The following is a 57671-nucleotide window of genomic DNA, read 5'->3' as shown; positions in this document are numbered from 1 at the left end:
TGTTGATTGAACACCTATTTCGAATCGGAACAAACCTTTTGGTGCATTGTCATTTAAGAATTGAATGACTTCAGGGCGCATTATATCAGCCGTGATTTCAAATTGGAATACCACGCCAGGTTTGTGTTCATCAATTAAAAATTGGAACATTTCCATTGCATAGCTACGACTGATGTTGAAGGTACGATCCACGAATTTAATTGTTCGAGCTCCGTTATCCATTAAGAAACGAATATCCTCTTTTATTTTTTCACGGTTAAAGTATCGGACACCAACTTCAATAGAAGATAAACAAAATTGGCAGCTAAATGGGCAGCCTCGGCTTGTTTCAATATATTGAATTCGTTTACCTAGATGGGGAAGATCCTCCTCAAAACGGAATGGACTTGGTAATTCACGCAAATCAATTTTAGGCGGCATAGCGTGAATCTTGACTTTCTCATCCTCTAAATAACAAATACCAGGAACATCTTCTAACAATATTTCACCGTGGAAGTAGCGCAGTAATTGTTTAAATGAAGTTTCTCCTTCACCCATCACAATGAAATCTACCTCAGGTATTCGACGTAACCAATGGTGACAATCATAAGATACCTCAGGTCCCCCGAGCAAAATTTTAACATTTGGACAGACAGTTTTTAACATTTTAATCACGTGAATTGTTTCTTCGATGTTCCAGATATAGCAACTAAATCCAACGATATCAGGTTTTTTTTGGAATAAATCTGATACAATATTAAAAGCAGGGTCTTTAATAGTATACTCTGCTATAATTGGATTAAACTCCGGTAAAGCTGCGCCTTTCAAATAGCGCAATGCTAAATTTGTGTGAATATACTTTGCATTTAAAGTAGTTAAAATAGTATTCATGCAATAATCTTCCTTTCAACATCCTATTGTATCAGTCAAGTATCTGACATACAATATAATTCTTTTTACCTATTTATTTTGTGAACAGTTCGTGAAATAATTTAAAATACTTAAATTTACTAAATTTTGTAATAATAGAATCGTGCTGTCATAAAGTATAGTAAAGGCTCAAAATTCGATTTAGAGGTTTTTTACTCTTTTGAAAGGTTCGGTGAGAAAGTTGAAGCAAAATGATATTAATCAATGTTTTGGAAATCTTATGAAAAGTACTTCGTCACCAACACTTATACTCAATAAAGCAGGGAAAATTTTGAACGTCAATGAGGCTGCTATCAAGCTTTTCAATCTTAATTTAACCTATATTGGCTATTTAGCTATGGACGAGCCATCTAATTTTAAATGGACTAAGTTCGTCAAACAGTTACAAAATGATTTACGTTCAGAGGAAATTTTCAATATTCGCACAGTTGGAAATGACTACGAAATGTTATCTTTCAAATGTTTTTACGATCCCAATACAGAGGAAATTGTTGCGCAAATTTCAACATTGAATGATGATGTTGCCCATAAATTATATGTTAGTCAAGCACATGAGAGAGCGCAATCTTTTAATGCCTACGATTACTTACCTTATGCTGTTATTGTTAGTGACGCTAGTGGTATTATTCTTGGGCTTAATAAGTATGCCGAAATGTTTCTGAAAGTTGAAAATTCACAGCTCCTTCATAAAGCGCATCAGCATATATTTGATTCTTTTACATTGAAAAAAGGGCAAATTACAACCTACCTTTCTAAGCTAATGGGTGAAAAACATGCAAGCATTCATGTAGTCGACGAAACACAAGTAAGCAGAACTTGCTATTATGAAATTTCAAGTATTTTTGATGAATACAATAATATTATTGTCACTGTTATCAATGATGAAACAGAGAAAAAGCAACTTCAGCATAAAGTTGAGCATCAGCAAGCCTTAAACGTTGTTGGACAGATGGCTGCGAGCATTGCGCATGAAATTCGTAACCCATTAACTTCTTTAAAGGGTTTTACTGAATTACTAAAGTTAAATGCTGATGATGAATCACGCATGTATCTCTCTGTTATTGACAGTGAGCTTCAACGGATGGAACAAATCTTATCCGAATTATTAGTATTGTCAAAGCCAACAACGATGAAAGTGGAATTATTAGAACTGGATCATATTGTAAAGCAAGTCATTGAGTTTATGCTACCTGATGCACTCATGAAAAATATTATGATTCAGTATATTTCAACTTCTAATCAAGTATATATTGGCGGCAACGAGAATCGATTAAAACAAGTGCTGATGAATTTAATTAAAAATGCAATGGAATCCATGAATAATGGTGGAACGATTACCGTCGAAATGGCAACAAATGACTGTGCGATTGTCGAACTTATGATTAAAGATGAAGGTGTTGGCATGGACAGCACGACACTTCAAAACCTATTCCAGCCTTTTTACACGACAAAATCATCAGGGACAGGACTGGGCCTTGCTTTCGTGAAAAAGGTGATTGAAGAGCATGAAGGTGTAATCGGTGTTAGTAGTGAATTACAGAAGGGGACATGCTTCCATCTGCAGTTTCCAATTTACACATTCAATCAGCTGGATACAATGGAAGTATCCACAAAAGATTCTGCTTATTTAGTAACATAAAGAGAGTAGAAATGGTTGCATAATGAACAACAAAACCTTCTAAATCATATATTGCTTTTGACAATGCTTTTCTAATGTCGCTATAATGTCATGTATAAAGAGCGAAGTGAGAGGAAAAGAATATGCCGTCAGAAGATCTAAAACAATCTTTAAAATTATATATTGTATTGTCACGTGCACTAAAAGCAATTAATGAAACAACACATCAATTATTTCAGGATAATGGTTTAAACCCAACTGAATTTGCTGTTCTAGAACTTCTCTATCATAAAGGAAGACAGCCATTACAGCAAATTGGCAATAAAATTTTATTAGCCAGTGGGTCTATTACGTATGTCATTGATAAGCTGGAGAAGAGAGGTTACTTATTACGAGTATCTTGTCCTGCTGATCGTCGTGTTACGTATGCAGAAATCACCTCGGAAGGTGAAGCCTTTATGGGTGAGCTGTTCCCAAAACATGAGCAGCATTTGCATGAATTAATGAGTGTACTTTCATCAGAAGAAAAAGAACAAGCTATTACGCTATTGAAGAAAATAGGCCTTTCTATAAAGGACCTATCTTATTAAAAAAGTTGTCTCATTGATTTGAGACAACTTTTTTGTGATGAAAAGGTAAGGACGATAGACAATAGTCTATCGTCCTTAGCATTTTATTATTTTTTAGATATAGTTGCTGCCATATTAAGCATAGCATCTGTTAAATCTTGTTCATCATTATCATGAATAGTTAATTTCGTAATGAGACCATCTTTCTCAAATACAACCCCAATTACTTTCTCAGTGTCGAAGTCCACAACATAACCCTCGATATTTTGAACATCTTTAAATGCTGCTAATTCCTCAGCTGTTAGAGCTACTGTTTCACCCACTGCGTTCATATAATCTTGCATAGTTGTTTTTACTTCTTCAAAGCTCGATTGTGAAGCTTCAATTGTTTCAATACGCATAAACACTTCATCATCATCATTTGACACTAACATGTCTTTACCAGGTTCTTCTTGTGTCAGTGTAAATCCAGGAAGCTGTTGTAGTTTATAGCTTTGATCAACACTTGCTGATTCAGTTGCCTTTTCTGTTTTATCTACACCCTTTTGGACGTATTTCACATCTTGTTGAGGCTGTTTAGCATCCTCTGTATTTGTATCATTTGCTGCAGGTGTATCTTCTTCTTCCTCATTTGATTCACCTGCTGTATCATCTCCAGATGGTTTTTGATCGGCAGCAGTATTTGATGGCTCATTTTGTTGAGCATCTGAATCCCCTGTTTTATCAGATGTATTACAACCTACAACTAATACGGCTGTTAGTAATAATGCAAGAATAGAAACTAATTTTTTTTGCATAAAAAACCCTCCTTTTCTAAATTAAACGTTAGTAAAGATAAAATGTTTCCAAATATTAATGTTATGATGTTAAAGGCAACACTAAAAATAATAATAGTACAAAAACGACATGAGCTACAATAACAAGTGGCATACTTTTACGCCATTCATATAAGAAGCCCCAAATAATGCTTGTTACCAGTGCAGCAATGACACCAAGCATAAATCCGCTTAGGGCAATTGAGACAGCACATAATACTGCGGTAACTATGACAGCCAAAGTTGGGCGCATAAAGCGTTTTAACTGTTGTTGGATATAACCACGCCAAAATAATTCTTCACCTATGGAAACGATAAATACGAGTAAAACATAGTGCCAAATATTTTGTGGTCCGTAGCTTGCTAAAAATTTTTGAACGGATTGTACTAAGTTATTATTAATATATGGAGCGAGCCAGTAACCAAAGCGAATAATACCATATGTGATGGTACCGTATCCAATACCAAAGAGTAAAAATTGCCATGTAGGTAATTGATCTTCGATGGAGCCAGCTAAAATGGCAATGGCAATACATACTAGTAGAGTGAATGCATACATGTACCAAAATACCGCTTGGTTAGCAAAGGTAAAAGCAAGCATGCCATAAACGAATAATAAAGAAAGGAGAAATAGTATTGTTTGTTTCGAATTTGTTAGCATATTCGACCTCCATACCCTAATCTTATCAAAAAAATAGTCCCTTATCATCTATTAAGACAAATAGGGACTATTCAGACTATTAAGCTTCATTAGTATATAAAATTTTATATCGTTTATGATTGACGACCGTTTTTTCTTCAATTTCAAGGGAATCAAAATTCTCCATATATGTTAAATTAACGATCACCGAATTTTCATTTACCTTTTCTACAATACCTTGGAGACCATTTTTAAACTCGATAATATTTCCAACTTCAGCTATTTTCACAGACAGTCAGCTCCTTCATCGACTAATAATATACAGTTTGCATGAAAAATTGGTAAACGTAAAGCTTTTTTTAAATAATTCATAATTTATTACACAAATGAGGCAAAGAGAGGAATAAAGTTCATGGAAAAATACGAAAATATGCTTAAACAATTACAAAATGGGGAAAGAGAAAGTATTGAAATTCAAAAGGAAGAATTTTACGAATTTCGTGAAATACTTGTAAAACACCCATTATTTAAACATTTTAGAGGTGAGGCCAAGCAAAATGGACGAATTATCTATACTTATACTGAAACACCAAGAAGTTAATTTGTCGAACATTGTCGTAAGTTAATGCTGTAAGAAATGAAATATAAATGTATAATAATGGTATGATTATTTGTGTGTGGAGGGTTGTATGAATGGTCAATCTACTCTTGAAACAAATGGAACAAACTCGTGAGATGATGATTCGCTCAGGTGTAGAAAACGGGTTACAAAATGCAAAAACCATTCAACTGAGTCGCAGATTAGATCAGTTAATGAATACTTATTATAGACAGATGGCATTTGAAGAAGAAAAAGACCAAGAAGACTAAAAAGATTGTTCCAGTATTCAGAGTAAAAAAACATTTTAACATATATGTTTAAAATGCATTTCTATGGGGAATAACTTACTATGAACACAGCAACATTCTCATTTCCCCCTTTAGAGCAGTGATCCCCCAATCACTTGCTCTCTTTTTTTTGCTTATTCGGTATATATGCCCTACATATAAATTTTAGTACAAGTTGTGGGAAGAGTTTGAATTATTTCTTTCCTTCACCTAAACTGAAAAGATATAGAGTTAGACTCTCACAGAGAGTGCAGACATTCTAGAACAAAGGAGCATGTACATATGACAAAGAAACGTATTGCATTTATTGGAACTGGAGTAATGGGTGCAAGTATTATTAAGCATTTATTAAAAAATGGTCATGAAGTAACCGTCTATACGCGTACACAAGAAAAAGCAAAACCTCTTGTTGCTTTAGGGGCGTCATGGGCAAGCTCGCCTGCTGAAGCATTTAGAAATCATGAAATTGCCTTTACAATGGTTGGCTATCCTTCAGATGTAGAGGAAGTATATTTTGGGGAAAATGGCCTTTTCCAAACGGCAGAACAAGGCAACATTGTCATTGATATGACGACTTCAGAACCATCTTTAGCAAAGAAAATTTATACGCATGCTCAATCCATCGGTGTAGAGGCTTTAGATGCGCCTGTTTCAGGTGGGGATATTGGTGCGCAAAATGGTACTTTGTCTATCATGATTGGTGGCGATCAGATTACATATGACAAGGTATTGCCAATTATGAAGCAATTTGGAGAAAATATAGTTTATCAGGGTGAGGCAGGAGCCGGGCAGCATGCAAAAATGTGCAATCAAATTGTCATTGCCTCTGGTATGATTGGGGTGTGTGAAGCGTTAGCTTATGGACTAAAGGCGGGATTAGATTTACCTACCGTATTACAATCAATCTCTTCAGGTGCAGCAGGTTCATGGTCTTTAAGCAATTTAGCTCCACGTATGATAAAAGAAGATTTTGCACCAGGCTTTTATATTAAACATTTTGTGAAGGATATGAAAATAGCTTTAGATGAGTCAAATAAAATGGGCATCACATTACCAGGACTTGCATTAGCCTATGAAATGTATGAGAAATTGATCGCCTTAGGCTATGGTGATAATGGTACACAAGCACTCTTAAAGTATTATAAATAATTCGCGATGTGATTATGAATAGGAAACCTGAAGACTCCTTATGAATGGGAGGCCTTCAGGTTTTTTATTTACTCTTTCCCAAAAAGTTGAGAATCCAGTGAGAAGCTAGACGGGCCTGCGAGAGCAAAGTAAAGAGCTATGGCGCCTAAAGCTAAATCTAATTCATAACCAGCCAATCCATCTGCCCCGATAAAGCCGATGCTAAGCTTTGCCGTAAAGATCGCTACAATCATTGTAATGGCTAATAAAGCACCAAATATTCTTGTTGCTAAACCTAAAATAATTGCAATTCCACCAACTAATTCAATAATCCCCACGATATACGCCATAAATCCTGGTATACCTAGGCTATCAAAGAAGTCAGCTGTATAGCTGATACCGCCTTGAAATTTTTGAAAACCATGCACTGCAAAAATAATGCCTAAAACGATACGTAAAATAGTTGAACCAATATTTTGCATAATAGAGTAACTCCTTTTCTTCTTTACTTACAATTCGTAACTTAGTTTATTTTTAAAAATAACTTTTGTCAAGTAACTAAATGTTTTTTTAGAACAGGTTTTTTTAAAAAAGTGATATACTGTTAAATAGGAACTAATATACAAAGGGGGGTAAGTCATTTGGATCAAAAAAATATTTGTCCACGATTTGAAAAAGCACTCATGATATTAAATCATCGTTGGAATACTCTACTTATTTATCAGCTACTAGATGGTCCACAAAGGTATTCGACCATTAAAAATCAGCTAAATATTAGTAGTCGTGTATTAACAGAACGTTTAAAGGAGTTAGAGACTGAGCAAATAGTGCTTCGCACAGTAATTCCATCAACACCAGTTGTCATTGAGTATGAACTGACGGAAAAGGGTTATGCTATTGCACCTGTGCTAAAAGCGATTGAGCAGTGGTCCTCTGAATGGGTGACCATAGATATAGAATGATAAAAAGGTATTCAAGCGAGGGGCTTGAATACCTTTTTTGATTCACAAGGAAAATGAGTATTCAATTATCGGCCAATTGGCAGTTATTTTTCAGTGAATTTACTGTTATATTGTAAATAATATTAATTTTCTTTAAAAAAAGGTATTTTTTATTACAGAGAGAAATTAATTGATTATTATAGAGAATGGAGGGGAGGGTTTTATGAAGAAGAGTACAGCTATAGACGTACAACATCGAAGTCAATTAGCCATTTATTTATCATTGCCGATACTTTCATGGGCATTCTATGATTTTGCGAATACAATTTTTTCTTCAAATATAAATACAATATTTTTCCCGTTTTACATGGATGAGGTTTTAGGTACAAATGAAGTCATGCAACAAGTTGCGAGCACCTTTATATCGTATGCAAATGCGATTGCAAGCTTGTTGCTCGTTATCTTTTCACCGCTTTTCGGTGTTTGGATTGATAACACAGGTTATAAAAAAAGATTTATTGTATGGTTTGCATCCATATCTATTCTGTTTACGTTTATGATGGGAATGTTTGCGAATATACAAACCACTGTCAATTACTCTGGTGTACCTCTTAGTTTGTTTTTGGTTGTTGCAAGTTTTGTCATAGCAAAATTTTTCTTTAATTCTAGTTTAGTATTTTACGATTCTATGATGGGTGATCTAGGGACAAAAGAAGAAATGCCACTCATCTCAGGGTATGGAGTTGCAATCGGGTATCTTGGTACACTTTTTGGATTACTTGTTTACTTGTATGTTGGTAATAGCGATTTTCATCGAGCATTTATTCCAACAGCTATCCTGTATCTACTCTTTTCATTGCCATTATTCTTAATTAATAAAGATACACCGATTCCAAAATCACAGCGGAAGTCCTTAAAGTTTTTAGATGGTTATAAGGAAATCATTCAAACATTTAAAGATATGAAGCAATATAAAGCAATCTTTACCTTTATGATTGCTTATTTCTTTTTAAATGATGCCATTGCTACAACGATTGCAATGATGGCTGTTTATGCGACAACAATTGTCGGCTTTAGTTCTGGACAATTTATCGTTCTTTATTTGGTCTCTACAGTTTCAACAATCCTTGGATCACTTGCATTTGGGTATATTACGAAATCAATAGGAGCTAAACGTGCCATTTCAATTGTTGCACTTATTATGATAGTTGCGTTGGTATTCGCTGTTTTTGCCTCAGCACAATGGATGTTCTGGCTTGCTGGTAGTCTTTTTGGTATCTCACTTGGCTCAATGTGGGTGACATCTAGGACATATATAATTGAATTATCACCAAACGAAAAACGCGGTCAATTTTTTGGGTTGTTTGCTTTTTCAGGTAAGGTATCATCCATTATCGGTCCAGCCGTATATGGAACTGTTACATTGTGGATGAAGGATTATGGTACTCTTGCTAGTCGTGTAGCACTATCAACGTTGATTGTTATGACTGTCGTTGGTCTACTGGTACATCTAAAAGTTAATGATAAAAATGGAAATAGCAAGTAGGAGAAATGTATTGCCTATGATACAATTGAATTATAAACAGATGTAGAGAAAGGAGCGGGGTTGCATTGGAACATAAAGGAATATTATTAGAAAGTGGCACAAATGAGCTAGAGATCGTTGAATTTGAAGTAGCAAACAATAAATTCGGCATCAATGTTATTAAAGTAAAAGAAATTATTCAACCGATCCCAGTAACATTTATCCCACACGCGCACCCGCATGTAGAAGGAATCATTCAATTACGAGGTGAGGTATTACCTGTTGTAGATATGCTACGAGTATTAGGGATTCAAGGTGCTGAGCGTAATCCACAACAAAAATATATTGTAGCAGAGTTTAATAAACAACGTGTGGTTTTCCATGTCGATAATGTAACACAGATTCATCGTATTTCTTGGAATCAAATTGAAAAGCCTTCAGATATGTATCAAGGAGGTACATCACAAGTAATTGGTGTCATTAAACAGAATGAGCAAATGATTCTATTACTAGATTTCGAAAGAATTATGGTGGATATTAATCCTGCATCAGGAATTAGTGTGGAATCTGTTAAAAAGCTCGGCAAACGTGAGCGATCTGGTAAGCGAATTTTAATTGCGGAAGATTCACCGTTATTACGTAAATTACTATTCGATACAATGAGTGAAGCTGGTTATGACAATGTTGAATTCTTTGAAAATGGCCGCGATGCTTATGAATACTTAGAGGGAATTGTGAAGAGTGGTAGTGATATAGCAGAGCATATTCAATTGGTAGTAACGGATATTGAAATGCCACAAATGGATGGCCATCATTTGACACGAAAAATCAAAGAGCATCCCGATCTTCAAAAGCTTCCTGTTATCATTTTCTCAAGTCTCATTACAGATGACCTACGTCATAAAGGTGATCAAGTAGGGGCTGAGGATCAAATAAGTAAGCCAGAAATTGCAGAGCTCATTTTACGTGTTGACCAACTAATTCTGTAATCACCATGGCTTACATGATACTTCTCAATTTTAATAATTGGTATCCTGCAAGTAAAAATAAATGAAAGAAAAGTCGGATGCCTTAATTAAGAGGGACCGACTTTTTTTGTATATGTCCAAATATTATGAACAAAATAAATTGTAGACGCTTGAAGGATGTGATTATTTGAATGAATTAAAAACAGCGATTATTGATATCGGCTCCAATACTATTCGATTAGTATTATATCAATATGATAATGAAGAGGGACTTCGTGAGCTTGGAAATATCAAAACGGTAGCACGATTGCGTACATATATACAGCCCTCAGGGGAGATGTCTGATGAAGGTATTCAATTGTTATCAGAAACTTTATTAACATTTAAAGCAATGCTTGAGGATTTTGAAGTAACAGATGTAAAAGCTGCTGCGACTGCTGCCATCCGACAAGCCACTAATCGTGACAAAATTATTGAGGTAATGAAAGAACGAACAGGTATCCAAATAGAGCTTTTATCAGAAGAGGAAGAAGCCTATTTTGGCTACGTTGCTGTTGCTTATTCCATGGGTACGAAATCGGCTGTGACGATAGATATCGGTGGTGGTAGTACCGAAATTACGCTGTTTGAAAATAAAGAAATTCAGCAATCACATAGCTTTCCTTTTGGGACAGTTTCTTTAAAGCAACGTTTTGTAAAAGGTGACATTATCAATAGTAGTGAGAAAAAAGAGCTTCTTACCTTTGTAAAAGAGCAGTTCCAAACTCTCCCTTGGATAAAAAATATTGCTCTACCTATTATCGCAATTGGTGGTAGTGCGCGCAATATTGCTCAAATACATCAACAAAAGCATGATTATCCTATTGCCAGCGTTCATGGCTACGAAATGACAAAGGGAGATTTGGATGATTTAAGCTTATTTTTAGGGCAATTAAGCTTTCAGGAATTGAAACAATTGGACGGTCTTTCATCAGACCGTGCAGATATCATTGTTCCTGCATTAGAGGTATTTAGAGTGTTGATGGAGGTAGTTGGTAGTGAGTCCTTCCAACTGACAAAACGTGGTTTACGTGAGGGACTCATTTTTCAACGGATTTTGCAAACAGACACACAAGCCTTTGATAAATATAATGTATTTGAAGGAAATGCTAGAAGATTAGCACGTCAGTATGGTCGGAGTGAAATGGAAGTAGATTATTTAATGCATTTAGCAGATCAATTGTATCGTGAATGTTGTCATTTAGGCTACTTGCAATATAATCCAGAAGATTTGCATTTATTAGCAAAAGCGGCGAAGGTTTTTAATATCGGAGAGTATATCGAATTGAGCTCTTCAAGCCAACATACTTTTTATTTAATTGCAAATCAATCCATTGATGGTTTAAATCATTTAGAACGAGTAAAACTAGCACTTCTTGCCTCCTATAAAAATAAAGATTATTTCGAACGATTTGCTGCTCCATTTGCTACATGGATGAGTCGGGAGGAACATCGTAAAATACGAGATTTCGGAGCGTTATTAAAATTTGTCTATGCATTAAATGTTTCAAAGCGCAATATTGTACACGCTATTGAAATGCACACCGAAGAAGATCATGTTCAGCTTGATATTTATGTTAAAAAGAATGCTGCGGCTGAAAAATATCAAGCCAATCGACATAGAAAACATTTAGAACGTGCATTAAAAATCCCAATGAAAATCAATTTTATTGAAGAAGGGTGGAACAATGGATGACAACTGAAGTAACGAAAAACGAGCTATACGAGGAAGAGTTTTCCGAAAACTACAATCTATTGTTGGAGGAAATTGCAAAGCCTCAATATTACAATAATCGGGAATTAAGTTGGCTTGCCTTTAATGAGCGAGTATTAGAAGAAGCAGAGGATATTAATAATCCTCTGCTAGAGCGTTTAAAATTTTTGGCTATATTTAGTTCAAATTTAGATGAATTTTTTATGGTGCGTGTTGCAGGATTACAGGACCAGGTACGCGCTGGTTTTCATAAGCCCGAAAACAAATCTGGCTTAACGCCAAAGGAACAGTTGGCCAAAATCGCAGAACGCACACAAGCATTAGTTCGTCGACAAACCGAGGTATATCGACATTTAATCTATGATTTACTGCCACAACATAATGTACATATTGCGGACATGAAAGATTTAAATAGCACACAAAAATCATTTATCAATGAAATGTTTGCAGAAACTATCTTCCCTGTTTTAACACCTGTTGCAGTGGATGCATATCGTCCTTTCCCAACCTTACTTGGTAAAACCTTGAATTTACTAGTACTGTTAGAGCAGGATGAGTCAGATCTTGAAAGTCGTGAAAAAGTGGCAATTGTCCAGGTTCCATCTGTGTTGGATCGCTATATAAAAGTACCGTCAGAAGAAGGAAAGACAGTTGTCGTTTTATTGGAGGATGTGATAGTAGCGCATATAGAAAAGCTGTTTTATGGCTATAGCGTAAAATCAGCACAAGCCTTCCGTTTAACAAGAAATGCGGATTTAACGATCCATGAAGAAGGGGCTCGAGATCTTCTCGTGGAGATCGAAAAAGAGCTGAAAAAGCGAAAATGGGGAGTAGGAAGCCGTTTAGAAGTTCGAGTTGGAGAAATGAATGAGGAAGTGCTGAGATACTTACTAGATGAATTTGAAATAGAAGAATCCGATGTATTCCATATTGATGGTCCATTGGATTTAACGTTTATGTTCTCTTTTGTGAAAGGTATTTCTGTAGGTCGTGAGCATTTAGAATATGAAAGCTTTATCCCACAGCCACCTTTAGATTTACAGTCTGACGAAAATATTTTCGAAAAAGCACTTCAACAGGATATATTTTTCCATCATCCATATGAATCTTTTGCCCCTATTGTTGATTTTATTTCTGAGGCCGCTGTTAACCCGAATGTATTGGCTATAAAACAGACATTATATCGAGTAAGCGGGAATTCACCGATTATTCAAGCGTTAAAGCTTGCCGCTGAAAACGGTAAACAAGTCACGGTATTAGTGGAGCTAAAGGCTCGCTTCGACGAAGAAAATAATGTGCACTGGGCAAAACAATTAGAACAAGCAGGTTGTCTTGTGATTTATGGGATGAATAATTTAAAAACACACTCCAAAATCACGCTAGTCGTTAGTCGTCGTAACGGCAAAATTGAACGCTTTGTCCATTTGGGTACAGGAAATTATAATGATGCTACTGCAAAAATCTATACGGATATGGGCATAATAACGACAGATAAAGAGTTTGGCATTGATGCGACAAATTTCTTTAACTACTTAAGTGGCTATACAGAAAAGCCTACTTTTAATCATTTAGTCGTGGCACCATTTGATATACGAGATGAGTTTATTCGTTTAATGGATGAGGAAATTGCCTGTCATAAAAAATATGGAAATGGTTTTATTCGTGCAAAAATGAATTCATTGACAGACAAAGATTTAATGATGAAGCTTTATGAGGCATCAATTGCGGGTGTAAAGGTCGAACTTATTATTCGTGGCATATGCTGTATTAGACCAGGTATCCCAGGTATTAGTGAAAACATTACCGTAACAAGTATTGTTGGTCGTTTCCTTGAACACTCTCGTATTTATTGGTTCCATCATAATGGGGAAAATAAAGTCTATTTATCCTCTGCAGATATGATGACACGCAATATGATTAAACGTGTAGAAATTTTATTCCCTGTATATGCAAGTGAAGCAAAAACTCGTATTATTGACATAATGAATGCACAATTAATGGATACTGCCAAAGCACGTATTCAAGACTCTAATGGTAAGTATCATTATAAAGAGTTTGATCGTAGCGAAGATCCATTGAATAGCCAGGAAATTTTCTTGAAGGAAGCATTAAAGCCTACGCTAGACGAAGAATAGAGCAAACACGCTACTTAGTGAGGGATAGAATGAAAAAATGTAGAGAAAGTGTAGCGCCATTTGCAGATTATCAACAGCTCATGCAACTGAATCCATTTGATGCAATCGTGTTTTTGCAACAAGTTGATAAGACAGTGTTTGAGGTCGTTGAATTTAATGATAAGCTATCGTCAATGATTGAGCTGGAGGATATAACAGCCAAAAACGCTGAGAACTTTTTTACTAAGCAATGCTGGCTGCAATTGTCGGGATTTCTAATTGAAGACTTCAATAAACAGCATACTCTAAGATTAGGTACTGGTCTTCAAGAGAAAACATTTGCGCTTCATGTTCAGCACTTTTCTGAATCAATAGTTGCCATTATTCTTCGAGCGATAGCAGTTGAAGAAAAGCCCTATTTACAGTTCATTGAGCAACATGTAAGTCCAGTGTTAACGACAGATTTACAAGGTCGAATAATTCATCAAAATATTGCTGCTACTGCTACACTGTCGAGAGAGCAGCACAGTCTAATTGGACTAGATATTTTTTCATTACTCGAAAGTAAATATCTCAATGAATTTAAATTATTATTTACCAAAACAATTGAAGGTTCAGCGTTTGGCATGCCTAAATGTTTATTGAAAGGTGATTTGCTAAGTAAAGAACCCTTTTATTTAAGAACGCATCCAACATATTATAATGATGAAGTTGTAGGTGTACACTTATTTGTTAAAGATGCCAATTCATTTATGAATGATCATGAAGCATTCTATTACCTAGCACTAATGGACGAATTAACAGGTATTTGGAATCGAAAAGCTTTTAAAGAGCATTGGCTCCAACATTTAAATGATAAAAAGCAAGAGCATAAGCAAGCCGCTCTTATTTTAGTTGACATTGACCGATTTAAAAAGTTTAATGAATCCCTTGGCGAGAGCAAGGGAGATGAGTTGATGCGTATGTTTAGCCATAGGTTACGGGAGCTTTGCTACTCAAAGTGTTCGTTATATCGATATAATAGTGATGAGTTTATTTTTGTACTAAAAGATGCAACCATCCAAAAAATTGAGCGGACTGCAAACTTGATCATGGACGTATTAAAACAGCCATTTATGATAGATGGACAGGAATATTTTATTAGCGTATCGATTGGGATTTCACTTAGTCCAGCAGATGGTAAAGATATCGAGACACTTGTAAGGAAAGCTGATAAAGCTTTATTTTCTGTTAAAGAACATGGTCGCTCACATTACCGCTACTACCGTGAAGATATGACGGCCATTTTTCCAAACGAAGCATTAATGGAAGCACATTTACGTCGAGCAATTGAATTTAATGAGCTAAGTCTTCATTTACAACCACAAATGGATTTGGCAAATAATAGCATCAATAGCTTTGAAGCTTTATTGCGATGGAATAATCGTAAATTTGGTTTTGTATCACCAGCACAGTTTATTCCTATTGCGGAAGCTTCAGGTTTAATTATTGAAATCGGGGATTGGATTATTGACGAGGTATGTCGATACCAAAGAGAATGGCAATCGAAGGGATATCGTCCTGTACGGATTGCAGTCAATATATCACCAAAACAGTTTAGAAAAGAAAATTTTGCCCGAAAAATTAAAACAGCTTTAAAGAAATATGGTGTACCACCTGAATTATTAGAAGTAGAAATTACCGAAAGTTCCATGACAAATGTACATGAAACATTTTCGATTCTTACAGAACTGAAGCAATTAGGTGTTTATGTGTCTGTGGATGACTTTGGGACAGGCTATTCATCATTAAGTTATCTCAAGCGTTATCCGATTGATATTATTAAAATTGATCAGTCATTTATTGCAGATATAGCAAAGGATGACAAAAATGAAGCCATCATAAAAGCCATTATCTCGATGTCTCATAATTTAGGGTTAGAGGTCATTGCAGAGGGAATTGAAGAACCCACACAAGTCGATTTTCTCAAACGCCATCGTTGTCAAAAAGGGCAAGGCTATTTGTATAATAAACCATTACCAGTTGAAACGATTGTACAACAATATTTTGTTAGCTAGAAAACGGGTAGCACTTACATCATAAAATAGATGAAGTGCTACTTTTTAATTTGTCGTTTTTAAGACCTTTTAAAACAATTGCTGTAAATTGGGACATCTCGGAGGTTAGGTCAAAATCTTCACTATGTATTAACCAATCATAGACATTCGCACGCATACAGCGCTGAATAAGTGTTTGTATGGTAGTAGCAGATAGATCCTGTCTAAATTCCCCTTGTTGAATACCTTCCGCGATATAGGTATTCATTATCTGAAAAATCTTTCGTTGTGGATTGATTAAATAATGATCCTGTTCTACTTGGTTTGTCATAGCAGCCGTATATACTGTACGCAATAAATCCTTTCCTACAATTTTTGTTAAATAGTTCATTTGCTCTTGAAACACTAATAGTATTTTTTCACTTGCTGGTAATGTGGCATCAATATTTTTTTCAACTGTACTATAAAAATTATCAAGTTCCTTAAATTTTTCTAAAATAACATCGTATTTAGATGGGAAATGTGTATAAAAGGTACCCTTCGAAACATTGCATGCCTTCGTAATTTGTTCAACAGAAACATGTTCATAACCATGTTTGTTAAATAAGTCTAAAGAAGTTTTCAATAATTTTTCACGTGTTTCTAATGCCTTTTTCTGTCTGCTTGTGAGTGCTTCCATAGGTAGCTAATACCCCCTATATAAAATATTGTAAAATATCTTCTGTAAAAAATATTCTGAAAATATCAAATTTTTAATTGACGAGATGGATTTCGATTGATTATGATTTAAATGACCAAGGTCAATGACTGTGGTCAGTGAAATTATCTCGTTATTAATGTTACTTTAAAAAATGAAAGTTGGCTAGTATATCATCAAGTTTTCCTGGTGTATTTTCAAGGTATGAGGAGGTCACAATGAAGGAAAAATTAGGTTTTATTGGCTTAGGGAATATGGGTTTACCGATGTCTATTAACTTATTAAGAGCAGATTATGAGGTGTTTGGTTTCGATACGAATGCGAAAGCAATGGAACAATTCGTCGCAGCAGGTGGTATCGGTCTTGAGACAGCAATAGATATTGCGAAACAATGTGATGTTATTATGACAAGTTTGCCTACCCCTCACGTTGTAGAATTGGTTTATCAGTCAGAACAAGGAATTTTACAACATGCAAAGAAAGGATGCCTGCTGATTGATTTCAGTACTGTTAATCCCGAATTGAATGATACGTTACATACAGAAGCTAAAGCTTTGGGATTACGTTATTTGGGCGCACCTGTCAGTGGGGGTGTAATTGGGGCTGTCAATGCGACATTAACCATTATGGTTGGTGGTGACACAGCTGATTATAAAAGTGCTACAGAAATATTCGGAATAGTGGGGAAAAACGTTTATCACCTGGGCACATCTCCAAGTGTAGGAACGCGAATTAAATTACTCAATAACTTAATGATTGGCTTTTACACAGAGGCAGTCGCTGAAACTATTTTACTTGGAGAAAAAATGGGTATTCAGGCAGACACGCTGTATGAGGTATTAAGTAATAGTTATGGGCAAAGCCGTATTTATGAACGCAATTATATGGAGTATATGAAAAATGATAATTATGAGCCAGGCTTTTCGACAAATCTATTAGTAAAAGATTTGAAATTAGCTAAGGAAATGGCAGATGAAGCAGGCGTATCTCTGCGAATCGGTGAAAAGCTGGTGGATCTTTACAGTGAGATTGCGCAGCAGGGCTATGGAGAAAATGATATGTCTGCAGCTTATTTAAGCTTAAAAGAAAAATGTAAACTAGAACAATTTTAAGAGGAGGATATGGATATGACAACAGCACAAGTGGTTAAAACATTAACACATTTTATTGGTGGCAAAATGGTTGAAGGGAAAAGTGGGCGATTTGGGTCGGTGTTTAATCCAACAACAGGTGAAGTCATTGCTAAGGTACCCCTTGCAACAGTAGAGGAAACACGAGATGCTATCGAGCAAGCTCAAGCAGCATTTCCAGCTTGGCGTGATACATCAGTAGCGAAGCGTGCAGAAATTGTACTAAAGTTCCGTAACCTTATCACTGACAATATGGAGGAGCTATTACAGATTATTTGTACTGAAAGCGGTAAAACGATTGAAGATGCCAAAGGTGAAATTACACGAGGACTTGAATCTGTTGATTTAGCCATTGGTGCGCCCCACTTAATGAAAGGAGAATACTCTGTAAATGTTGGAGGTCAAATAAATGCTTATTCTGCAAAATATCCATTAGGGGTTGTGGCGGCAATTTCTCCATTTAATTTCCCCATCATGGTGCCTCTAGCGCAAACGAGTATGGCCCTTGCTGTAGGAAACGCGGTGATTTTAAAAGCATCCGAACGTGTGCCGATGACTGCATTGTATGTTAGTGAGCTTTGGAAGAAGGCAGGGTTGCCTGATGGTATTTGGACAGTGGTCAATGGTGATAAAGATGCGGTCAATGAACTTTTAGAAAACCCAACTGTGCAAGCGATTTCATTTGTTGGATCAACACCAGTGGCAAAGTATATTTATGAAACTGGATCAAAATACGGAAAACGCGTTACGGCACTAGGCGGGGGTAAAAATAATATGGTTGTAATGCCAGATGCCGATCTTGAACAGGTAGCTAATGCCTTTATTGGAGCAGCATATGGGGCAGCCTCTCAACGCTGTATGGCGATATCTACTATTATGCCTGTAGGAAAGGATACTGCAGATCGTCTAGTGGAGATTCTGAAGGAAAAAATCTCTAATCTTAAGGTCGGCCCTTATACAAACCCTGATTCAGATTTCGGCCCTGTTATTTCTCAACAATCAAAAGAAGCAATACTTACTGCAATTGATCGAGGAGAAGCAGAAGGAGCTTTAGTAATCTGTGACGGACGGGAACTTGACATTGTTAAAGAGTCTAAAGGGTTTTATGTAGGACCTACATTATTAGATCATGTAAAGCCAGGCATGGAAGTTTATGAGCAAGAAATATTTGGTCCAGCTCGCAATGTAGTTCGTGTAGATTCATTAGAGGAAGCTATAACACTTATAAATAAGCATGAGCTAGGTAATGGTGTCACAATCTTTACGAATGATGGATTAGCAGCTCGCAAATTTACGACAGAAATTGATGTTGGCATGGTTGGTGTCAATGTACCAATTCCAATTCCTGTTGGCTATCATAACTTTGCTGGCTTTAAAGGCTCTCGTTTTGGTGAGGGGCATATGTTTGGACCAGATCAAGCACGTTTCTTTACCAAAACAAAGACAATTTCAGAGCGTTGGATGGCTGGTAACGCCTCCGCAGCATCCACATTTGCATTCCCAAGCAATAACGACTAATAAAACCTAGAGCTGTAGAGACATACAGCTCTTTTTCTAAAAAAGGGGATGGGTGAGGTGTAAATGTTAGAGTATATCGGTCTTTTTGGTAGTTTATTTAACAAAGAGGGGGTATAAATCTACTTATTTCAGCACCGTTAACTGCGCTGTTAGCAGCCTTAACAAATGGTCTCGCATTTTTTCCTCAAACAGCTAATGAAAATCAGGCCAACTTCCTAACTTTTAATTGTAGCCTTAACTGGAGGCTGTCTCGTGGCTTATTTAGTGAGCTACAAATATGCAAAGTCAGTTGGCGCAACATTAGCATCAGGTGCAATAGGTGCGATCATTGCCATTGCCAATACGGCGGCTGTTGTCGGCTTTGAAGGCGTAGTAAAAGCAACGCCATCCTTTATTGCAACAGTAGATGTAATGACCAATATTCCTGGTAGTCCGTTGATTGGAGGAGCCTTAGCCATTGCGGTTATTGCTGGTTTAACAGGTTCAGCATCAGGGGGACAAACGATTCCAATGCCCTTACTTGCACCGCATTATATCGAGATGGGTGTAGATACAGAGGCGTTACATCGAACAATCGCTATAGCATTTGGTTCCCTAGATTCATTGCCACACGGTGGATATGTTGTGACAACCATCAATTCAGTTTGTAATGAAAAGCAGAAGGATGCATATATGCCATTTGGAGCTTTGACGGTTATTATCCCCATCATAGGTACAATACTTGCGATCATATTAATCTTATTAGGGATGTAGGAGGGATGTAGTATGCAAGGAAAAACGGTTTTTATTACAGGGGCAGCTCGTGGTATTGGCCTTGCCATGGCACAAGCATTTGCTGAGCAAGGGGCTAATGTTGTGATTACGGATAAAAATGAACAGCTTTTAGAGGAAGCCGTCTCACAAAACCCCTCTTTAACTTCCTTTATATGTGATGTGACAGAAGAACAAGCCATAAGAGAAGCCATTGATTTTACAATTAATAAATTCTCAACATTAGATATTTTAATCAATAATGCAGGATTTCAACATGTGTCGCATATAGAGGATTTTAAGACAGAAATTTTCGAGGCAATGCAAAAAGTGATGGTCGTTGCTCCCTTTGTAGCGATGAAGTATGCGTTACCATATATGAAGAAAAATCAATTTGGTCGCATTATTAATATGGCATCCATCAATGGCGTTATTGGGTTTGCTGGTAAGGCTGGTTACAATGCAGCAAAGCATGGTGTGATTGGGCTCACTAAGGTAACAGCACTAGAGGTGGCGACGGATGGAATTACGGTAAATGCCATTTGTCCAGGGTATGTTGATACGGAATTAGTACGTAATCAGTTTATGGATTTAGCAAAGACACGGGGTATTCAAGTGGAAGAAGTAATTGAACAAGTGTTATATCCACTTGTCCCACAAAAACGTTTACTTGATGTCTCGGAAATTACTGGACTTGCATTATATTTAGCAAGTGATGTAGCAAAGGGGTTAACCGGTCAGGCCATTCTATTAGATGGTGGCTATACAGCTCAATAGCTTAGGAGGGAAAATATGATTCAAACAAAAACCATCTTTACCGTTCATTCACCAGGAACGATTGTATATGGTCGTGATTCATTTGAAGAAGTAGGAGAGTATGCTAAAAAACTAGGCTCTAAGGCATTAATTATTAGTGATCCAATCATGGACAGTTTAGGCTTTGTCAAGCAATGCCATACACTGTTAAAGAACCAAGGGCTAGAAGTCGTTTCATATTTAGGGGTGACAACAGAGCCAGATGATACGTATGTAGCAGAGGGATTGCAGCTTTTGCAGAAGGAAAACTGTGATGTCATTATATCTGTTGGTGGTGGTAGCTGTATTGATACGGCAAAGGCGATTGCAGTAGTGGCTACAAACGGTGGCTACATAGGGGATTATATGAAAATGGCAAAGGTAGCAGCTTCTGCACCAATCCCACACATAGCGATACCAACGACAGCGGGTACAGGCTCTGAAGCAACAGATGCAACCGTTATTACCAACACGATAAGTGATGTAAAAATGATGATTAAGCAACCAGCTTTTATGCCAACTGTTGCGATTGTTGATCCTATTTTAACCATTACTTCACCTCCTGCCATTACCGCAGCAACAGGAATAGATGCATTGAGCCATGCCATTGAGAGCTATTTATCGCGCTTAGCTCATCCTTATTCGAATGTGCTCGCCTTATCTGCTATGGAATTAATTGTGAATAACATCATAAAGGTTTATGAACATGGAGATGATGTTGATGCTAGAGAAGCGATGTCATTGGGCTCGATGCAGGCAGGGCTGTCATTTTCAAATGCTTCTGTTGCCCTTGTACATGGAATGTCGCGTCCAATTGGTGCACTTTTCCATGTTCCTCATGGTATCTCCAATGCGATGCTTTTACCAGCTGTACTAGACTATTCAAAAGATACTTGTATAGATCGATTGGCAGATTTAGGACAATTTTTTAATAAAACAAAAGAAAGTCTATCACAAGAGGAGCTTGCTCAGCTTGCTATTACTTCCATTAAAAATATGTGTAAGCATATGAAAATTGGCAATTTAAAACAATGGGGAATAGAGGAGCATGCTTATTATCAGGCCATTCCTAAAATGGCTGAGGATGCGCTTGCAAGTGGAAGCCCAGGCAACAATCCGAAGATACCAACCTTACAAGAGTTAATGGAGTTATATAAAATTGCCTATACGTATGAGTTTTAATTATATTGAAGAGAGCTATTCAGACTAATGAATGGCTCTTTTATATTTTTTTAGAAAATAAACTCACATTCTATAGAATTAATATGACATATTCGAGAATATATAGTAAAATTTTAGTGAATCATCATTCATTTTTAACAAAGGGGGAAATGGAATGTTGCAAGGGAAAACGATTATTATTACGGGTGGATCAAGTGGCATGGGCCTGTATATGGCAAAGCAATTCGTGACTGAGGGAGCTAATGTTGTTATAACAGGTCGTAACGAAGAACGATTAGCAGAGGCAAAAAAATTTATAGCGGAGGCTGGTCCCTCTATTGAGACATTCCAAATGGATGTACGTGTACCTGAGCATGCTGAGGCTATGCTCGCATTTGCTATTGAAAAATTTGGTCAAGTGGATGGGCTTGTGAATAATGCAGCAGGTAACTTTATTGTACGTGCAGAGGATTTATCCCCGAATGGCTGGAAGGCTGTCGTGGATATTGTATTAAATGGTACATTCTATTGTTCTTCAGTAGTAGGCAAGTATTGGATTGAACATAAGATTAAAGGGTCTATATTAAATATGGTAGCGACGTATGCTTGGAATGCAGGAGCAGGTGTGATCCATTCTGCTGCAGCAAAAGCAGGGGTACTTTCATTGACGAGAACGCTAGCTGTTGAGTGGGGGAAACAGTATGGAATTCGCGTTAATGCTATTGCACCAGGTCCAATCGAGCGTACTGGTGGAGCCGATAAGCTTTGGGAATCAGAAGCAGCGGCAGCTCGTACACTTGATTCTGTTCCACTAGGTCGTATAGGAACACCAGAAGAAATTGCTGATTTAGCTACGTTTATGATGTCTAACAAAGCAAGTTATATGAATGGAGAATGTGTAACTTTGGATGGTGGGCAGTGGCTCAATCAATATCCATTCTAAAAATGTTTGCATAACGAATAGCTGGGTTGACGCATACTAAGGGTAAAGAAAGGAGTTTTGCCGATGGGTATGTGGTTAATACCAGCAATTATTGCCATTGTAATCATTTCTGCTATTTCGTTTGTCTATACGCTAAAAATAGCCAAAATGACTTCTGAACGGAAATCTGAAAATGATACTCCGATTTCTGAAACAGTTGAAGAGTATGCAACGATGTTGAACCCAATTGTTTGGGTCTATGCAATTTTTTTGCTTTTTTTAGGAATCATGATTTTTTATTACTGGAGTAAGACTGGCTATTAGATAGGAACCATCTTCATTCAGTCACGAAAAACTGGACTGAATGAAGATATACTAAGTTTTTGCTGTAAGGGTTAAAATAATTCATTGTTCATGAAAAACTCTTCTTGGCCTTGTCGTGGTCATACATAGAAAAGTTGTGATATGATGAAAGGGAAGGACTGTTCTACACAGTGAGGACAGAAAAGGAGAAGAAGTTCATGATTTCAACTAACAGCAAAGACTTATTAGCAATGCCAATTAGTGATTTTATCATTTCCTCTGAAAAAGTTGCGCATGTACAAAGTGGAAATAGTGCAGAACATGCACTCCTTGTACTAACACGTACAGGGTACTCGTCCATACCTGTATTAGATTTGAAATATCGACTTCAAGGTTTACTTAGCATGAAAATGATTACCGAATCGATTCTTGGACTTGAGCATATTGAATATGAAAAGCTACCTGATATTAAGGTTGACTCTATTATGGAAAAAGAGATCGCTGTATTAAAGCTGACGGATACTTTCCAGCGTGCTTTGGATTTAGTCATTAACCACGCCTTTTTATGTGTAGTGGACGAAGATGGTACATTCGCAGGGATATTAACAAGACGTGTTATTTTAAAGCAATTGAAAAAATATATTTATCAAAAAGAGTAGTAGCTTAAGAGGGAACTCAGATGAAAATCATGAGGCCCTCTTTGCTTGTATTGGAGGTTTTACAGATTGATGGCAACAGAGGCAGAAATTTTAAAGATCTTAGCTGAAGAACGCAATATGCGAAAAGCAGCAGAACGTCTATTTTTATCCCAACCAGCCCTTTCACAACGATTGCAAACAATTGAGAAAGACTGGGGTGCACAATTATTTATTCGCTCACAGAAAGGTCTAACTGCAACACCTGCTGGCGAACAGGTGATAGCCTATGCAAAGGAAATGCTGACTAAAAAGGAAGAAATTTTTGAAACCATTCAATCCTTAACGACAAAGGTAAACGGGACATTGAAAATTGCTTGTGCATCCATTGTTGGTCAGAACTGGCTACCAAAAATCCTGAAGGAGTTTGTGTCAAAATATCCAGAAGCTAAAATATCACTGATGACAGGCTGGAGTTCTGAAATTGTGAAAGCTCTTTACGAGGGCGAGGCCCATGTAGGCATTGTACGAGGCCAAGTTGACTGGAAAGGAGAAAAGATCCACCTTTTCAGAGATACTCTTTATTTAGTGGACAAAGAGGTTAAAACAATTGAAGATGTGTTAAAGACAGACCGTCCATTTATTCAATATAAAAGTGATTCCAACTATTATCAAGAAATTCAGCAATGGTGGCAGCAGCATTTTGCCTCGAATCCAAGAAAACAAATTTTAGTGGATCAAATTGAAATTTGTAAACAAATGGCATTAAATGGTATCGGTTATGCGATCTTACCTTCTATTACGTTAAATGACCACGATGCCATTCACAAAATCCCTCTGACAAATAACGAAAAGGAATTTGGGCTTACACGCGATACTTGGCTAATTGGTTATGAATCTTCCTTTGAATTAAGGCAGGTAGAGGCGTTTGTTGAAGTGGTGCAGGATCATGCGCGGTGTTTGTTTGACTATACTAAATAGAAAATCAGGCAGCTCCAAGTTGTTTTGGAGTTGCCTTTTGACATTGTAGAAATCTTAAGAGTTTATGAATATTCATGAAGATATCATAAGAAATGGAACAAAATGCAATCTAAATCGTATAATTATGTAACCATCTATTTACATAAAAAGGGGTTGAGCTTTTGAAAAAGACAAAATGGACGGCACTGACCTTACTAGTCATGCTTGTAATGAGCTTTATCTTGCCTGCAACAGAGGCGAGTGCGGCTGCTACGCTAGAGGTGAAAGCAACAGCAGGTATTTCTGGTAAAGCGAAATATCAATCAGTAGTACCACTACAAGTTACAGTGAAAAATAATGGAGCTGATTTCTCAGGAGATATGGCGATTAATTCATCAAATTCTTATGAGGCAGCTTCAGCACTTGTCGTGCCAATTGATATAGCAGCAGGAGAGGAAAAGACATTTACTTTCTATCTTGATGGTTTAGCTGACTATAGTTATTCGGACACAGATTTATTTGCCTTTTATGAGGGGAACATTGAAAAAGGAAAAAAGATTGCCTATAAGGGAACAAAACGTCTGCAATCAAACTTTTTAGATCCCTCATCAACATTCATTTATACACTAACAGATAAAAGTGATCGACTTTCAGCACTATTACGTTTATCAACATTTGTAGCTCAAAGCAATGTGGAAGTATTTAATATCAATCAATTAAAAGATTATACACTTCCAGAAGATTCGCAGGGACTTGCAATGGCCAATGTCATTGTTGTAGATGAAGTGGCTATTGCTGATTTAACACAGAAGCAACAAGAAGCATTATTAAAATGGGTGCAAGATGGAGGTACCTTACTTCTAGGTGCTGCTGACCAAATCAATGCTACAGCAGGCATTTTTAAAGAGTATTTACCTTTGTCATTATCACAAGAAATGACTGCGATTTCTGCAGAAGCTTTAACTAAAATGTCAGGAGGCGGCATTTTTACACAGCCGATTTCAGTTTACTCAGCTACTAGCAGTGAAGGAAGTTTACCTGTATTAACAGAAAATAATACAGTGTTAGCAGCAAAGAAAAAAGTGGGTAGCGGGGAAGTGATTCAAACTACCTTCTCTTTAGGTGATCAACCACTTGCTTCTATGGACGGCTACGGAGCACTTTTAGCCAAAGTGATAAATATTCAAAGTATTTCACAGCAAGGAATAATGAGACAGGGACAATCTCCTCTCGATCAAATATCTTATGAACTTCGTAACATAAACGAATTATTTCCATCCTTCGAAGTATCAGTGAGCTATATGCTAATTGTCATTATTCTTTATATTTTAATTATCGGGCCAATCCTTTATTTTATCTTGAAAAAAGCGGACAAGCGCGAGCATGCATGGTGGATTATACCATCTATCTCTGTTGTTCTTTCCATTGTTCTCTTTATTGTCGGAGCGAAGGATCGTATTGTTCAGCCACAAGTTCAACAATCGGCATTCTATAAAGTAAATGAAGACAATAGTGTAAATGGCTACTATGTAGAGTCCATTCTAACGAATCGCAGTGGGGACTTTGTGGTCAATGCTGACCAAAATACAACGGCCGTTGCATTAAGAAATTATAATAACTTTACAGGCACGATGGGACCATTACATGAATCTTCTTATATAAAAGAAAATGCTAGCGGTTCAACACTAACATTACGTGATTTAAGCTACTGGTCTGTGCAATCCTTTGGTGGAAAAACATCAGCGCAAAATATTGGGAAGATGGATATTGATATTACACTGAAAAATGAAAAACTAACAGGAACGGTTAAAAATAATTTCCCATTTGCATTAAAAGATGTCACATTAATCTCCGGTGTGAAAGAAGTGAAACTGGGTGATATTGAAGCAAACGGAACATTACAGGTAAATAAAGAACTGAAAACAACGGTTCTTCAAAAACCATCTATCTTCAATAATTATAATTATAGTTACCCATCGAAAAAGGATGAGGTAGACCCAATGCGTATTGAAAGAATGAAAACATTAGCATTGCCGCTTGTCGAAAAGGATAACCAGCCAATACTTACAGCTTGGACAGATCAAGCTGTGGTAGGTGTTGAACTAGAAACAAGTGCTAATATGTCACCAATTACGATGCTTGTTCAACCATTTAAAGGAAAAGTTGAGCTAACAGGTCCATTTACAATGAAGCGTAATAACTTCTCGTATTCAGTAGAGCCGCTATCAGCAAATGGGTATTATGAAAAGATCGAGGAAGAATTGAATAAATGGTACCTATCTGAAGGGTTGTACGAAGTAACGATGGCCATGCCAGATCAATTTATGGATGCCGTTGAATCACTTAATGAGCTGACAATTTCTAATAAGGATGTCTCACGTATGCAGCTATCCATTTGGAATAATGAAACGAATATATATGAGCCTTTAGTCGATACAAAGCAAGTGTTTACAGACAAAGTTTCAACATACTTTAATCAAGATGGAGAGCTTCGAATTGAAATCAAATATGGTCCTGATCCATCAGGAGAACAAACAAAGTTACCAGACATAGAGCTGAAAGGAGTGGCAAAATAATGATTGAAATTCGTGATTTAACGAAACGATATGGCTCCTTTACAGCATTAGATCATTTAAACTTATCTTTGGAAGAAGGCGTTGTATTTGGGTTTGTTGGCGCCAATGGAGCAGGTAAATCTACAACATTCTCTATTTTAGCTACACTATTGTCACCGACTTCTGGGGATGCTCTGATAAATGGCAAAAGTGTTGTGAAGGAACCAAAGGAAGTTCGAAAGCAAATTGGTTATATGCCCGATTTCTTTGGTGTATACGATCAGCTAAAAGTAGATGAATATTTAGATTTTTATGGAGCGAGCTACGGTATCCAGTTAGCAGAGCGTCAAGTGTTAATTCCACAACTATTAGAACTCGTAAATTTAACAAATAAACGCTATGAATATGTTGATTTATTATCACGTGGGATGAAGCAACGCTTATGTTTAGCTCGTGCACTTATCCATGATCCAAAGGTACTGATTCTAGATGAGCCTGCATCAGGACTAGATCCACGTGCTCGTGTGGAAATGCGAGATATTTTACGAAATTTAAAGTCCATGGGGAAAACAATTTTAATATCGTCACACATTTTGCCAGAGTTGGCTGAAATGTGTGATGAAATCGGTGTTATAGATAATGGTAAATTAATTGCACATGGCAATGTAGCTGCCATCCAAGCACAACTACAAGGGGAAAAGCGTATTGTGCTTAAAATAACAGATCGTTTAGACGAGGTACGAGCATTTTTAGAGGAAGATCCGCATATATCATCAATTGATGTCATCGACAATCGTTTAGAAATAGCCTTTAACTATCGAGGAACAGACGCAGAGCAGGTGGCATTGCTGAAAAAGGCGATGCTTGCAGATTTACCGATCTATGCTTTAAGTGAAGAAGAGAAAGATTTAGAGGATGTCTTTATGGCGATTACGAAGGGAGCGGACAATCAATGATGGAACGCTTTTATAATCCAGTATTTGTTAAAGAATTGAAGTTACGCTTCCGTTCTTTTAAAAGCTTTTCAGGTTTAATGTTTTATTTAGCTGTACTTTGTATTTTCATTGCAGGTTTTTTATTGCTTACAACTGAATTTACTGGCAGAGGCTTCTTTAGACCTGAGACAAGCTTTATGATGTTTGCTGTGCTTACCATTTTACAAATGGCATTAGTTCTTTTCATTACACCAAGTTTAACTGCAGGTGCCATCAGTAGTGAGCGTGAAAAGCAAACATTAAATATTTTATTAACAACGACACAAAGTTCTACACAAATTGTTATTGGAAAATTACTTTCTTCCGTAGCATTTCTAGTATTGATGCTGGTAGCAGGCTTACCACTATATAGCCTAGTGTTTCTGTTTGGTGGTGTGTCGCCTTCACAGCTTATTTCTATATTTTTATTTTATTTAGTCACTGTAGTAGCGATAGGTAGTATAGGCGTGATGTTTTCTACGATTACCAAGAGAACCATTGTTGCCATGATTGCCACATACGGCTCAATTATTTTCTTAGGAGGTATTACTGCGTTCTTCTTCTTTTTAACAATGGCCTTTCATCAAATGGGCAACGCCATTGGAACAGGTGCCTCCTTTATGACCTATTTCTGGGCGTCAATTAATCCAGGTGCCTTGATGCTGACACTTATTTCTCCTGAGATGGGGGATGCGTTAGCAGAGCTTTCTGGTGTAGAACTACCTGTATGGATAACTTATTTAATTGCTTATGTATTCATCATTGTACTTTGTTTAACGATTGCGATTAAAAAATTGCGTGCCAACATGAAAAGTAACCGATGAGGAGGAATTTGTATGGAGCGTCGTAAGCAATTACGAAAATATATTCAGCGTGCAAAATCGAGATTAACTCTTGAAAGAAGCATTCCCATTGCACAATATGGTTTGTTTTTGGCATTGCTTTCGAGTGCTTCTCTCGTACTTATTTCCCGACTATTTGTCTGGCCATATTATCGCCAAATAGCATTAGGAGCCTTTATTACTGTTATTATTGCAACGATTGCTTATATGTGGTGGAAAAGGGTCAAAGAGCGAGAGGCATTGCATAAACTGGATCATTATTTCTCACATAATGAATTAGTGACAGCTTTATCATTTAAAGATGATCAGGATCCTCTTGTTCAATCATTATTATCGAAAGCAATGCAAAATGCTGAAAAATCTATTTCGTCCAAAGGCGTTTATCGGATTGTTTATTACAACAGTTGTACTAGCCATTCTTTACATGTTCCCAGCAGCTACGCAAATTGAAGCAATAGAGGTTGAAAAGGAGCAGGCAGTTATCCAAGATATAAAGAAGGAAGTTGCTGAATTAGAGAAAAAGGCGGAAACAAAAGAAGTAAAAGAGCAATTGCAAGAACTTCAAAATACTTTAAAAGAAGCTGAAACAGCAGAAGAAGCTTTACGAGAAATTGTCAAAAAACAAAAGGAGCTAGCATTAAAGGAGCAGCAATTAAAGGATAAACAATCGGCTAGTCAAGATGGCACAACAGAAGGCCAAGGATTATCGAAGGAAGAGGTTGAGCAGCTAAAAGAGCTTGCCCAAATGCAGCAAGGGCTTACAGAAAATGCAAATACCACACAAACTGCTATGAGTAAACTTGGTAAACCAGCAAGTAACTCCTTACAAAATGCAATTGCGAGTGCCAATAATGCAAGCAGTCACAATCAGAACAGTCAACAGTCATCTGGTAATTCCCAACCAAGTAATCAACAAGGCCAATCTAGTCAAAATAATGCTCAAAGTGGTTCTCAACAGCAAAATGGTAATAGCCAGAGCAAAGGTCAAGGACAGGGTCAAGGTCAAGGACAGGGTCAAGGTCAAGGACAGGGTCAAGGCCAAGGACAGGGCCAAGGTCAAGGACAGGGTCAAGGCCAAGGCCAAGGTGGTCAAGGAGCAGGAAGTGGCCAAGGCGGTCGGAATTTGTTAACGACACCGAATCGAATTGGTGGGTCAACTGAGACATCAGTAGATGGTGGCGCATTAGGAGATGGTTCCCATGTATCTGAGCAACAAGGAAATGGTCCGATCACAAAAGGTTCTATTCGACCTTATGAAGAAGTAATTGGATCATACAAAGACAGCTATTTAGAGAGTTCAGAGCGTTTACAATTACCGAAGGATTTACAAAATGTCGTGCAATCTTATTTCACGTCAATTGAGTCGCAGTAGGAGGAAAAGAAATGGCCTTTACAGAGCAACAATATGTAGATATGAGTACGAAATTACAACAAGTTAAAGAAGAAATTCATCGCTTCATTGTTGGACAGGAAGAAGCAATTGATTATACCCTGTATGCAGTATTAGCGGATGGTCATGCATTGTTAGAAGGTTTACCTGGTTTAGGAAAAACGATGTTAATTCGTACGATTTCAGAGGTACTGGATCTGTCGTTTTCACGTATTCAATTTACACCAGATCTTATGCCAGCAGATATAACAGGAACAAGCATGATTGAACGTACACCCGATGGGAAGCAGCAATTTACGTTTCAACCTGGGCCAATCTTTAGCCAAATGGTATTGGCTGATGAGATAAATCGCGCCACACCAAAAACCCAAAGTGCCTTGTTGGAAGCAATGGGGGAAAAAACGGTAACAATATTGGGGGATACAAAAAAAATGGCGAAACCATTTTTCGTGTTGGCCACTCAAAACCCTATTGAAATGGAAGGAACATACCCATTACCAGAAGCACAGATGGACCGTTTCCTTTGTAAAATTCTTGTACCCTATCCTGAAAAAAGCGAACTTATGGAAATTATGAAACGAACGACAGGAGCCCAGGAAATTGGTTTACAAAAGCAAATGGATACGGATGCTCTTATTGAAGCTCAGCAAATGGTAAAAGAAGTGATGGTTGCTGATGAAATGCTGGAGTATGCAACGGATCTAGTGGTGGCTACGCATCCTGAAAGAATAGATGCGCTTGATGAGGTTAAACAATATGCAATGTATGGAAGTGGTCCACGTGGTTTGCAGAGCTTAATCAAATTGGCAAAGGCAAGAGCTTTAATGAATGGTCGTTTTCATGTTTCTGTAGCGGATATTAAATCTGTTGCTAAGCCTGTTTTACGTCATCGAATGCTGTTGAATTATGAAGGGGAGGCTTCAGGAAAAACGGCAGACGATGTGATTGATGTTATTTTAGAAAAGGTTCAGCAAGGTATTAGCAAGTGACAGCTAAATACTTATTGCCCGAAGACTGGTTAGCGAAAATCAGTCGCTTTCAAATAGCGACGGCCTCCAAACTACGCGGGCAACATAAGGGCTCGCACCGTTCTCAACGCTTCGGGGCATCCCTCGATTTCTCAGATTTTCGAGAATACCATTTAGGAGATGATGTACGCCAAGTGGATTGGAACGTCTTTGCTCGTACAGATAAATACTTTATTAAAAGGTTTTTAGATGAGCAAGAGATGCGTGTACATATTTTACTAGATGCGACCAAATCAATGGGAGAACATGCTAAGTGGCTATTTGCTCGTCAAATTGTGGCCTCCCTCGGTCTAATGGTATTAGGTCGAGATGATCGTCTTTCCTTTTCTATTGTTCAAGATGAAGTGAAGCCACCATTTCGACGGAAGGGTACCATGTATCGCCGAGCTTTTTTACAGCTAGTAACTGATATAGAGGAAGCTAATTACTCTCATCGTTTTGCCAAGGATGCACTTAAAGCTTTGCCTAAAGATAGTACCGTATTATTCATTGTTACAGATGGATTAGAGCCAATTGAAGAATGGGAACAGCTATTAAAAAGGCTACCACGCTACGCTGGAGATGTTCGCATTTTGCAAATTGTAACGCAAGAAGAACTGTCACCAAATTATTCGGGTGATGTACGTCTCCTTGATCGTGAAACAGGTAATGATGTGAATGTGACGATGTCCTCTAGAGTACTGGAGTCCTACCATGCAAGACGTATACTACATGAAGAAGAATTTGAAGCCATTTGCCGTCGCTTTGGTGTTCGACAATTACAATTGAAAGTGGAAGATGGCTTGCAATATGCGATTTTCCAGCAATTATTAAAAGCACATTGGATTAGGTGAGGTGAGCCGTATTGGGCTTTAGTCAAATTATATTTAGCTGGACGGCCATCATCCCGGTCATTGTCCTACTTTATTATTTTTTTCGAAAAAAATATACAGATCAAACTGTTTCTTCGACACTTTTTTGGTCGGAGATTATGCAGGAAACGCGTGTATCGCCTTATTTAAAGCATTTACAAAAAAATGCCCTACTATATTTACAGCTTCTTGCTTTACTGCTACTTGTTTTGGCATTGATGAATCCTTATATAAAAAAATCAACCATTGTTGGTGCACAAACCATATTTATTGTAGATACTTCAGCCACAATGCTGGCAGGTAAAGAGCAATCAACCTTTGACGCTCATAAACAGGAAATGCTGAACTTGATGGATGAATTGAATGGTCGACCTGTCACATTAATTACAACTGGCGCAGCCCCAAAAGCTGTTTTACAGCAAGAAACAAACACAAATGAAATAAAAAAAGCTATTCAAGATTTACAAGTAACCTATGAAACGGCTGAAATGAATAAAGCACTGGATGTAGCACAGGCATTTGTGGGCGATACACCAACTTCTATCTATGTTTTTACAGATACACTTGATAAAAAGCAATTACCGATGGACAAGGATTCTGTTAAATGGCTAGTAAGAGGCGCTACTAAAGACTTAACAAATATTGCAATTACACGCTTTGCTGCTACGACAGATGGACAAGTTACGCTGGCGCTTATCCAACTTCATAATGATACAAATACCGAGCAAAAGATAACACTCGCATTGAAAAATGCAGAGGGTGAGGAGCTGGTAGCAGAAAGTGTCGTTGTGCCTCCAAATGAAGCCATTACGAAAACATTCAAAGATTTGCCTATTGCAAAATCGATGACAGCTACTATCGATGCAAAAGATGATTATGCTGTAGATAATCAACAAACTGTTTTACTACAAACGACTTCTTCAAAAATTGTTGTGGATCAAGGCATGCATCAACTGATACAAAAAGGTTTTCAAACGGTTAGTAGTGGTGTGAAAATCGTTCCTTCATCGCAAGTAGCTGACAATCAAGATGCTACAGTAATCACAAATCAAACAGCCTTATTAGAAAAGATGGATAAACCGCTTGTATTATTTGGTCGTGATGATGCAGAGAAAATAAAAGCAAGTGGGACGGTAAGCACTAGGAGTGATGCATTGTTTGCTTTTAGTGAACTAAAGGATGTTTATGTTAGTGCTATTTATCCTGGCTTTGCGGACTATGAAACGATTGCTTCTGTTGGAGAAGAGCCGTTCATACAACGCTCCCCTAAAGGAGATATTGTTATTTTAGCGGATATTGCCGATACTGACTGGCCCTTACATCCATCATTTCCACTATTTCTATGGAGTACTGAGCAACAGCTAACAGAATCAGTTGGTTCACTTGGGATTTTTTCACCCAATGAACAGCGTGCAGTAGCTTTAGCGCAAGGAGACTGGAATGTTTATTCGCAAGAAGACGAGTTTCTTTCGTCTGTTACGAAGGGGATGTTAACTGCGCCAAAAGAGCCGGGCATTTATATGGTACGTTCAAATAATGAGGAAAAACAATTGATTGTCCAATTGCAAGCCCAAGAACGTGTTATTGAACAAGGAACAAGCTTTACATTAGGTGATATCTCAGACAACGGGAAGGAAGAAGTATCGATGACCTCTTTCGTACCTTGGCTAATTGTCATTATTTTACTATTGTTTGTTTCAGAGTGGGAGGTGCAACGACGTCGTGGATTTACGAATTGATATGCCGTTAGTATTGTTGTTACTCCTTCCATTATTCTTGTATTTTGGATGGACATACTTTCATGAGCGGCAGCGACTCAAAAGAAGTCATATTGTTGTACTTACTATTCGCATAGTGGCAGCAGGCTGTTTAGTTTTTGCACTTGCAGGACCGTATCTATTATTACCAATAAAAGAAGAACAAATTGTTTATTTAGTAGACCGTTCTGCATCTATGAATGGTACGGAAGATGAGATGGTTCAGTTTATTCAGGAAAGCCTACAATCAAAAAAAGAACCACAGCTTGCGGGCATTTATTCATTTTCCTCCACTTTACAAACAGAAGCCATTTTGTCTAAAACCTTAAAGGAAGTACCAAAACTGACTGAAATCAAAGCTACCGATCAAACGAATATAGAACAAAGTCTACAGCTTGCCACAGGTATTATAGATCCTAAAAAGGCAACTCGTCTTGTGCTATTAACAGATGGTAATGAGACAAAGGGAGATGCTTTAGAATTTGCTTCGAAGTTGAAAGGCTCCAATATTAGTGTGGATGTTAAGACTTTTAGTCAGCCAGTTGTCAACGATGTGTCATTAAAAAGCTTTGTATCCCCTCAGGTTGCTTATGTTGGAGAGCAGCAACAATTAGTGACAGACATACATGCAACATCAGCGGCCCAAGGTGAGCTGTTATTATATGAAAATGATGAGCTTATTCATCGAGAGGCCATTGAGCTGACTGAAGGCACGAATGTGTTTACCTATAAACATGCAGCAACAGCTGAAGGGCTTGTAAAATATGAAGCCGTTGTTCAAGTTGGTCAGGATGCTATTTTTGAAAACAATAAGCTAACTAGTGTCACAATGGTTCAAAGTGAACCACATTTATTAATCGTGAATGGTTATGAAACAGCTTCACCAATCGGAGCAGCACTTGGTAGTCAATCGATTGCCTATGATGTTGTAGCGCCCGACAGTCTACCAAATGAACTATCCAGCTATTTGCAATATAATGCTATTATTTTCGACAATGTGCCAGGTCATTTAGTGGGTGAAGCAAAAATGAGTGTTATAGAGCAAGCAGTCAAAAACTTTGGTGTTGGTTTTACAATGGTGGGTGGAGAAAATAGTTTTGGTCTAGGCGGCTATTTTAAAACACCGATTGAAACCTTATTGCCAGTGGAAATGGAAATTAAGGGCAAAGAGCAATTGCCTTCCTTAGGATTAGTGATTGTACTTGACCGTTCTGGCAGTATGCAAGGCTCGAAGCTTGAGCTTGCTAAGGAAGCAGCGGCACGTTCTGTTGAGATGTTGCGAGACGAGGATACATTAGGATTCATCGCCTTTGATGATCGTCCTTGGGAGATTATAGAGACAGGGCCTCTTAGCAGTAAAGAAGAGGCTGTGGATACTATTTTATCAGTAACACCTGGTGGTGGAACAGAAATCTATAGTTCACTAGCTAAAGCCTACGAGAACCTTGCTGATTTAAAGCTCCAACGTAAGCATATTATTCTCTTAACAGATGGGCAATCACAGGCAGGAAACTATGAGGATTTAATTGCTGAAGGAAAAGAAGATGGTATAACCTTATCGACAGTAGCGATTGGACAAGATGCCGATGCGAACTTATTAGAAGCGCTTAGTGACATGGGCAGTGGACGTTTCTATGATGTGATAGATGAGCAAACCATTCCTTCTATTTTATCTCGTGAAACAGCTATGATATCCCGAACGTATATTGAGGACAATCCATTCTATCCGGCAATTTATAATGCAGCAGGATGGAACTCACTGTTTGCTAATGGTGTCCCACAAATGAATGCATATATTGGCACAACGGCAAAACAGGGGGCTACTGTTGTAGCAGAAAGCGAGAAGGAAGATCCTGTGTTAGCCCAGTGGCAATATGGTCTTGGTAAAACATTTGCCTTTACATCTGATTCAACGGGTAAATGGACAGGAGATTGGGCAAGATGGCAGAATTGGGGAGCATTTTGGCAAACACTTATTTCTCAAATGCTACCAAGCTACAATGATGTAGCCTATGATGTAAGATTGGAAGCAGATGGTTCCTTTATGATTACAGACCCTACAAATGAAGCCGCATTTTTAGATATTGTAGCGGTAAATGAAGCAGGGGAGGAGCTAGAAACACAACTTGAAACCATTTCCGCATCCCAAGTTCGAGCTGTAGTACAAGCTGAACCTGGATTAATTTTCTTCCGTGTAGCAGATGAAAAGCAGGCCATTTACCAGGCAGGTCTAAGTGTTCCTTATAGTGCTGAATACGAACTACTCCCTGTAAATAATCAACTGATAGAAGAGTTGACTCAACAAACAGGAGGTACTGTTTTAAAGGAACCACAAGATGTCTTCCGTGACTTTACGACAAAAGGAGCAGATCGGCAAAATATTGCCACATGGCTGCTCTTAGCGAGTATGCTCCTATTCTTTATTGATATTACCATAAGACGTTTTGGTTGGAATTTCCTAACGAACGCGAAGAAGAAAGAGCCGCTGGTTGAGGAAAAACCTGTACAGGCAGAGAATACAAATGTAGCACAGTTATTAAAAGGCATGAAAAAGAGATCTTAAAATGGAGGAGGCAGTGCAAACTTTAATAGGTTTGCACTGCTTTTTTTGTATTGTTTGAATAGAGAGTTGCTCCCTTTGTAGAGAGCGGCAAGGTGATCTAAAAAGTGGGCTCTTTGCTCATAAGGAGAAGAAAGGCGCTCTAAGAAGAGCCATTGCCGCTCATAAAGGAAGAAAGACGTCCAAGTTTGGGCACAGCCTTCTCATAAAATGAAGAGAGACGCTTTAATTTGGACTACCCCTATTTCAAAGAATGCTCCTATTCTCCCCTCTCAATAAAGAGAAGAATTAAACCTCTTTACTAGCTCCGTTTTACACAAGCTGCTAGCAACCATAACACCTAAAATGGCGCCGATTATACTTGATGTTAAAAAGGCTGGTAGGAAGAAGAGAGCTGCTACAGATGTGCCCATGAATAATTTTGCATAAGGGACGGCAATAAGTGAAGCAAGAATGCCAGTGCCTACAACTTCTCCGATACATGCTAACCACATTTTACTGCTATATTTATAGGCAAGGGCAGCACAGAACGCGCCAATGACACTTCCAGGGATAGCTAATAGAGAGCCTGTCCCGGTAAGGATTCGAATGATAGCCGTGACAAAGGCAACAATAACTGTTGGTACGGGTCCAAGTATAATGGCTCCTATCACATTAATAGCATGCTGAACGGGGTATGCACGTGCGATTCCTGTTGGGATGGATATGAAAGTAGACCCTGCAACAGCAATGGCTACTAATAAAGCCATAACTGTTAATTTACGAATTGACATAAGGTTCACTCCTTTTGATAAAGTTCGTGAGGAAAAATAAAAAGGCCGCCTCCTTGAAACACAATAGGAAGCGGCCTTGCCTGTATATAGTGACAATAGCAAGTAGCGCCACTTCCCTCCGCTAGTATGAACTAGATCAGGTTCAAAGGGTCCGTATATTACCATATACGTCTCAGCCTTTTAAAGACTCCCCTAGTGGTTAAAATCATTCAATTTTGTGAATCAACAATAATGTAACATACTGCTAAAAATAGTCAATGATTTTTCAGACTATTTTGTATCGGGATGCATTAAATGAGGTGCTTTTTTCAATGTCCAGATGAGCGCAAGGAAGAAGCAGGCTAATAATATGATAGATCCGAAAATATAGGGGCTATTCATATTCCAGTCAAATAATAGACCAGCTAAAGCAGGTCCAATCATATTCCCAAGGCTCATATAGGCATTATTCAAGCCCGCAGCAAATCCTTGCTCTTTCTCTGCAAGCTTTGAGATAAGTGTATTAACAGCTGGACGAATTAATGTCGTTGCTGTAGAGAAAATCGTTGCTACAACTAATATAAGGGCAAAGCCAGAAACAAATAATATTAAGAAAATAGCAACAGCTGCAATAAATAAATTGACAAGTACTACTTTCATTTCACCGAAGCGATTGAACAGTGGTGTAATGATAAACATTTGTACTACTACTCCAAAAGCACCACCAACAACTAATATAATTGCTATATCCACAGGTGTGTAATTAAACTTTTCTGTCACAAATAATGATAATGTCGTTTGGAAATTTGCAATTCCGAATGAGAACACCAGCATAATAATAAGCATTACAAAATAAGGCATATGTATGGAACGAGCCATTTGCTTCGCCAGATTGTCTTGCTTTTGTATCTTTTGAGCAGTGTTTGGTTTGGTAGATGGTAATAAGAAATAAGATAAAATAGAAGCTAGGATGGCTGCAGCTCCAGCGGTGAAAAATGGAAAATGTAAGCTTACCTTTGCTAAGAAACCACCGATTCCTGGCCCAATCATAAAGCCAAGAGACATAGCGGCACCCAACATCCCCATACCTTTTCCACGTTCTTCATAGGTTGTGACGTCAGCAACAAAAGCCATAATAGGAGGTGCAACAAATGCGGAACCTAGACCACCTAAAAAGCGTGCTAAAAAGAGCATCCATACATCTGTAGCAAGGCCGAAACCGATTTGAGCAAGACCTGTCACAATAAGACCGAAAATAATTAAATTTTTTCGACCGTACTGATCTGAAAGATTCCCAGCAATTGGAGAAAATACGAATTGAGCTAAGGCGAACGTTGCAATTAGCATACCTAGAACTTGTCCTGCTGCACCAAATATTTTTAAATACTCTGGCATGACAGGAATAATTATGCCGATACTCCCCATTGCGATAAACATATTAAACATTAAAATATACAAAGCCGCCTTATTGGACTTCTGCTGGGTCATCGAATGAACCCCCTTTTTGTAATCAAATATAGTACAGTCTATCATAAAGAATTATTGCTTGGCTAATAGTTAAGATTATAGTACTGGTTCTATATTTAGAATGGTTTTCCACAAAAGTTTTCGTCGGGGCACTTATGAATTGTAAAATAATCCATTTTTGTAATAAAAGTGGATGGACTTCGCTTGTGAAATTTGTGGGTTTGTCTGTAATGGCATAAAGTTTAACTATGTTCAGAAGTAATGAGTGAAGGTTATGTAATACTAAAAGTACATTTTTATGGCTTGCTTATTGATAAAATAATTTGTGCAGGATAGGTGACAATATCTATATTCGAGTTTTTTCCATAACCGAGGATGTGGGGAACCTTCAAATTCTAGTTAAATTATTTAAATATAATAATACAAATAGTTGATGGATAATGTTCTTAATTTAATAGAAAGTTAGATAGGCAGAGAAAAAACTAGCGAATTGGTGTGAAACCTATTCGCTAGCTGAATTATCGAATACTCATTTTAAATTCTAAGAATAATTCATTGTATTTCCCTAAATAATCAGGTCCTAAATTTTTGTAGACCTCTAATGTGTCACGTTGTTCTTCAGAAGGATAGTAACGTTCGTCAGAAACAACTTCTTCGTCCATTAAGTCCATAGCTGCAATATTAGGTGTTGAGTAGCCTACAAAATCGGCATTTTGAGCACCAGATTCAGCACTTAGCATGAAGTTGATAAAGGCATGGGCACCATCAATATTTTTTGATGTTTTTGGGATGACCATATTATCAAACCATAAGTTTGAGCCTTCCTCAGGTACAGCAAAGTCTAGCTCTTCATTTTCATACATCATGTCAGCAGCTTGACCAGACCAAGTAAGGGCAACTGTTGCCTCATTATTGATCATTAACGGTGTAATTTCATCTCCAATGATCGCTTTTACATTTGGTGCGAGTGTGATTAACTTGTCAGTAGCTTCGCGAAGTTCCTGATCATCTAGTGAATTTAGAGAATAGCCAAGACTGTTTAAGCCCATGCCAATGACTTCACGAGCACCATCTACTAAAAAGACTTTTCGTTTTAAAGAAGGGTCCCATAAATCGTCCCAAGAAGAGAAGTCTAAGTCACCAACTAGGCTTGGATTATAGACTATACCGACAGTTCCCCAAAAATAAGGGACAGAGTATTTATTGTTATCATCGAATGGTAAATCTAAAAAGTAAGGATCAATATTTTTTAAATTAGGGATTTTCGTTTTATCTAAAGGAATCAATAAATTTTCTTCCTTCATTTTTTCGATCATATACTCAGAAGGGACAGCAATATCATAAGCTGTTCCGCCTTGTTGAATCTTTGTCATCATAGCTTCATTGGAATCGAATGTTTCATAAATGACATGAATGCCTGTTTCTTTTTCAAATTCTTTTAACAAATCAGGATCAATATATTCTCCCCAGTTAAAGATGGTTAACGTATCTTTTCCACTTTTACCGCCACCTGCACTTAAGGCATCAGCCGCATAGAATAAAAGGGCTGAAACGACAAGGATGGCGATGGTTGCTTGAATTAGTGACTTCATCGTTGCCCCTCCATTCTTTTATTCGTACGACTTGTAATGAAATAATAACCAACAACAACTAACACCGTAACAAAGAATACTAAACCAGAAATCGCATTCACCGTTAGAGAAATTCCTGCGCGGGCCATGGAATAAATTTCTACTGATAAAGTACTAAAGCCATTACCTGTTACAAAGAATGTCACAGCAAAATCATCTAATGAATACGTAAGGGCAAGGAAGAAGCCTGCAAAAATCCCTGGTTGAATATAAGGAAGAATGACACGCATCATAACGTCCTTTTTCGTTGCCCCTAAATCTAATGCTGCATCGATTAATGAGTTATTCATTTCTAGTAGCTTTGGTAAAACCATTAATACAACAATCGGTACACTAAATGCAACATGCGCTAATAAAACAGATGCAAAGCCCAGTTTAATACCTACCAGTGTAAATAAAATTAAGAAGCTAGCCCCGATAATAACGTCTGGGCTGACGATTAAGACATTGTTTAAGGATAATAAAGTATTACGCATTTTTGAATCCTTAACCGTCACAATTCCAATAGCTCCTAGGGTACCAATAATAGTGGAAATGAGAGCGGAAAGAAGTGCCACGATAACCGTATTTATTAATATAACAAGAAGACGTGAATCTTCAAAAACCGCCTGATAATGCTCTAAAGTAAAGGATTTAAAATTATTCATGGAACCGCCACTATTGAATGAGTAAAAGATTAAATAGAAGATCGGAGCATAGAGAACGATAAAAACAATTGTTAAATAGACTTTGGCTGATGCAGATAGTTTGTTCATCGTACGCGACCTCCTTTATCCTTTTGTCCCGTAACTAGCATAATAATCACCATAAATAAAATTAAGAATACAGCAATAGTGGAACCCATACCCCAGTTTTGTGTCACAAGGAATTGCTGTTCAATCGCTGTACCTAGAGTAATGACACGGTTCCCAGCAATTAAGCGAGTAATCATGAACAGGGATAGAGCAGGAATAAAGACGACTTGAATACCAGATTTAACGCCATCCATTGTCAATGGTAAAACAACACGACGGAAGGTAGTAAAAGCCGAAGCACCTAAATCACGTGCTGCATAAATGAGCGTTGGGTTTAAACGATCTAAAGAATTGAAGATCGGTAAAATCATAAATGGAATAAAAATATAGACTGACACAAAGACAAAGCTTATATCAGTAAAGAGCATTTGCTTTGGATCGAAGCCAAATACTTCGATAAATGCATTAATAGGTCCGTATAACCCAAAGATGCCGATAAAGGCATATGTTTTTAACAAAAGATTAATCCATGATGGAATTATAATAAGTAGAAGCCAAAGTTGTTTATGCTTTGTCTTCGTTAAAAAATAAGCAGTTGGATATGAAATTAATAGTGTAAAGAGTGTAATTAAAAATGCATACCAAAACGAGCTCAATGTCATCTTTAAGTAAACTGAAGAAAAGAACGCTTTATAGTTATCGAGCGTAAAGTTGCCATGTAAATCGAGTAGGGAATAATAAACAACAAGTGCAATTGGCGCGATAACGAAAAAGGCAATCCATAACACATATGGAAATAACGCTGATTTCGATGTTTTAGTTTGCATCTTCATCGTCTCCATACGATTCTAATCGTTTATCAAACTCTTCCTCTGTTTCGTTTAAGCGCATTACATGAATCGCCTCAGGATCAAAGTCTAAGCCAATTTCTGTCCCTACTTCTGCTTTCTTTAATGAATGGACTAGCCACTCATTACCATCTTTATCGTATGTGGATAATTCATAATGTACCCCTCGGAATAATTGTGTATCCACTTTTACTACAAGTTTGCCTTTATCAATTGTTGTCATTTCTAAATCTTCAGGTCGAATAACAATGTCTATTTTTTCATTTGGCTTCATTCCTTGATCGACACATTCAAAAACTTTGCCAGCAAATGCAACCTTAAAGTCCTCAATCATCACACCAGGTACAATATTGGATTCACCAATAAAGTCAGCAACAAAGCGGTTAATTGGTTCATCATAAATATCCACAGGTGTACCTGATTGCTGAATTTGACCTTCACTTAAGACAAAAATTTCGTCACTCATGGCAAGTGCTTCTTCTTGATCATGTGTAACAAAGACAAATGTTTTGCCAAGACGTTGCTGTAATTCACGTAGCTCATATTGCATTTCTGTACGTAGCTTTAAGTCTAAAGCTGAAAGTGGCTCATCCAGTAAAATCACTTCAGGATCATTGACAATGGCACGCGCAATCGCGACACGTTGTCGTTGTCCTCCAGACATTTCAGATATTTCGCGGTTACCATAGCCTGCCAAATTGACAAACTTTAAGGCTTCAGCCACACGTTCTTTTATGTCCTTTTCAGGAAGCTTTTTAATGCGGAGGCCAAATGCGACATTTTCAAAAACATTTAAATGAGGGAATAGCGCATAATCCTGAAAAACAGTATTAACTTGACGCTCATTGGCAGGAACTGCATTAATCTTTTTATCATGGAAAAATACATTTCCTGTTGTAGGTTCGGTAAATCCTGCGATAATTCGTAAAATGGTTGTTTTACCACAACCTGATGGACCTAGGAGTGTGTAAAATTTCCCTTTTTCAAGCTCCAAATTGATATTTTTTAAAACGACGGTACCGTCACTATATGACTTTGAAACATTTTCAAAGCGGATAATTGAATTGGTTGTCATGGATGCGCCTCCTTAAGCTATAAATAAGAATCTGTTGCGACAAGTAAAATTTTTGTTTCATCATCATGTGCATTAAAAATCTGATGATGGTCTGTCGCGTCATAATAAAGTGCGTTGCCTTCACTTGCGATATACTGTTCATTCCCTAAAACGAGACGAATACGCCCTTTAACCACATAAATAAATGTTTCCGAGAGCGAAGGCTCAAACTGTTTGAACTCGCCATCTGCCGCAAAGGTTAAGAAAATGGGTTCCATCTCTTTCTCATTCGAAGTAGGAATCAGCCATTGAATTTCATATTTTTTTTCTTCATCGGTATAGGTAGATTGATCTTCCTCTGTATAAACAACCTTCTGTTCAGGTGATTCATCATCAAAAAAGTCTTTAGGTCTCGACCCTAAAACTTCTAATATTGAAAATAATGTTTCAATTGAAGGTGAGTTTAGATCACGTTCTAATTGGGAAATATAGCCTTTACTTAAATCTGTACGTTCTCCAAGTTCCTCTTGGGTAAGACCTTTTTTTAAACGAAGCGCTTTAATTTTTGCTCCTATTTGCATCTTTTCCCTCCTAAGAGAAGTTTAGCAATGATAAACTTTTGAAATATGAAGTTTACTTTAACGAAACTTTTAGTTTACTAAAACCATTACAATTATACATAATAATAAAAAATTTGCAATCGTTTTTCGTGAAAAAAATAGCTATAAAAAGTTAAAAAATGAGGTATAAATGAAAGTGAGAAAAAATTTGTATAGTGTAGAATATTTTTGTTAAAAATAGCTAATAGATAGACATTAGTGATAATTCCAGTGATGGATTTGACGAATTTTTGTCAATCCATTTCAATCATCCGAACGGGCGGAGTTTACTTGTTTGAAAAACTGCGGTTACTCTGCTATCGTAGAAGACGAGTTCGCTAGTGCGAATGGAATATATAAACTACATATTTATTCGGAGGGATTTATTATGGCAGAACGCATGGTAGGTAAACAAGCACCTGACTTTACAATGGAAGCAGTACTTTCAGACAAATCGTTTGGTAAAGTATCATTAGCAGATATTAAAGCACAAGATAAATGGACAGTTCTTTTCTTCTATCCAATGGACTTTACATTTGTATGTCCAACTGAAATCACTGCAATGAGCGATCGTTATGACGAGTTCGAAGACTTAGATGCAGAAGTAATCGGTGTTTCTACTGACACAATCCATACACACTTAGCATGGATTAACACAGACCGTACGCAAAATGGTCTTGGTGAATTAAAATACCCATTAGCTGCTGATACAAACCATCAAGTATCTAAAGAATATGGCGTATTAATTGAAGAAGAAGGTATCGCATTACGTGGTTTATTCATCATCAACCCAGAAGGCGAATTAAAATACCAAACAGTATTTGATAACAACATCGGCCGTGATGTTGATGAAACACTACGTGTACTTCAAGCACTACAAACTGGTGGTCTTTGCCCAGCTAACTGGCGTCCAGGCCAAGCAACTCTATAATTTAAATAGAGTCCAGGCATTATGCAACAAATTAAAAGTCCCCACGACAAGCTTGTGGGGACTTTTAACTGAACTTTTATTATTGGAAAGAGTTTTTAGACCGTTATCTAAATATTGAAGACAAACAATCTATTAGAGGAGGATTTTTATGAAACTTCGTGAACAAATGCCTGAATTAGTTGGCGCTACGACTTGGTTAAATGGTGAAGTAACAAAAGCAGAATTAGTAGGCAAAAAACCAACATTAATCCACTTCTGGTCAGTAAGCTGCCACTTATGTAAAGAGGCAATGCCAGACGTAAACAATTTCCGCGATCAATATAAAGATGAATTAAACGTTGTAGCAGTACATATGCCACGTTCTGAGGCAGATACTGATTTAGATACAATTAAAGCAGTAGCAGCAGAGCATGATATTGTGCAACCAATCTTTGTAGACAGTGAAATGAAGCTAACGGATGCTTTTGAAAACCAATATGTGCCAGCATATTTTGTGTTCGATAAAGATGGTCAGCTGCGTCATATGCAAGCTGGTGGTAGTGGTATGAAAATGCTAGAAAAGCGTGTAAACCGTGTGCTAGATGAGATGCGAAACGCTGAATAATAACGATATTTAGAAGGCGGGGATATAGATCCTCGTCTTTTTTGCTGTCCAACATTGACGAATGGGCTCTTGTTTTGACAATACATATTGCAAAGAATACGCTACAATGGTGGTATAGTAGTTTTCGGAGGGATTTTTATGATGAAAAAAGAGTTTGCAGTCATAGGGCTTGGACGTTTTGGAGGGAGTATTGTTCGTGAATTAATGAGTCAGGGCGCACAGGTAATGGCGATTGACCATTCTTCAGAGCGTGTAGATGAGTTTGCTTCCATTGCTACACAAGCTGTTATTGCAGATTCAACCGACGAATCGGTATTGAATTCATTAGGTATTCGTAATTTTGAGCACGTAATTGTAGCAATTGGGGAAGATATTCAGGCAAGTATATTAACAACCATTATTTTAAAGGAAATTGGTGTTGAGCAAATAACAGTAAAGGCTCAGAACGATTACCATGAAAAGGTTTTACGTAAAATTGGCGCAGATTTTGTCGTCCATCCTGAGCGGGATATGGGTATTCGTATTGCTAATAATATGTTATCGAATACTGTTCTAGATTATTTAGAGCTATCAGATGAACATTCAATTATGGAATTAAAGGCCAATGATGCGATTGCTGGATATTCCATTATGGATTTGGATATTCGCGCTAAATATGGCATTAACATTGTGGGAATAAAGCGTGGGGCTGATATCATTGTATCTCCACAGGCAAGTGACAAGATTTTATTAGGAGATATTATGCTTGTTATAGGCGCTGATGTTGATATAAATCGTTTTGTTAAAAAGGCATTGAACGGGTAAGAGCAGATGACGAAACGCAGATGGAGACTTGTTATATTTGCTGGTATTTTACTAATTGGTGCTTTTATTATGCAAAACAGAGAAAAAAGTGAAGATGAGGCAATCTCTCTTGTTCTAGATCATGCTACAGAAATTGATGACATTGAATTATTTCAAGGAGATCGATCTCTATTTCGTGCTACAGGCGATGAAGCACAAGACTTTATTGAGAAATATCCATTAAGTCATGTAAGGAAGCTTTCCAAAAAGGAAAGAACTATTTTTGAAGAAAAGCCAGCATATCATATCGTTTATAAAATGAAGGATAAGCCTCTTTATAAGGTGGAAATATTAAAAGTGGCTATTAGTTCTGAACTTGATGAAGAGTTGCAGCAAATGGTTTTTCGTTTGGATGATGCACAATATTTGGTCTATTGGGCAAAGGAGAAAAAGGTACTTGAACAATCAACCAATACGCAACGGTTACTTGAACAATACGGGCAATAATGCAGGTAGTGATACAGCAATTCATGCTGGTCACTACTTTTTTATATCTGTAAGAAAAAAATGGAAAAAATATTTGATTTTAACGAGAGAGTTAGATTAAACTTTGACATAACGAAGGGGGCTAGATGTAATGAAAATCATGTCAACTAATTGTGTAATCGAACAATTACAACTAGAACATTTTACAGATATACATAAACTCTACTCTAATAAACAGGTTCGAACTTACCTCGGTGGTGTTCCATCAAACAGCTATATAGAAGCATCTTTTAAAGGCATGCTAGAAGCGCCATTTCCTAATACATATTTATCTATCACTTTAAAGGAGACAGGTGAATTTATCGGTCTTGTCTCAATCGATGAATACCATGATAAGGAGTTATATGAGCTTTCCTATCAATTTTTACCTCAGTTTTGGGGGAGGGGGCTAGCTTTTGAAGTGCTTACACAGGTAATTGAGGAGGGTTTGAATTATCTGAATATAGCATCTATTGTGGCGGAAACACAAACAGCTAACAAGGCATCGTGTCGCTTGCTCGAAAAGTTAGGAATGAAGAAAGTACAGATGTTAGAAAGATTTGGGCAGGAACAAGCTGTATATGAATTAAGAAAAAATAATGAACCGACAAGACAAATCATTGCCCTATCAGGCGGCGGATTTTCTCAACAGAATCCTTCATTTATCGATGAGTATATTTTACAACAAGCTCAGACAAATGAACGAGTTAAAATTTGTTTTATTCCCACCGCAAGTAATGATGCACAAGGGTATATCGAGAAGTTTTATGCAGCTTTTCATCATTGTGAAGCAACACATATTCTGCTAAAGGATATGCTTGATAATAATATTCGAGAAAAAGTACTAGCACAGCATATTATCTATGTGGGCGGGGGAAATACAGGTTATCTTCTTGAAAAGTGGCGAGAATATGGTTTTCATGAATTGTTAAAGGAAGCTTATCAAAAAGGGGTTCTATTAGCTGGTATCAGTGCTGGGGCAATGTGTTGGTTTGAAAAATGCTATAGTGAAAATACCGAGAATGATTTTGAGGAATGGAATGGCTTAGGGCTATTATCAGGTACCTATTGTCCTCATTATAATGATCAAGAGAGAAGATGGGCATTTGATCGCTGGATAGAAAATCATCCCACATTACAAGCTTACACACTCATAGATACTGAGACACTTCATTTTAGGAATGAAAAGTTAGTAGCTAAAATTCAAACCTATTAGAAGGGACGAAGAAAGTATGAGAATTCCAGCAAAACTAACACTGGGTGATGAGATACTTTGGTGGCAATGTCCATATAAATACAAAAGAATTGAGGTTTCAGGTATCTATATTTTAGAAAGAGAGCGTGCTAAACATGATCATACGAGAAGCAACCCGACAGGACAGTGAACAAATGATAGCTGTTATGACAAATGCAGAGGCATCTAATTTTATGTTATTTGGACCAGGTGAGCGCAATTTAACACCTAAACCATTTGGGGAGTATATAGACAAGCTACAGAATAGTCACCACTCAGCTTTGTTCGTAGCTGAAACGGATGAGCGGATTGTGGGGTACTTAATTGTACAGGGCAATGAGCTGAAAAGAATTGCTCACCGTGCTTATCTTGTCATAGGCATACATAGTGACTATAGAGGGAGAAAAATTGGAACGGCTTTATTTCAACACGTAGAAAATTGGGCAATGGAGAATGGTGTACATCGACTAGAATTAACCGTTATGGAAAATAATGAGGCTGGGGTTGCTTTGTATAAGAAAATGGGCTTTGATATCGAGGGAACGAAGCGGGCTTCGCTGTATGTAGATGGACAATATATTAATGAATACTACATGTCAAAACTATTGATTGGGAAAGTACTTAACATATGACTTCAAAAATAAACATCGGCATCTATTCGCCGTCCTCCCCAGCAACCGTGACGGCTTTGGAACGATATGAACGTGCTAAAGCATTTCTCGAGAATAAAAATTTTCAAATCGTGACAGGTTCTCTAACTGGTAAATCCGATTATTATCGTTCAGGTTCACCAAAGGAAAGAGCCGAAGAATTGAATGAGTTACTACGCAATCCGAATGTGGATATGATTATGTCTACCATCGGGGGCACCAATGCTAATAGCATGTTACCTTATATTGATTATGAGGCTTTTCGTCGACATCCAAAATTGGTCGTAGGTTATTCGGATGCAACGGCCGTACTGTTGGCACTTTATGCAAAAACGGGAATATCAACTTTTTATGGTCCGGCCCTCATACCTTCCTTTGGCGAGTTTGAACCATTAGTAAATGATACCTTCAAATTTTTTGAGCATTATTTCTTTAAGCCGCAAGCAATACCATACGAAATTCCAATGCCTCCTTATTGGTCGGATGAGCCTGTTAATTGGCTTGAGAAGACAGTGGATAAGAAACTCAAGAAGAATGAATGGTTAGCGATTCAGGGAGGGGTTGCGGAAGGGAGATTAATTGGTGGGAATGTCAATGCCATGTATGGATTTATTGGTACGCCGTATTTCCCTGAAATTGTGGAAGGTGATATTTTATTAGTGGAGGACTGCTTAAAAAATGCTGCTGTTGTTGAAAAGAATTTTGCAATGCTAAAATTGCATGGTGTCTTTAACAAAGTTAGTGGAATCATTTTGGGGAAACATGAATGCTATAATGATTTAGGAACGGGTCGACAGCCATATGATATTCTACTTGAACAGTTGGATGGAATAGAGATTCCTATATTAGCAGAGGTGGATATTTGTCATACACACCCTATGCATCCGATAGCGATAGGCAAACGAGTAAAGCTAGATGCCACAGCTAAAAAGATATACTGTATAGAGAGATGGTTGTAATGATAAAGCCTTGCAAACGTAGCAAGGCTCTATTTGCTAGAGGTTTCGATAATCATCATCAGTTATAGCGTACATTTTTACATTTTGGTATTGTCCCTTAACAAGCATACTTTTCCGTAATAAACCTTCAAACTGCATACCTGACTTCTCCATAACCTTTTGGGAGCCAATGTTTTCTTCAAAGCATCGTGCTTGGATACGTACTAAATCTAATTCATTAAAACCGAATTCAATGAGTTTTTTTGTTGCTTCAGTTGTGAATCCCTTATTCCAAAAATCCTCAGAAAGCACATAGCCAATTTCCGCGTATTTATGGGTATCATTAATCGTGACAAAATCAATCGTTCCAATAATTGTGCCTGCATATTCAATACCCCATAGCATCAAATTGCCTTGCTGATAACCATTAAAAATTAATGCCATAAAAGCCTTTGTATCCTCTAAGCTCGTGTGTGCTTGCCATGTAACATAACGCGCCACATTTTCACGGGAAGAGTAGTCATACATTGCTTTTAAATCCTCGTGTGTAATAGGTCTCAATAGTAACCTTTCCGTTTTCATAATTGGTATTTTACTCATGATTTACCCCCTTTAACAAATAGTATCAAAAAAGTCGACCCATAATAATGAATTAGGTCGACTTTTTATATTTATCCATTTTTGCAGCACTATAATTAAAAATTCTACCTTCACATTATCGATAGCGCTTATCTGTTGCTGAGGAATCCTTAGTTTTGGATTTATGTTGTTCATCTTTCACTTTTTCATTCAATTCTTCGACAGGTATTGGATCAACGGTTTTCATGTCCTCGTGTTTATCAAAAATACTTTCTTTATCTGTATCCAATACATCAGGGTTATTCGTATTACGTGTTTTCGCCTGTTTTTTATCATTCATTCACTATCACCTCTTACTATTAACTTTCACTTTTTTACTAGAGTGTAAACATTTTATTTTGGGTGATAGTGTAAGCTGATTGTTTGTTGGTTGTCAGCGTCAATCCATAAGTTCATAGCTTTTACTAGAATGATAAAGAGTGTAGTGAAACAGAGATGGCTATCATTTCTACCATTTTTCTTAGGAAGAAATAGTGGTCTTTCCTTGAAGTGCACGTTCTTCCATAGCTATATCAAACTCTTTTTCAGATTTTGAAACGACCACACAAGCTACACCATTACCAATTAAATTTGTTACAGCACGAGCCTCAGACATAAAGCGATCTACCCCGATTAACAGCGCTATTCCTTCCACTGGTATCATTGGGAATGCCGCCAAAGTTGCTGCTAATGTAATAAATCCTGAGCCTGTTACACCTGCTGCACCTTTAGAAGTAATCATTAAAATTCCGAGCAGTGTAATGATTTGAATCCAAGTTAGTTCCATTCCATATGCTTGTGCGATAAACAATGCAGCCATGGACAGGTAGATGGAAGTCCCATCTAGATTGAAGGAGTACCCAGTAGGAACGACTAAACCTACAACCTGCTTCGAGCAGCCATAATTCTCAAGCTTTCGCATCATAGATGGCAGAGCTGATTCAGAAGAGGAAGTCCCAATTACTAAGAAAATTTCATCTTTAATATAAGCGATAAATTTAAAGATGCTAAATCCAAAGAACTTTGCAATGGCACCTAAAATAAAGACAACAAATAAAAACATTGTAATATATACGGCAGCCATTAATAGACCTAAATTACCTAAAGATTTTAAACCAAAATTCCCAATTGTATAGGCCATTGCACCAAAGGCTCCGATTGGTGATATTTTCATGACCATACTGACAATCTTGAAGAAGATCTCTGCTACTTGCTCAAAGAATGTGATAACTGGTTTTGCAGGTGCTCCGATTGAGGCAGCTGCTAAGCCAAATAAAACAGCAGAGAATAGGACGGGTAATAATTGACCAGTTGCCAATGCACCAACTACATTCTCTGGAATAATACTAGAAATGAAGGCACCTAAGCCCTGCTCAGATTCAGCTGCAGCAGTTGTATATTTCGAAATATCAGCATCAGATGCACCTGATGTATCCAAGCCTGTACCAGGACTTACGATTAAAGCAACAGCAATTCCGATTGCTAATGCAATTGTGGAAACTATTTCGAAGTAAAGTAATGCCTTACCTCCGATTTTCCCGACCTTTTTCATATCTCCCATACTGCCGATTCCAATAACGACTGTTAGGAAAATAATAGGGGCAATTAACATTTTAATTAATTTAATGAATAGATCTGCTAAGATTTTTAAGCTGGCACCGAACTCGGGGAAAATGGCTCCGACAATAATCCCAAGTATGATAGCCGCTATAACCTGAACAGTCAAATTTTTCAGTAACTTCATTTTTTGCTACCTCTTTTCTAAATTTTCTCTTTGATATCGCTTTCACTAAAAAGTATCATAGCGAATATTTCTTGAAAAAAGAGATTTAGAAAATAAGAAACATATCGTTCATTAAGTACATTTACTTACAATTACATATAAATATAGTAATATCGACAACTATCCCTGTTATGGTACGCTATAGTTAATTAATTATTGTTATAATACAAAAACATAGAGTGATAATTAAGTTCTTTTTAAATTATCAATTTATAATATTGTTCATTAAATTCAATATTTTCTGCTACTTATCTAGACTAAAGGTGTTGTCAAAAGATTTTTTTGCAGATAATCTTAAAACTAAATAAGTGTGCCACTGATTATGGGAATGCAAATTTGAAAGGAAGGAATTTTTTAATGATGAAAATGCCTGTGAACGGCAAAATACTGTTAGTGACATTTTTAATCATTGCACTCTCCTTTTTACTAGGTGGTATTTTTTTACTCGGTAACCTATTATCTGAACAGGAAAAAGATTTTGGACAGCGGGCAATGCTTGTGGCAAGAACTGTATCCAATGTACCAGAGCTTAGTGTACATTTGGAAAATGACAATATAAAAGAATCTGCAAAAAATATTAATAAAATTGTAGATGGCATTAGGGTGATTCATAAGGCCGAGTATATTGTTGTAATGAATATGGAACGTATTAAACTATCACACCCAGTAAGTAAGGAAATAGGAAAACGCAGTGAGTCGCAGGATTTAAACGCCGCATTTAGTGAACATTATTATGTATCAAAGGCACGTGGAGAATCGGGTGTTATGATACGGGCTTTCGTGCCAATTATTAATGATAAAAGGGAACAAGTGGGCATTGTAGTAGTTGGCTATTCATTACCCACACTGCTAGAAATGCTTCAAAGCTATGAGCGAGAAATTATGATAACTATTGTTATATCACTGATTTTCAGTATTTTCGGTGCATATACACTTGGACGACATATAAAAAAACAAATGTTTGGGCTTGAACCTCATGAAATTGCAAAAATGTATGTGGAAAGAACAGAAACCTTTAATGCCATGCATGAGGGAATAATAGCGGTTGATAAGGAAATGAATATCACCATTTTTAATGAAAAAGCGGCCGATATTTTAGGCGTTACTAGGAAAATAGAGGACTGTATTGGACAAAAGATTTATGATGTTTTGCCTGATACCCGTCTGCCTGAAATTGTTGAAACAGCAACACCTGTTTATGATCAGGAGCTTTACATTAATCATCATAGTATCTTAAGTAATCGTGTACCTATTATTGTGAATGGAGAGCTAGTTGGTGCAGTGGCTATGTTTAAAGATTTAACAGCTGTGAAAAAGCTTGCGGAGGAAGTAACAGGTGTAAAGGCCTTTGTTCAAGCATTGCGTGTGCAAACCCATGAGCATAAAAATAAGATTCATACGATTGCAGGACTACTGCAATTGGGACATACAAAGCAAGCACTTGAATATGTTACTGTCACTACTGAAAATGAAGCCTCATTGACGAAGTTTCTAAATGAACGCTTTCATAATGAAAATATTTCAGGTTTGTTATTAAGTAAAGTAAGCTATGGAAAAGAACTGGGTATCGAGGTTGAGATTGATCGGAAAAGTCATTTTAAACGATTTCCACCTCTATTAGATCATCATGATTTTGTTGTGTTGTTTGGCAATTTAATCGAAAATGCTTTTGAGGCTTTAAATGTCCTTTCGAAGGAAGATAAATATGTAGCCATCTCTGTAGACGAGCATGATGGCGTCTTAGCGATTGCAGTTACCGATAATGGGATTGGCATGACCAAAGAGGTGCAGGATCGTATGTTTGAAAATGGATTTTCATCAAAGGCTAGTGAAAATCGGGGCATTGGCTTGCATTTAGTCTATGAAATTGTAAGAAAAGGCAATGGAGATATTGAAGTCATAAGTGAATTTATGAAAGGAACAAGTTTCTTAATTTTATTTGAGTTAGGAGAAGTATAGATGGATGTAATAAATGTCTTATTAATAGAAGATGATCCAATGGTACGAGAAGTGAACAGACAATTTATTGAACAAATCAAAGGTTTTTCATTAGTTGGCTATGCTAGCAATGGAATTGAGGGAATTCAAAAAATTAAACAATTAACCCCAGAGCTTGTCTTTATGGACATTTTTATGCCAGAGCAAGATGGCATTATTACGTTAGGGAAAATCCGAGAAGAGCATCTTCCTGTTGATGTTATTGCTGTAACAGCTGCGAATGATATGCCCACTGTGCAGCGAATTTTACACTTAGGTGTCTATGATTATATTATGAAACCTTTTACGTTTGAGCGGATTGAGCAGACTTTAAAAAATTATCAAAGCTATAGAAGAAAAATAAGCGGTATGCAAGATTTAACTCAGCATGATGTCGATCATTTAATGCAACAGCGTCTTCCTGAACAAATTGTAGTAGAAACAACAGGAATGGACGCCATTCTTATAGAAGAACTCCCAAAAGGGTTTAATCGAGCTACCTTAGATAAGGTACTTGCATATATAAAAAAAAGTGGTGAGGCAGTATCAGCAGAAGAGGTATCAACTTATATAGGTACAGCACGTGTAACAGCTAGACGCTATCTAGACTTTTTAGAAAAGCAGAAGCTATTAAAAGTAGATATACAATATGGAAACGTAGGACGTCCTATTCATCGCTATTATATTTAATGATTAGTTATATGTACTGATACAAGATAGAGCCAATTTAGGAGGCGTTCTAAAAGCTCTATTATAAAGGAGAGCAAGAAGCCCGATCTCCCCATACATATAAGGTAGCATGTAAATTCGAATAGTAAGGAGTAGGGATGAGTTTTCAAATCCAGATATGCTTGTAAAATTGTTAACTTTATTGAATATGGACATTTTTATTTCTCTACTGTATAGGGGAAATGAAAATGTCTTTTTTAAGGCGATTAGTAGGAGTAGGCAGATAAGCAAAATTGTTCGGTTGTTTGTGAATAGTATGAATAGGAGTACTTTACTTTGACAATACATATAGCAAAGAATACGTTACAATATGGAAATAGTCCGTTACCTAAAAAAATGATTTAGGTAATAGAAGTTCTAATATAGCTCATAGGAAGTAGGTTAGGCATATGTTTAACGTCCGAAAAGAGACACTATTGAAATTTTTGAAGATTCTATTTCCAATATTACTTTTGGTGGTAGCTATTTATGAAATCCAACAATCAGTGAGTGGGATAGATGTTCATTTACTACGAAAAGAAGTGAATGAGCTTCAGCTATGGGAGCTTTTATTGATTTTTCTAATCACTTTTTTCGCAATTACACCAATGATTTTTTACGATGTTATTTTAGCAAATATATTAGGCATCAACATCAATAGACGTAATTTGCTCAATCATTCATTTATTGTAAATACCTTTTCAAACCTTATTGGCTTTGGAGGGTTAGTTGGTATATTCTTACGTGATTACTTTTATTCCAAATATAAAGAAGATAAGGAAGGCATGATCAGAAGTATTGCTTCGGTCACCCTGTTCTATTTAACAGGGATTTCTTTGTTAACGTGGATTATGTATATATTCTTTTGGGATTTCCCATTGCTAAAAGAAGAACGGTGGTTATCGATTGCAGTTGTTCTTGTCAGCCTATATGTACCAGCTTTTTGGGCGATGTATATGATTCGATATAAAAAGGAAAGTTCTTTAAAACCAAAAATATCACTTCAATTGATGGCCACTTCAATAGCTGAGTGGCTTGCTGTATTTTTCGTAATTTGGGCTTTAACGTTTATTTTGAAGATTCCAATAGAATTATCCGCATTAATTCCTATATTTTTAATTGCTTCTAGTGCAGGAATAGTCAGTATGATACCTGGCGGAGTTGGCTCCTTTGATCTCGTTTTTTTGTGGGGAACACAAAGTATAGGAATTGCTGATGAAAAAGTGTTGTTTCTATTAATTTTGTACCGTATTGGCTATTTTGTTCTACCATTTTTGGTTTCCGCATTCTTATTTATTAAAGAATATTGGATGCGGTGGAATCAATCTTGGGATGACTTACCTAATATTATTTTTCAAAAACTAAGCCATTTGCTATTAACAATATTGGTGTTTATTTCTGGCATTATTTTATTGCTATCTGCAGCAATGCCAGGGGTGCTAAGTCGTCTAAAAATTGCTCAGGAATTTTTATCCTCACCAATAATGAATGTCTCACACCAAATGACGGTAGCGGCGGGCTTTATCCTCTTAGGGTTATGTAGGGGGATAAAATATAAAGTAAAAAGGGCATATCAGCTCGCAATAGTAGTGTTAAGTAGTTCGGCGATATTTTCTATTTTTAAAGGTCTTGATTATGAGGAAGCTATTTTTTTAGTAATTGTCACAGTGTTATTAATGGTATCCAAAAAGCAGTTTTATCGAGAAAGTTATGTTTTGACATGGGGAATTGTCATACTTGACCTTGCGATAGTAACAGTTATTACAGCTATGTATGTGATGATTGGTTATGTCAATTTACCCTCTGCCAAAATTCATTTTCCTAGTGCCCTACAGGACTATATTATAACCGATTATCACGACCTCTTTTATAGTGCTGTCATCGGTATTCTTATCGCCATTGTTATTTTTTATATAGGTTATTTTATACGTACACCTAAGAAAATGGTAAATCTTTTATCTATTGAGCATGAGGAAGCTATTAAAAATCATTTGATGACCTATAAGGGAACGGAGTATTCACATCTGATTTTTTTGCATGATAAATTTGTACATTGGAATGAAAAAGGAACTGTTTTATTCTCTTATCAAATTTATGCAGATAAGATTATTGTTCTTGGAGATCCAGTTGGAAATGAATCTGATTTTTTATCTGCTATCCAAGAATTTTTAGAATTGGCAGATCGGCATGGTTATACACCTGTCTTTTATGAGATAAACAATAAAATTTTCTCTGCATTACATGAGTATGGATATAGTTTCTTTAAGCTTGGTGAGGAGGCATTTGTAGATCTAGAGAAATTTACCCTCACAGGTAAAGAAATGAAGGGAAGTCGAGCGATAAAAAATAAGTTTGAACGAGAAAATTATATAGTAGAAATACTGAGTCCTCCTTATTCTAAGGAAGTCATGAAGGAATTGAAAGAGGTATCAACAAAATGGTTGCAGGGAAGAGCAGAGAAAGGTTTTTCGCTCGGTTTTTTTGATGAACATTATTTAAGCACTTCAAATATTGCCATTTTACGTGGCGCACAAGGAACGTTTGGCTTTGCTAGTATTATGCCGATGTATGATCGAGGCGAAAGAGTTTCTGTGGATCTTATGAGGTTTAAGCCTGGTTCGCCATCTGGAACAATGGATTTCATTTTCCTATCATTATTTGAATGGGCAAAATCGGAAGGCTATCGTGTCTTTAACATGGGGATGTCGCCTTTATCCAATGTCGGACAGTCTAGATATTCCTTTTTAAGTGAAAAAATAGCTGCACAAATCTTTCTACATGGGCAGCATTTCTATCATTTTAAAGGATTAAAAAACTTTAAGCTAAAATATGCGGATTTTTGGGTACCAAAGTATGTAGCGTATCGGAAGAAATCCTCATTACCGTTCACAATGGCACAAATTACGTTGTTAATCGGGCAAAAGAGGAAAAAGTAAGTATTTAAACTTTTAAATAATGATAATCCAGGTGCTGCATGAAGCAAGATGTGAATGCACAAGAAATTATTCTTAAGACATGAATAAAGACGAAAAAGCCCTACATAAAGTAGGGCTTTCAGACTGTAGACAAACTCAATGAAATTTTGAGTTTGCCTACAGTCTTT

Annotated in this window: 53 protein-coding genes, 2 pseudogenes and 1 riboswitch (1 of these 56 running past the window's edge); of the genes and pseudogenes, 39 read left to right on the top strand and 16 right to left on the bottom strand. The window is 37.1% G+C overall.

Annotation, left to right across the window (positions count from 1 at the left end):
- On the bottom strand, positions 1–870 hold the 5' portion of the coding sequence (locus tag CD31_RS03310) for a B12-binding domain-containing radical SAM protein (RefSeq protein WP_036075770.1). It extends 870 nt beyond the left edge of the window; 870 of the gene's 1740 nt are visible here — the first part of the coding sequence; its start codon is at positions 868–870; its stop codon lies beyond the left edge, outside the window.
- A gap of 310 nt (positions 871–1180) precedes the next feature.
- Between CD31_RS03310 and CD31_RS03305 the strand changes: the two genes are divergently transcribed.
- Together CD31_RS03305 and CD31_RS03300 are read left to right on the top strand one after the other, a co-directional pair.
- Positions 1181–2548, top strand: a complete 1368-nt coding sequence (locus tag CD31_RS03305) for an ATP-binding protein (RefSeq protein ID WP_238542750.1) — start codon at positions 1181–1183, stop codon at positions 2546–2548.
- Positions 2549–2670: 122 nt separating this feature from the next.
- Complete coding sequence (locus CD31_RS03300) at positions 2671–3117, top strand: MarR family winged helix-turn-helix transcriptional regulator (protein ID WP_016992454.1); 447 nt, start codon at positions 2671–2673, stop codon at positions 3115–3117.
- Between the two features lie 86 nt (positions 3118–3203).
- On the opposite strand, the gene CD31_RS03295 is transcribed toward CD31_RS03300, so the two are convergent.
- From CD31_RS03295 to CD31_RS03285, 3 genes are all read right to left on the bottom strand, one after another.
- Positions 3204–3893 carry a hypothetical protein gene (locus tag CD31_RS03295; protein ID WP_036075768.1) on the bottom strand — a complete coding sequence of 230 codons (690 nt, stop codon included), beginning with the start codon at positions 3891–3893 and terminating at the stop codon, positions 3204–3206.
- A gap of 61 nt (positions 3894–3954) precedes the next feature.
- Positions 3955–4572 carry a CPBP family intramembrane glutamic endopeptidase gene (locus tag CD31_RS03290; RefSeq protein WP_036075766.1) on the bottom strand — a complete coding sequence of 206 codons (618 nt, stop codon included), beginning with the start codon at positions 4570–4572 and terminating at the stop codon, positions 3955–3957.
- A 79-nt stretch (positions 4573–4651) separates the two neighbouring features.
- Entirely contained in the window at positions 4652–4840 is a 189-nt protein-coding gene (locus CD31_RS03285) for a YkvS family protein (RefSeq protein ID WP_004224583.1), read from the bottom strand.
- Positions 4841–4963: 123 nt separating this feature from the next.
- Here CD31_RS03285 and CD31_RS03280 point away from each other — a divergent pair, with 123 nt between their 5' ends.
- From CD31_RS03280 to CD31_RS03275, 3 genes are all read left to right on the top strand, one after another.
- On the top strand, positions 4964–5152 hold the full coding sequence (locus CD31_RS03280) for a hypothetical protein (protein ID WP_016992451.1): 189 nt from the start codon (positions 4964–4966) through the stop codon (positions 5150–5152).
- A 92-nt stretch (positions 5153–5244) separates the two neighbouring features.
- The gene (locus CD31_RS22825) at positions 5245–5421 is read left to right on the top strand and encodes an aspartyl-phosphate phosphatase Spo0E family protein (RefSeq protein WP_004224595.1); all 177 of its coding nucleotides are present in this window, start codon (positions 5245–5247) and stop codon (positions 5419–5421) included.
- A 300-nt stretch (positions 5422–5721) separates the two neighbouring features.
- Positions 5722–6588: an NAD(P)-dependent oxidoreductase gene (locus CD31_RS03275; RefSeq protein WP_036075763.1), complete on the top strand. Its 867-nt coding sequence runs from the start codon at positions 5722–5724 to the stop codon at positions 6586–6588.
- Between the two features lie 68 nt (positions 6589–6656).
- Here CD31_RS03275 and CD31_RS03270 read toward each other — a convergent pair whose 3' ends face one another.
- Entirely contained in the window at positions 6657–7049 is a 393-nt protein-coding gene (locus tag CD31_RS03270; protein WP_036075761.1) for a DoxX family protein, read from the bottom strand.
- A 159-nt stretch (positions 7050–7208) separates the two neighbouring features.
- Here CD31_RS03270 and CD31_RS03265 point away from each other — a divergent pair, with 159 nt between their 5' ends.
- The 6 genes from CD31_RS03265 to CD31_RS03240 all read left to right on the top strand — a co-directional run bounded on the left by CD31_RS03265 (position 7209) and on the right by CD31_RS03240 (position 15925).
- Complete coding sequence (locus CD31_RS03265; protein ID WP_016992449.1) at positions 7209–7529, top strand: winged helix-turn-helix transcriptional regulator; 321 nt, start codon at positions 7209–7211, stop codon at positions 7527–7529.
- Positions 7530–7731: 202 nt separating this feature from the next.
- Positions 7732–9054, top strand: coding sequence for an MFS transporter (locus CD31_RS03260; protein ID WP_016992448.1), 1323 nt, complete (start codon positions 7732–7734; stop codon positions 9052–9054).
- Between the two features lie 65 nt (positions 9055–9119).
- Positions 9120–10022, top strand: coding sequence for a chemotaxis protein (locus CD31_RS03255; protein WP_016992447.1), 903 nt, complete (start codon positions 9120–9122; stop codon positions 10020–10022).
- Positions 10023–10188: 166 nt separating this feature from the next.
- Positions 10189–11736: a Ppx/GppA family phosphatase gene (locus tag CD31_RS03250; protein WP_016992446.1), complete on the top strand. Its 1548-nt coding sequence runs from the start codon at positions 10189–10191 to the stop codon at positions 11734–11736.
- A complete protein-coding gene (locus CD31_RS03245; protein ID WP_016992445.1) occupies positions 11733–13889 on the top strand; it encodes an RNA degradosome polyphosphate kinase in 2157 nt (718 codons plus the stop codon). The genes CD31_RS03250 and CD31_RS03245 overlap by 4 nt, the downstream gene beginning before the upstream one ends.
- Before the next feature lie 29 nt (positions 13890–13918).
- Complete coding sequence (locus CD31_RS03240) at positions 13919–15925, top strand: putative bifunctional diguanylate cyclase/phosphodiesterase (RefSeq protein ID WP_036075760.1); 2007 nt, start codon at positions 13919–13921, stop codon at positions 15923–15925.
- A 19-nt stretch (positions 15926–15944) separates the two neighbouring features.
- On the opposite strand, the gene CD31_RS03235 is transcribed toward CD31_RS03240, so the two are convergent.
- On the bottom strand, positions 15945–16583 hold the full coding sequence (locus CD31_RS03235; protein ID WP_036075759.1) for a TetR/AcrR family transcriptional regulator: 639 nt from the start codon (positions 16581–16583) through the stop codon (positions 15945–15947).
- Positions 16584–16819: 236 nt separating this feature from the next.
- Here CD31_RS03235 and CD31_RS03230 point away from each other — a divergent pair, with 236 nt between their 5' ends.
- The 17 genes and pseudogenes from CD31_RS03230 to CD31_RS03150 all read left to right on the top strand — a co-directional run bounded on the left by CD31_RS03230 (position 16820) and on the right by CD31_RS03150 (position 36735).
- Entirely contained in the window at positions 16820–17713 is an 894-nt protein-coding gene (locus tag CD31_RS03230) for an NAD(P)-dependent oxidoreductase (protein ID WP_036075757.1), read from the top strand.
- A gap of 15 nt (positions 17714–17728) precedes the next feature.
- Entirely contained in the window at positions 17729–19249 is a 1521-nt protein-coding gene (locus CD31_RS03225) for a CoA-acylating methylmalonate-semialdehyde dehydrogenase (protein ID WP_036075756.1), read from the top strand.
- 222 nt (positions 19250–19471) lie between these two features.
- A pseudogene (locus tag CD31_RS03220) lies at positions 19472–20002 on the top strand (GntP family permease); the annotation flags it as partial.
- Between the two features lie 12 nt (positions 20003–20014).
- The gene (locus CD31_RS03215) at positions 20015–20776 is read left to right on the top strand and encodes a 3-hydroxybutyrate dehydrogenase (protein WP_036075754.1); all 762 of its coding nucleotides are present in this window, start codon (positions 20015–20017) and stop codon (positions 20774–20776) included.
- 15 nt (positions 20777–20791) lie between these two features.
- Positions 20792–21976 carry an iron-containing alcohol dehydrogenase gene (locus tag CD31_RS03210; protein ID WP_036075752.1) on the top strand — a complete coding sequence of 395 codons (1185 nt, stop codon included), beginning with the start codon at positions 20792–20794 and terminating at the stop codon, positions 21974–21976.
- 154 nt (positions 21977–22130) lie between these two features.
- Entirely contained in the window at positions 22131–22898 is a 768-nt protein-coding gene (fadH, locus tag CD31_RS03205) for a 2,4-dienoyl-CoA reductase (RefSeq protein ID WP_036075751.1), read from the top strand.
- Between the two features lie 63 nt (positions 22899–22961).
- On the top strand, positions 22962–23201 hold the full coding sequence (locus tag CD31_RS03200; protein ID WP_036075750.1) for a hypothetical protein: 240 nt from the start codon (positions 22962–22964) through the stop codon (positions 23199–23201).
- 197 nt (positions 23202–23398) lie between these two features.
- Positions 23399–23839 (top strand): cyclic-di-AMP-binding protein CbpB, encoded by a 441-nt coding sequence (gene cbpB, locus CD31_RS03195; protein ID WP_004224640.1) that lies wholly within the window; start codon positions 23399–23401, stop codon positions 23837–23839.
- A 69-nt stretch (positions 23840–23908) separates the two neighbouring features.
- Complete coding sequence (locus CD31_RS03190; RefSeq protein WP_016992439.1) at positions 23909–24796, top strand: transcriptional regulator CcpC; 888 nt, start codon at positions 23909–23911, stop codon at positions 24794–24796.
- Positions 24797–24957: 161 nt separating this feature from the next.
- Complete coding sequence (locus CD31_RS03185) at positions 24958–27351, top strand: DUF7408 domain-containing protein (RefSeq protein ID WP_036075747.1); 2394 nt, start codon at positions 24958–24960, stop codon at positions 27349–27351.
- Entirely contained in the window at positions 27351–28286 is a 936-nt protein-coding gene (locus tag CD31_RS03180) for an ABC transporter ATP-binding protein (protein WP_016992437.1), read from the top strand. The genes CD31_RS03185 and CD31_RS03180 overlap by 1 nt, the downstream gene beginning before the upstream one ends.
- A complete protein-coding gene (locus CD31_RS03175; protein WP_036075746.1) occupies positions 28283–29128 on the top strand; it encodes an ABC transporter permease in 846 nt (281 codons plus the stop codon). The genes CD31_RS03180 and CD31_RS03175 overlap by 4 nt, the downstream gene beginning before the upstream one ends.
- A gap of 12 nt (positions 29129–29140) precedes the next feature.
- Positions 29141–30518: pseudogene (locus CD31_RS03170) on the top strand (hypothetical protein).
- 11 nt (positions 30519–30529) lie between these two features.
- Positions 30530–31525: an AAA family ATPase gene (locus CD31_RS03165; RefSeq protein ID WP_016992435.1), complete on the top strand. Its 996-nt coding sequence runs from the start codon at positions 30530–30532 to the stop codon at positions 31523–31525.
- Positions 31522–32397: a DUF58 domain-containing protein gene (locus CD31_RS03160; protein WP_016992434.1), complete on the top strand. Its 876-nt coding sequence runs from the start codon at positions 31522–31524 to the stop codon at positions 32395–32397. The genes CD31_RS03165 and CD31_RS03160 overlap by 4 nt, the downstream gene beginning before the upstream one ends.
- Positions 32398–32408: 11 nt before the next feature.
- On the top strand, positions 32409–34154 hold the full coding sequence (locus tag CD31_RS03155) for a vWA domain-containing protein (protein WP_036075745.1): 1746 nt from the start codon (positions 32409–32411) through the stop codon (positions 34152–34154).
- Positions 34138–36735, top strand: coding sequence for a VWA domain-containing protein (locus CD31_RS03150; protein WP_036075744.1), 2598 nt, complete (start codon positions 34138–34140; stop codon positions 36733–36735). The genes CD31_RS03155 and CD31_RS03150 overlap by 17 nt, the downstream gene beginning before the upstream one ends.
- Before the next feature lie 269 nt (positions 36736–37004).
- Here the strand turns inward: CD31_RS03150 and thiW are convergent, their stop codons facing one another.
- From thiW to CD31_RS03115, 7 genes are all read right to left on the bottom strand, one after another.
- The gene (gene thiW, locus CD31_RS03145; protein ID WP_036075743.1) at positions 37005–37505 is read right to left on the bottom strand and encodes an energy coupling factor transporter S component ThiW; all 501 of its coding nucleotides are present in this window, start codon (positions 37503–37505) and stop codon (positions 37005–37007) included.
- Between the two features lie 96 nt (positions 37506–37601).
- A riboswitch (TPP riboswitch) is annotated at positions 37602–37709 on the bottom strand.
- 66 nt (positions 37710–37775) lie between these two features.
- Positions 37776–38972 carry an MFS transporter gene (locus tag CD31_RS03140; protein WP_036075742.1) on the bottom strand — a complete coding sequence of 399 codons (1197 nt, stop codon included), beginning with the start codon at positions 38970–38972 and terminating at the stop codon, positions 37776–37778.
- Between the two features lie 497 nt (positions 38973–39469).
- Positions 39470–40543, bottom strand: coding sequence for an ABC transporter substrate-binding protein (locus CD31_RS03135; protein ID WP_016992430.1), 1074 nt, complete (start codon positions 40541–40543; stop codon positions 39470–39472).
- On the bottom strand, positions 40540–41337 hold the full coding sequence (locus tag CD31_RS03130) for an ABC transporter permease (RefSeq protein WP_036075740.1): 798 nt from the start codon (positions 41335–41337) through the stop codon (positions 40540–40542). The genes CD31_RS03135 and CD31_RS03130 overlap by 4 nt, the downstream gene beginning before the upstream one ends.
- Complete coding sequence (locus CD31_RS03125; protein ID WP_016992850.1) at positions 41334–42143, bottom strand: ABC transporter permease; 810 nt, start codon at positions 42141–42143, stop codon at positions 41334–41336. Before CD31_RS03125 ends, CD31_RS03130 begins: the two co-directional genes overlap by 4 nt.
- Complete coding sequence (locus tag CD31_RS03120) at positions 42133–43239, bottom strand: ABC transporter ATP-binding protein (protein WP_036075738.1); 1107 nt, start codon at positions 43237–43239, stop codon at positions 42133–42135. The genes CD31_RS03125 and CD31_RS03120 overlap by 11 nt, the downstream gene beginning before the upstream one ends.
- A 17-nt stretch (positions 43240–43256) precedes the next feature.
- The gene (locus CD31_RS03115) at positions 43257–43799 is read right to left on the bottom strand and encodes a helix-turn-helix domain-containing protein (protein WP_004224674.1); all 543 of its coding nucleotides are present in this window, start codon (positions 43797–43799) and stop codon (positions 43257–43259) included.
- Between the two features lie 406 nt (positions 43800–44205).
- Between CD31_RS03115 and CD31_RS03110 the strand changes: the two genes are divergently transcribed.
- The 8 genes from CD31_RS03110 to CD31_RS03080 all read left to right on the top strand — a co-directional run bounded on the left by CD31_RS03110 (position 44206) and on the right by CD31_RS03080 (position 49503).
- Complete coding sequence (locus tag CD31_RS03110) at positions 44206–44748, top strand: peroxiredoxin (RefSeq protein WP_036075735.1); 543 nt, start codon at positions 44206–44208, stop codon at positions 44746–44748.
- 148 nt (positions 44749–44896) lie between these two features.
- The gene (locus CD31_RS03105) at positions 44897–45352 is read left to right on the top strand and encodes a TlpA family protein disulfide reductase (RefSeq protein ID WP_004224678.1); all 456 of its coding nucleotides are present in this window, start codon (positions 44897–44899) and stop codon (positions 45350–45352) included.
- A gap of 141 nt (positions 45353–45493) precedes the next feature.
- On the top strand, positions 45494–46156 hold the full coding sequence (locus tag CD31_RS03100) for a potassium channel family protein (RefSeq protein WP_004224679.1): 663 nt from the start codon (positions 45494–45496) through the stop codon (positions 46154–46156).
- Positions 46157–46162: 6 nt separating this feature from the next.
- Positions 46163–46642 (top strand): hypothetical protein, encoded by a 480-nt coding sequence (locus CD31_RS03095; protein WP_036075732.1) that lies wholly within the window; start codon positions 46163–46165, stop codon positions 46640–46642.
- A gap of 130 nt (positions 46643–46772) precedes the next feature.
- Positions 46773–47876 (top strand): GNAT family N-acetyltransferase, encoded by a 1104-nt coding sequence (locus CD31_RS03090; protein ID WP_036075730.1) that lies wholly within the window; start codon positions 46773–46775, stop codon positions 47874–47876.
- 16 nt (positions 47877–47892) lie between these two features.
- Complete coding sequence (locus tag CD31_RS23470) at positions 47893–48045, top strand: hypothetical protein (RefSeq protein ID WP_164835445.1); 153 nt, start codon at positions 47893–47895, stop codon at positions 48043–48045.
- On the top strand, positions 48011–48526 hold the full coding sequence (locus CD31_RS03085; protein WP_036075728.1) for a GNAT family N-acetyltransferase: 516 nt from the start codon (positions 48011–48013) through the stop codon (positions 48524–48526). The genes CD31_RS23470 and CD31_RS03085 overlap by 35 nt, the downstream gene beginning before the upstream one ends.
- Positions 48523–49503, top strand: coding sequence for a S66 family peptidase (locus CD31_RS03080; RefSeq protein WP_036075727.1), 981 nt, complete (start codon positions 48523–48525; stop codon positions 49501–49503). Before CD31_RS03085 ends, CD31_RS03080 begins: the two co-directional genes overlap by 4 nt.
- Before the next feature lie 36 nt (positions 49504–49539).
- On the opposite strand, the gene CD31_RS03075 is transcribed toward CD31_RS03080, so the two are convergent.
- From CD31_RS03075 to CD31_RS03065, 3 genes are all read right to left on the bottom strand, one after another.
- Positions 49540–50082 (bottom strand): GNAT family N-acetyltransferase, encoded by a 543-nt coding sequence (locus CD31_RS03075; RefSeq protein ID WP_036075725.1) that lies wholly within the window; start codon positions 50080–50082, stop codon positions 49540–49542.
- 115 nt (positions 50083–50197) lie between these two features.
- Positions 50198–50401: a hypothetical protein gene (locus CD31_RS03070; RefSeq protein WP_016992859.1), complete on the bottom strand. Its 204-nt coding sequence runs from the start codon at positions 50399–50401 to the stop codon at positions 50198–50200.
- A gap of 180 nt (positions 50402–50581) precedes the next feature.
- Entirely contained in the window at positions 50582–51844 is a 1263-nt protein-coding gene (locus CD31_RS03065; protein WP_036075722.1) for a dicarboxylate/amino acid:cation symporter, read from the bottom strand.
- 396 nt (positions 51845–52240) lie between these two features.
- Between CD31_RS03065 and CD31_RS03060 the strand changes: the two genes are divergently transcribed.
- The 3 genes from CD31_RS03060 (at position 52241) to mprF (ending at position 57504) form a co-directional block, all read left to right on the top strand.
- Entirely contained in the window at positions 52241–53842 is a 1602-nt protein-coding gene (locus CD31_RS03060) for an ATP-binding protein (RefSeq protein WP_036075720.1), read from the top strand.
- The gene (locus CD31_RS03055) at positions 53843–54550 is read left to right on the top strand and encodes a response regulator (protein WP_036075718.1); all 708 of its coding nucleotides are present in this window, start codon (positions 53843–53845) and stop codon (positions 54548–54550) included. It begins immediately after the preceding gene.
- A gap of 428 nt (positions 54551–54978) precedes the next feature.
- Positions 54979–57504, top strand: a complete 2526-nt coding sequence (gene mprF, locus CD31_RS03050; RefSeq protein WP_036075717.1) for a bifunctional lysylphosphatidylglycerol flippase/synthetase MprF — start codon at positions 54979–54981, stop codon at positions 57502–57504.
- Positions 57505–57671: the final 167 nt, after the last annotated feature.

The sequence above is a fragment of the Lysinibacillus boronitolerans JCM 21713 = 10a = NBRC 103108 genome, from assembly GCF_000772935.1.
Taxonomy (GTDB): domain Bacteria; phylum Bacillota; class Bacilli; order Bacillales_A; family Planococcaceae; genus Lysinibacillus; species Lysinibacillus boronitolerans.
The sequence above is the reverse complement of the archived record's forward strand: the minus strand, read 5'-3'. Positions and strand labels throughout refer to the sequence as shown.

Coding starts and splice junctions, on each gene's coding strand:
- CD31_RS03245 (WP_016992445.1), top strand. CDS start 11,733: ATGACAACTGAAGTAACGAAAAACGAGCTATACGAGGAAGAGTTTTCC.
- CD31_RS03105 (WP_004224678.1), top strand. CDS start 44,897: ATGAAACTTCGTGAACAAATGCCTGAATTAGTTGGCGCTACGACTTGG.
- CD31_RS03055 (WP_036075718.1), top strand. CDS start 53,843: ATGGATGTAATAAATGTCTTATTAATAGAAGATGATCCAATGGTACGA.
- CD31_RS03110 (WP_036075735.1), top strand. CDS start 44,206: ATGGCAGAACGCATGGTAGGTAAACAAGCACCTGACTTTACAATGGAA.
- CD31_RS03065 (WP_036075722.1), bottom strand. CDS start 51,844: ATGAAGTTACTGAAAAATTTGACTGTTCAGGTTATAGCGGCTATCATA.
- cbpB (WP_004224640.1), top strand. CDS start 23,399: ATGATTTCAACTAACAGCAAAGACTTATTAGCAATGCCAATTAGTGAT.
- CD31_RS03080 (WP_036075727.1), top strand. CDS start 48,523: ATGACTTCAAAAATAAACATCGGCATCTATTCGCCGTCCTCCCCAGCA.
- CD31_RS03215 (WP_036075754.1), top strand. CDS start 20,015: ATGCAAGGAAAAACGGTTTTTATTACAGGGGCAGCTCGTGGTATTGGC.
- CD31_RS03230 (WP_036075757.1), top strand. CDS start 16,820: ATGAAGGAAAAATTAGGTTTTATTGGCTTAGGGAATATGGGTTTACCG.
- CD31_RS03210 (WP_036075752.1), top strand. CDS start 20,792: ATGATTCAAACAAAAACCATCTTTACCGTTCATTCACCAGGAACGATT.
- CD31_RS03140 (WP_036075742.1), bottom strand. CDS start 38,972: ATGACCCAGCAGAAGTCCAATAAGGCGGCTTTGTATATTTTAATGTTT.
- CD31_RS03270 (WP_036075761.1), bottom strand. CDS start 7,049: ATGCAAAATATTGGTTCAACTATTTTACGTATCGTTTTAGGCATTATT.
- CD31_RS03180 (WP_016992437.1), top strand. CDS start 27,351: ATGATTGAAATTCGTGATTTAACGAAACGATATGGCTCCTTTACAGCA.
- CD31_RS23470 (WP_164835445.1), top strand. CDS start 47,893: ATGAGAATTCCAGCAAAACTAACACTGGGTGATGAGATACTTTGGTGG.
- CD31_RS03060 (WP_036075720.1), top strand. CDS start 52,241: ATGATGAAAATGCCTGTGAACGGCAAAATACTGTTAGTGACATTTTTA.
- thiW (WP_036075743.1), bottom strand. CDS start 37,505: ATGTCAATTCGTAAATTAACAGTTATGGCTTTATTAGTAGCCATTGCT.
- CD31_RS03115 (WP_004224674.1), bottom strand. CDS start 43,799: ATGCAAATAGGAGCAAAAATTAAAGCGCTTCGTTTAAAAAAAGGTCTT.
- CD31_RS03090 (WP_036075730.1), top strand. CDS start 46,773: ATGAAAATCATGTCAACTAATTGTGTAATCGAACAATTACAACTAGAA.
- CD31_RS03225 (WP_036075756.1), top strand. CDS start 17,729: ATGACAACAGCACAAGTGGTTAAAACATTAACACATTTTATTGGTGGC.
- CD31_RS03135 (WP_016992430.1), bottom strand. CDS start 40,543: ATGAAGTCACTAATTCAAGCAACCATCGCCATCCTTGTCGTTTCAGCC.
- CD31_RS03075 (WP_036075725.1), bottom strand. CDS start 50,082: ATGAGTAAAATACCAATTATGAAAACGGAAAGGTTACTATTGAGACCT.
- CD31_RS03280 (WP_016992451.1), top strand. CDS start 4,964: ATGGAAAAATACGAAAATATGCTTAAACAATTACAAAATGGGGAAAGA.
- CD31_RS22825 (WP_004224595.1), top strand. CDS start 5,245: ATGGTCAATCTACTCTTGAAACAAATGGAACAAACTCGTGAGATGATG.
- CD31_RS03095 (WP_036075732.1), top strand. CDS start 46,163: ATGACGAAACGCAGATGGAGACTTGTTATATTTGCTGGTATTTTACTA.
- CD31_RS03100 (WP_004224679.1), top strand. CDS start 45,494: ATGAAAAAAGAGTTTGCAGTCATAGGGCTTGGACGTTTTGGAGGGAGT.
- CD31_RS03175 (WP_036075746.1), top strand. CDS start 28,283: ATGATGGAACGCTTTTATAATCCAGTATTTGTTAAAGAATTGAAGTTA.
- CD31_RS03240 (WP_036075760.1), top strand. CDS start 13,919: ATGAAAAAATGTAGAGAAAGTGTAGCGCCATTTGCAGATTATCAACAG.
- CD31_RS03070 (WP_016992859.1), bottom strand. CDS start 50,401: ATGAATGATAAAAAACAGGCGAAAACACGTAATACGAATAACCCTGAT.
- CD31_RS03275 (WP_036075763.1), top strand. CDS start 5,722: ATGACAAAGAAACGTATTGCATTTATTGGAACTGGAGTAATGGGTGCA.
- CD31_RS03130 (WP_036075740.1), bottom strand. CDS start 41,337: ATGAACAAACTATCTGCATCAGCCAAAGTCTATTTAACAATTGTTTTT.
- CD31_RS03190 (WP_016992439.1), top strand. CDS start 23,909: ATGGCAACAGAGGCAGAAATTTTAAAGATCTTAGCTGAAGAACGCAAT.
- CD31_RS03235 (WP_036075759.1), bottom strand. CDS start 16,583: ATGGAAGCACTCACAAGCAGACAGAAAAAGGCATTAGAAACACGTGAA.
- CD31_RS03290 (WP_036075766.1), bottom strand. CDS start 4,572: ATGCTAACAAATTCGAAACAAACAATACTATTTCTCCTTTCTTTATTA.
- CD31_RS03300 (WP_016992454.1), top strand. CDS start 2,671: ATGCCGTCAGAAGATCTAAAACAATCTTTAAAATTATATATTGTATTG.
- CD31_RS03125 (WP_016992850.1), bottom strand. CDS start 42,143: ATGCAAACTAAAACATCGAAATCAGCGTTATTTCCATATGTGTTATGG.
- CD31_RS03165 (WP_016992435.1), top strand. CDS start 30,530: ATGGCCTTTACAGAGCAACAATATGTAGATATGAGTACGAAATTACAA.
- CD31_RS03260 (WP_016992448.1), top strand. CDS start 7,732: ATGAAGAAGAGTACAGCTATAGACGTACAACATCGAAGTCAATTAGCC.
- CD31_RS03085 (WP_036075728.1), top strand. CDS start 48,011: ATGATCATACGAGAAGCAACCCGACAGGACAGTGAACAAATGATAGCT.
- CD31_RS03120 (WP_036075738.1), bottom strand. CDS start 43,239: ATGACAACCAATTCAATTATCCGCTTTGAAAATGTTTCAAAGTCATAT.
- CD31_RS03200 (WP_036075750.1), top strand. CDS start 22,962: ATGGGTATGTGGTTAATACCAGCAATTATTGCCATTGTAATCATTTCT.
- mprF (WP_036075717.1), top strand. CDS start 54,979: ATGTTTAACGTCCGAAAAGAGACACTATTGAAATTTTTGAAGATTCTA.
- CD31_RS03295 (WP_036075768.1), bottom strand. CDS start 3,893: ATGCAAAAAAAATTAGTTTCTATTCTTGCATTATTACTAACAGCCGTA.
- fadH (WP_036075751.1), top strand. CDS start 22,131: ATGTTGCAAGGGAAAACGATTATTATTACGGGTGGATCAAGTGGCATG.